The sequence below is a fragment of the Candidatus Thermoplasmatota archaeon genome (assembly GCA_018814355.1).
Taxonomy (GTDB): domain Archaea; phylum Thermoplasmatota; class Thermoplasmata; order UBA10834; family UBA10834; genus COMBO-56-21.
Map to the genome: position 1 here is coordinate 1 of JAHIZT010000061.1, position 52657 is coordinate 52657.

The window sequence follows — 52657 nt, forward strand, 5'->3', positions numbered from 1 at the left end:
CGTCTACGTACATTCCCTTGTTATTCTCTTGTCGTTTCTCTTGTCGCCCTGTTATCGTTTTTCTTATCAATCTCTTGTTGCTTTTCTTGTGGTTTTCTTGCCAAATCTCTTGTTATTTTCTTGAGCCAGTGTTTTCGCATGACAAGGTGTTTTGCACAGTGACCGCCTATTTCAATCGGCATTGGAGCCTAATCGAGCGAAAAAAGAGGTTCTGACGAAGCGGGGGAGAGTTTCTTCAACAAAGAGACCAAAATTCGAGTAGGACCGACACCTACTCTTTCACCCTTCTCTTCCCCTCATCTGTTATCATCCACTGGTTCTGTCTGCCAACTCGCTTGCCCTTAATCAATCGCTCGACGAGCAACTTGTACAGATGGACCTGAGCGGTGTTCCAAGAGCAGCGGAGAGCCTTTGCTACCATCTCGGTTGTCACTGGCCAATCTTCCATGCGGAGGAACTTGAGGATCTTAAGGTCCGTCTGTTCTTTCATCTGTGATATCTCCTAGCAGTGTCTCTTGAGCATATGACGTATAGTGAAGGGAAATTTAATACTTGGTCTTATGATTACTCATATGTTTGGACATAATCAAGTGTCGGAGTCGCAGAGAGAGCCCGGGGATAACACTATCCCCCTGGCACATCAGGCGCGGAGGAAGAGGCGAGCAAGATGGACGTGACAGACAGAGCAACTAGAGGAAGACCTCTCTCGCAGACAGATTTACGCGAAGGTGGGAGCAGGAATCGTTCGAAGAACATAGCATTCGCCCACAACCGGGCCATGATTCTGGCAGTCCTCATGTCTCTTGTGTTCCCAATGATATCAATTCCTGCAGAGGTGGTGTCAGCAGCACAGACTACCGTGAACTACATCATGACAACAGAGGATCTCTTTCCGGAAATTCCGCGATTAGATGTCATAGTCCGGACCGACTGGAGCGTGCAGTATACCGCCAACGATGGATCAGGGGCACCAGGGACCTCTGTTTCCTATCCCGTTACGGCAACGGCCGGACCGGGTTCGATCACCGTCTGGTGGTGGTATAATGGTACGCTTATCCAGTACAGCAACAGTCGAACCATACCTCACAACGCCCCTATAGGTGACGAAGCAGACATTCCGCTTTACTCTGACGGCACCGTGACGATCTTGCTCACCATCCACGCTTCTATCGATGGCGTAATCACAAACACGGGTCCCGGATCGGTTTCCCCGACTTACGTTAGCTGGACTTCGTGGGGCACACAGACATCTCAAGTATCGATCAATTCGGACGCACAGGATGGCCAGACCATAGCTCTCTCCACAGTTACGTCGTATGCACAGACTCTGACCGTCACTGTCACAATCACCTTTCCATCCGAAAGTTTCACGAGTTCCCCGGTCAGCAAGATGGCTGCTGGTGATGCACCAATAATGAATAGTGTGACTGTGACCGGATCAATGATTCCGGAGTTCAACGTGGTACTGCCAGTAGCGTTTGTTGCAATGCTGGTACTACTTCTCTGCAATAGAGAGCGGAGGAAGGTATCTGGGTAATACCGTCCAATTCACGAAGTTGACCTCTTCATTGATAATGCGTATCTGGGCAAGACTTTGAACAGAGTATGTAAAGGATTTCGACTGCCTAACTCCGACTCCACCTAATTCCCCGACCTTCTCTTCCCTCCGTATATGCGGGTCTACGCCCGGCCTCAAGCCCACTGGATTCTTCCGACCAATAGTGAAGATCCGCAATTCGTTGCAGGAACGAATCTTTCGCAAAGAGAGTAACGGAAGACGTTTGGGCACGTTCTCTTACAAAACTCAGAACCTCATTGTTAGAATTAGACCAGTATCGGGAATTCAAATCCCACGGTGCCCGCCTTCAGTTCAAATTGACTGAAAGGGCTTTCTGACATTTCTGGCTCTTGATGGGTTCGAGTCCCTTCGGGCCCAACACCGCAGTCTAGGAGCCAGCCTGTATCATCCTGCGGCCAATCTCACTAACATCCAGCCGGTATTCCAGATTCAAACACGGCTCACTATGCCGCCGACTGCGGTCTGATCCCCTAGATTTGTTGATCAGCAACCAAGACTGGGGCAGAAGGCGACCCAATCGGGGTAGGTCATAAACAAAAGGGAAGAGGCGGGACACGCCTCTTCAATCTAGAGGTTTGGTGCATTCTCCTCGAAATCCAATCCTCGCTGATTAGAAATGAGCCAGAAGGTCAAAAGTGGGGTAGGCCGGATTTGAACCGACGGTCACGTGGTCCCGAACCACGGATCATACCAAGCTAGACCACTACCCCATGATGTCAGGACTCTTGGGGATAGAAGGGCCTCCTTATTAATCCTAACTCGCTCGCCCGTGCTCCATCCAAGGTCATAGAATTGCTTTGCTCTCACATGATGTTAAATGGAGAAGGACGGTCCTGCTTGTCATGCGAAATCGTGGCCAAGAAAACACGCATCCTTACGAGCCAGATGTAATCGTCTTTTGTCGATAATCATGTACGACAAATTTAAATATCGACAATCTTCTCCTACGCTCATGCGGGACCAAGTCCGAGAGAAGATCGCAGGGGAGATTTGCCTTTCCGACGAGCCCGGCAAGACCATCCGAAAGTGGAGAGAACAGTTCAACATTTCTCAACAGGAGCTTTCGAAGCACCTTGGCGTCTCTCCTTCTGTGATAAGCGACTACGAAGCGGGGAGGAGGAAGTCTCCCGGCATCGTGACCGTCAGGAAGATCGTAGACGCGTTGCTCGACATCGACGAGAAGACCGGCGGGAGCATTATCAAGCAGTATTCGCTCGCCGCCAAGACCGACTCCATTATCTCCATAAAGGAGTTCGCCGTCGAAGTCCTCGCATCCGACCTCGTCAACAAGATCGAAGGCGAGAACCTCACACCTGCAATATCCTTGGACAAGCACATCCACGGCTACACTGTAATAGACAGTGTCAGGGCCATCACATCTCTTAGCTCGTTCGATTATCTCAAGATCTACGGCTGGAGTAGCCAGAGGGCGCTGGTGTTCACCGGCGTCCGGTTCGGCCGGTCGCCCATGATAGCCATCCGGGCGCACCCGCTCAAGCCAGCCATGGTCGTCTACCAGAAACCTGAGCAGGTGGACGAGCTCGCCATACGCTTGGCGGAGCTCGAAGGCATACCGTTGATTAGGACTCAGCTCGCGGTGAGCGAACTCGTCGAGGATCTCCACTCGCTGGGCTGACCTGAAGGGGACATCCGCATGAAAGTCGGAATCGTTAGTTATGGAGCGTACATCCCGCGCTACAGGATAACGCCCGAGGAGATCGGCAAGGTCTGGGGCGTCGATGGGAAGTCCATGAGCAAGGGCCTGATGATAAACTGCAAGTCGGTCCCGTCGCCCGACGAGGACACGATAACCATCTCGGTCGAGGCGGCCAGGAACATGATGAAGAGGTGCAGCGTGAATCCGCAGGACATCGGAGCTATCTATGTTGGTTCCGAGTCACACCCGTACGCTGTCAAGCCGACGGGGACGATCGTCGCCGAGGCGATAGACGCCGCGCCGCATCTGACCGTCGCGGACTTCGAGTTCGCGTGCAAGGCAGGGACCGCTGCCATCCAGGCATGCATGGGTCTCGTCGGCTCGGGCATGGTGAAGTACGGGGTGGCCATTGGCGCTGACACGTCCCAGGGAGCCCCCGGGGACGCGCTCGAATACTCCGCGTCCGCTGGTGGGGCTGCATTCCTGATCGGTTCTGAGAAGATGATCGCCACGCTCGAGCACACATACTCGTACACCACCGATACACCCGACTTCTGGAGGCGAGAGGGCCAGATGTATCCGAGGCATGGCGGCCGGTTCACCGGCGAGCCGGCGTACTTCAAGCATGTCGTGAGCGGCGCCAAAGGACTCATGGAGAGGACCGGGACGACCGCAAAGGATTACACATATGCCGTCTTCCACCAGCCGAACGGCAAGTTCCCGACCAGAGTCGCGAAGCAGTTGGGGTTTGCTGATCCACAGATCATGACCGGGCTGCTGGCCCCAATGATTGGCAACACCTACTCAGGCGCTGTGCCTCTAGGTCTGGCCGCAATCCTGGACGAGGCCAAGCCGGGCGACCGGATATGCGCAGTCGCGTACGGTTCCGGAGCGGGCTCTGACGCCTTCGATATCAAGGTCACGGACGAGATCGAGCACTTCCAGCGCTCGAGAGCACCGACGGTCAAGCAGCTTAACGACAACCTGAAGTTCCTGGACTACGCGACCTACGCGAAGTTCAGGGGCAAGATCACCCTGGGGAGTGAGTGAAGATGAGACGAGTCGCAGTCATAGGCATCGGGGCCACCGAGTTCGGCGAGCTCTGGGACGAGTCGTTCAGAGACATGGGTATACAGGCCGGTCTCGCAGCCGTCGCTGACGCTAACATCTCCGCGGACAGGATCGACGCCCTGTACGTTGGCAACATGTCCGCCGGGAGGTTCATCGAGCAGGAGCACATAGGCGCCTTGATAGCAGACTACACTGGCCTCGCGAGGGATCACATACCCGCCACGAGGGTCGAGGCCGCGGGCGCTTCTGGGGGCCTTGCGCTGAGGCAGGGTTTCATGGCCGTCGCATCCGGCCTCCATGACATAGTCGTCGTCGGAGGCGCCGAGAAGATGACCGATGTGAGCGACCTCGAATCGGCCATGATACAGTCCTCAGCAGCTGACCAGGAATGGGAGACCGTGCTCGGGGCAACATTCCCCGCTCTGCACGCGCTCATCGCCAAGAGGCATATGCACGAGTTCGGAACCACCAGAGAGCAGCTGGCGGATGTCGCTGTCAAGAACCACAAGCACGGTTCTCTGAACCCGAAGGCCCAGTTCCAGAGGGAGATCACCAGGGAGACCGTTCTCGGCTCGCCATTAGTGTCGTCTCCGCTAAGAGTCTTCGACTGCGCCCCGAGCTCGGACGGCGCTGCAGCCGTGGTCCTGTGTCCACTGGACATTGCCAAGAAGTTCACTGAGATCCCGGTCGAGATCGTCGGCTCGGGCCAGGCGAGCGACACACTTTCTCTCCACGACCGGAAGGACATCTGCACGATGGAGGCTACAAAGGTGGCCGCAAAGCGCGCGTTCACCATGGCCAACCTGACCACGAAGGATGTGGATGTTGCCGAGATCCACGATAACTTCACGATAAGCGAGATACTGGCTATCGAGGACCTCGGGTTCTTCAAGAAGGGCGAGGGCGGCAAGGCCACGGAGGCCGGACTAACGGGCCTCGAGGGCGAGATAGCCGTCAACACATCCGGTGGCTTGAAGGCCAGAGGCGACCCGATCGGCGCGACCGGGCTCGCTCAGACGGTCGAGATAGTGGCCCAGCTCAGGGGCAAGGCGGACAAGAGACAGGTCAAGGATGCGATGGTAGGACTTGCTCACAACGTGGGCGGGACCGGCGCGACCGTGGTCGTGCATCTCTTCAGGAGGGCTTGAGATGGCGACGGCACCGAGGTTCTGGAGGGAGAACGAGAGCAGGTACAACCTCATGGGCATCAAGTGCAACAGCTGCGGAAGGCACTTCTTCCCGCCGAGGGCGATATGCCCGGTCTGCCACAGGAAGAGCGTGGGTAAGATAGAACGCGTGAAGCTGAAGGGAGAGGGCAAGATATTCTCCTTCACCGAGGTCCAGGATGGCCTCGAGGAACTCAATCTGCAGAAGCCGTACATAGTCGCCATGGTAGAGCTGGACGAGGGCGCGAGGGTCACGGGCCAGATCATCGACTGCGACGCGTGCGACATCAGCATAGGCACGCCCGTCAGGGCCACTCTGAGGAAGCTCAGCGAGGAGGGTCCGTCCGGAGTCATCCACTACGGCTACAAGTTCGTGCCTATAAGAGAGAAAGCTCCTTAATAGCCGCCATCAACTTCAGGTATGACTAGGCGGATACGCGCTCCGAACAAGTTGGCGGTCTTGCATGACGGATCCAGGTAATCGTTCAAAGGACGTCGTCAGATTGGATGGCGACAGCCTGACTGTGGAGAAGGTCGTTCGAGTTGCACGCGAGTTTGCCAAGGTGGAGCTCGCGCCTGCTGCCAGGGACCGGATGGCCAAGTCCAGGAAGGCGCTCGAGAAGCTTGTTGAGGACGGCAGGACCATCTATGCGATAAACACGGGCGTGGGCGAGCTCGTGGATGTCAGGATCCCGCCAGAAGAGCTGAAGAACCTCCAGGTCAACCTTATCAGAAGCCACGCCTGCGGCGTGGGAGAGCGATATCCAGTCGAGATAGCGAGGGCGATGATGCTCCTCCGGGCGAACGCGCTCGCGAAAGGGTATTCAGGCGTGAGGCCAGACATCGTCAGAATGCTCGTCGACATGCTCAACCGCAGAGTGCACCCGATGGTGCCAAGGCAAGGCTCTGTTGGCGCGAGCGGCGACCTGGTGATGCTCGCGCACCTCGGCCTTGTTATGATCGGCGAGGGTGAGGCGGACGCAGGCCACGGTCTGGAAGCCGGAGCAAGCGCGCTGAAGAGGAAGAAACTATCCCCCGTTTCGCTCGAGCCCAAGGAGGCGATCTCGCTCATCAACGGAACGCAGGCCATGGGTGCTGTGGGCGTCCTGACAGTCAAGGATGCTGCAGTCATCGCAGACAACGCCCAGATAGCCGCCTCCATGTCCCTCGAGGCGTTGAAAGGGACATCCTCTGCCTTCGACCTGAGGATATCACAGGTCAGGCCTCACAAGGGCCAGCTCCATGTTTCCAGGAACATGCTCTCGCTACTCCAAGGGAGCGAGATCATGGTCTCTCACCACGACTGCCCGAAGGTCCAGGACGCGTATTCTCTGCGTTGTGTTCCTCAGGTCATCGGCGCCAGCATTGATGCCATCTGGTACGCTCATGACGTCCTTGGCGTCGAGATGAACTCCGCCACGGACAATCCCCTCTTCTTCCCTGATGATGGCATGGTCATATCCGGCGGCAACTTCCACGGACAACCGCTGGCTCTTGCGATGGACTTCCTTGGACTTGCGGTCCACGAGCTCGGAAGCTTTTCCGAGAGAAGGACCGCCCGGATGGTGGACGACAAGCTGAGCGGTCTGCCGGCGTTTTTGACCAGGCATGGAGGAGTGAGTTCTGGCCTAATGGTGCCCCAGTACGTGGCGGCGTCCATAGTCTCCGAGAACAAGATCCTCGTGCATCCAGCCTCCGCAGATTCCATTCCCACGAGCGCCAACCAGGAGGACCACAATAGCATGGGCGCGACAGCTGCTTGGAAGGCCCGCATTATAGCCGAGAATGTCAGACGTGTGATCGCGATCGAGATGATCACGGCAGCACAGGGCATCGATTTCATACATCTATCAAGCAGCCCCGCAATCGAGAAGGTAAAAGGGGCACTTCGCCGGGAAGTCCCACCTATCGAGGAGGACAGGTCTTTGACCAGGGAGATCGAGAAGGTTGCGGATATGATCTCGCAGGGCGTCTTCGTCCAGGCCGCCGAGAGCGCCTGTGGATTCCTGCGTGCGTGAGGCGATAGGTACTTGGAACCGATTGCTCTTGACTTGCTGAACTATCACTAGGTGGACACATGGAAGATCTCGCGGAAGCCACGATCGAACACGCGCTGAAGTTGGGCGCCGAGTTCGCCGACCTCAGGATGGAGTCTGCCACAGGCACGAACATCGTCGTCATGGACGGCAGGACGAAGACCCTCTCCGCCCAGCGCGAGTCTGGTTGCGGTCTGCGCGCATTCATTGGGGGCGCATGGGGCTTCGCATCGACCAATACTTTGACATCAGCTTCATTGAAGGCCGCGGCCGCCTCCGCCGTCAAGATGGCGAAGGTCGCCCGGGCCAAGGCAAAGATCAAGTTCGAAATAAAGCATGCGAGCGGCATCAGGAAGGGAGAGGAGTACAGGTGCAGGATCAGGCCGATGGATGTCAGAATCGAAGACAAGATCTCGTTCGCTCTCTCCCAGGACAAGGCCATGCGTGGAATGGATCCGAGGATCTCGAGCACCAACGCGAGTTACGCCGACCTCGAGGCTGACCGTATCGTGGCGAACTCCTTCGGGACGATGGCACGGATAACCGAACGCTGGCTCGTGGCCGCATGCTCGGCGTATGCGAAGTCGGAGGGCGTCGTTCAGCGTGGCCACTCAGCGTCGGGAAATGTTGGCGGATATGAGCTCATGAAGAAGGAGGAGTCAGTTAACATGGGGCTCGAAGCAGCCGCTCAGGCGTTGCGTCTTTTGGAGTCTAAGCCCGTCCCTGCGGGCAAGTTCACGGTAGTCCTGGACAACAAGATGACCGGACTGGTGGCCCACGAGGCCTTCGGCCACGCGTGCGAGGCGGACGCGGTCCTGGCGGGCGCCTCGGTGCTTGAGGGAAAGGTCGGTCGGAAGGTCGCCAATGAAGGCGTCAGCCTTATCGATGATCCAACCATCAAGGACACCTTCGGCTACTTCTCCATAGACTGGGAAGGAGTCAAGGCAAAGAAGCATGTGCTCATAGAGAACGGTGTACTGAAGGGTTTCATGCACAACCTCGAATCGAGTAGCCGGATGGATGAGGAGCCGAACGGCGCAGCACGCGCTCAGGCCTTCAACAACACCCCCATCATCCGCATGAGCAACACGTACATCGAGGGCGGAGACTGGAAAAAGGACGAGCTGTTTGAGGGCATCAAACGCGGCATGCTGATCCAGGGAAGCCAGTACGGCTATGTAGAGCCCGCCAAGGGCCAGTTCATGTTCAAGGGCGACGAGGCATATGAGATAAAGAACGGAGAGATAGGACAGCGGCACAGAGATGCGTCCATCTCCGGCGTGATCATGGATGTCCTCCGCAATGTCGAGGGCATCGGGAACGATTTCATGCTAGGTGATCCGGGCTACTGCGGCAAGTCGGGCCAGTCGGCGAGGACCACGGATGGCGGGCCTCACCTGCGAATCGCCAACATGGTCGTGGGAGGCCTCGCCTGAGGAGTGATATGATGGTCGACATGGTAGATCTTGCTGAGAAGGTGGTTCGATACGTCATGAGGCTCGGGCCGTCCGATTGCGACGTCCTGGTGGCGGATTCCAAGCACGTGTCTGCGGAGATAGAGAAGAGCTCGATGAAACAGGCGAACACGATGACCGACCCGGGTGTGGCTGTGAGGGCGTTCAAGGAAGGATGCCCCGGATTCTCCCATTGCACTGGCCATGATTGGCCTTCAGTCAAGAAGGCAGCAGACCTGGCAGTCTCTCAAGCCAAAGCTGGTACGCCTGATCCGGACTTCCACGGACTCCCGGAGAAGAAGAGACAGTCAAAAGTCAAGGGCCTGTTCGATTCGAAGGTATCACAGCTCGAGCCGGACGAGATAGTCGGCATGGCCATAACACTGGCGGATTGGGCGGGAGACGACAAGAGGATCTCGTCGGTGAACGCGAGCGTGGGCGCCGGGTACGGCACGCTCGCATTCGCGAATAGCCGCGGCATCACGGGTTCTCAGAAGTTCTCATCCTTCGATATGAGCTCAGAAGCCGTTGCCAGGTCAGGTTCCAGAATGTTCTCTGGGGTGGACATGGGGTGGACCCGACAGCTCGATAGGACCCTGTTCGAGAAAGTAGGGAGGAGCGCGATGGAGCACGCCATCAGGGGCCTCAAGCAGACGAAGATCGATACTGGCGACCTCCCGGTTGTCTGGGATCCGTTGGCTATCGGTTTCGTCCTCTCGACGGCGATAGGTGGAGGAGCGAACGCCGAGAGCGTGCAGCGCAAGAGGAGCTATCTTTCCGGCCGCCTTGGAGAGAAGATCGGCTCGGAGTCGCTCACGATCGTCGATGACCCGACTGTCGATTGGGCCGTCGGAAGCTATGCTTTTGACGGCGAGGGTACTCCCGCCTTCGCCAAGCAATTGGTCGAGAAGGGCGAGCTCAAGTCCTATCTACATGACAGTTATACCGCAGGCAAAGACTCGGTCGAGAGCACAGGCAATTCCTCGAGAGGAGGCATCATGTGGAGCTTCAGGAGGCCGCCGTCGATCTCCAGCTCGAACCTGGTAGTTGCAGAAGGCGACTCCAGCATACAGGAGATGCTTGATGAGACAAGGAAGGGAGTCTATCTGCGCCTGACCTACGACTATCCGAACCTTGCGACGGGCGAGTTCTCAGGACTCATGATGGAGAGCTTCAGGATCGACAAGGGCGAGCTGGGCGAATCCATCCAACAGGCCACGATTGGAGTCGGCCTGCTGGAGCTGTTCTCGCGAATAGACATGGTGGGTGACGAATCGAGGGATGTCTTCGGGGTCAAGACGCCTGCCATCAGGATTTCGAAGGCGAAGGTCGCGGGTTCCCGCTAGAATGAGTACTTCTGCCCGCATACCGGGCACTCGCTGGTCCTCTTGGCGCATGAAAGGTGCAGCTGGCCGCCGCATCTGCAGGTGACGATGTCGAAGCCGGGTTTTATCCTGCCCTGGCATGAGATGCATCTCGTTGTCTCCGATGCTCTGCCGAGCTTGAAAGGCGGGCCCGCGGGGAACACATTGACGCTGTCCTCTATCTCGAAGGTCTGTGGTCTGCCGTCGAACTGCCTCTTGCTCGTCAGCATCACCTTGATGGGCACGTTGCCGCTCGACTTCGGCACGATCTTGACCTTCAGCTGGTGCTCGGCGCTCGGTTTGAGATTAGCGACCATTCCTGCATCGACGACCTCGAAATCCCCGATGACCTCCACCGAGATGTCCTTGGCGAGGGCCTTCCCTGTGTTCTTGATGTCGATCTTGAGCTCGCTCTCGACCGCCTCCTGAAGGCCTGTCGCCGAAACGCTACCCGTGATGTCTGCCGAGTATGCCTCCATTAGCTCCTTTGCCGTGTCCAGAGCCTCTGCGACGAGCTCTATCGCGGAGTCGTAATCCTTCTCCTTCTCGATCTCGGCCATCGCGATCAGCCGCTCGGGCTCCCTTTTGGAGAACCCGTATCTTCCAAGGTTCTCCATGGCGCTCTCAGCGGCTATGGATATGTCCAGGTACTTCTTGTAAGAGTCTTCTAGGCCCATCGTCTTGCGGTCAGCGTCCATCAGGAGCTGGAACGCCCCCTCGATGTCCTCCTTCTCATGTGCCTTCCTCGCATCTCCCACAATCTTCTCCACCATTGTGACCGATGCCCCGAACTTCCTAAGTCCCTCGGTCTTGCCCTGGACATCGTCTATCAGGCTCGAGATCTTCTTGGATATCAGCGAGATGCTGTTGTCCTTGCATGCGAGTGCCTGCTGGTACGCGAAATCCCAGAGCTTCTCCGAAAACGAAGTGTTCGCCACCTCGAGCAGGTCCTCGGCGGACTTGGTGTTTATCCCCATGGACTTGGCCTTCGCGATCATCAGCCTGTTCTGCTCCATGATGTTCTTTATGGAGTCCTCGAAGATCGACTCGGCTTTGGCCGTCGCCCGCTTGAGCGCGTCCCTGCTCTTGGCGAACTCGTGGGCCGTCAGGTAGTCCTGGGCCATGTCAAGCATCTCATCGCACTCTGATGTGTCGATCCGGACCCTCTTGAGCCTCTCGATGCGTTCCCTCGCCGCGCTCAGTTCGATCCTGCAGCTGTCTAGGTTCTCTCCGATAAGCTGCAGTTCATCGCCGCTCTCTATGGCTGCGGTCATCGCATCGACATACTTGCCCTCCGAGAGCAACCTCTCGGCCTTCTCCACGGATTCGGTCAGACGGTCGGTCTTCCTGCCTTCGTCCGCTGCGTCCGAGAGCTTCCTGCGGGCCATCTCGACCGCTCTGGTGCTGATGTCGCGCTGCAGCTCCGCGCGCTCCATCTCGGTCTCGCACTTCATGGCGAGCTTCAGTGAATCTTGGTATCTGGTTTCATTGTACGCCTGGGTGCCCTCTGCTACATATCTCTCCGCCATCCCGAGCTGGAGCCCCTGTGAAGCGGACTTCTCGATCCGTTCCTTCAGTTTCTCGAGCGTTCCCCAGATCCTCGACTTGGTAACCTCGGAGGATGCCTCTGAGGACTTCCTCGCGAGCTCCAGGGCGATGGCGTACTGGTGCCTCGTGAGCGCCTCGACGGCATGCTCGAGGAATTCGCGTGCGCGTCCGACATCCATGTCCAGGGTCTCGGCATCCTTCAGGTTGTTCCTGGCGACCCTGATCTCGAGCGCAGCCTGGGAGCTCAGGTTCTTGACATGGTTGATGTCCTCTTTCGCGGAGGCTATGCATCTGAGCGCCTCCACATAGTCTCCTGTCCTTGCGAGTTCGCCTGCCTTTTCGCTGAGTTTCTCAGGTCCCAGCGTGTCTACTCCAACGTTCCTCGCATCGGTGAGCAGCCTCTGGAGGCTCCTAGTCATTTCGGATATGGAGGTGGAGATTGTCCGTCTGGCGAGATCGTCGCATTCCTTGGCCGTGGCGAGGGCTTGGTCGTAGTTCTTCGTTTTCATGAAATCCTTTGCCTTGCCCAGGAGCTTCGACGCGGCCTCGGCTTCTATCCCGTGCATCTGCGCCAGATCTATGTTCTCCTTCGAGCTCAAGATGAGCCTCGCGGCCAGGTACATTTCGAGGCTCTTCTCCGTTTCTGCCATCACCTCGTCCAAAAGATTCTCCGCATCGTCGATCCTGCCCTCCGAGAACTTGCTCCGGGCTTGGTCGAGCCTGCGCACCAGGGAGGTCACGTCAGCCCTGGTCTTGCCGGCCTCGGAGATCAGCTCCTCAGTTCTGCGGATCTTGTCCTTGACCTGGTCGAATCTCCCTATCTCCTTCTGGAGGGACAGCTTGGTGCCCCGTATGGATTTGAAAGCCTCGCCGAAGTCATGCTCCTCGGCCTTGTGGATGGCCTCTTTGAGCTGTGACTTCGCCTCGTCTATGTCAATACCGACGGTCTTGGCCTCCTCGAGCGAATCCTTGATCGCCGAGAACTCCGTCTGGACCAGCTTGCTCATCATGTCGTCTGAGCTCTGGATGATCTCCCTTGCGTGGGCCATAGCGTCCTCATAGACCCTCTTCGAGAGAGCATCATTGGCACGCGTGAGGAGTATCTCGACATCCGAGGGGTCGCCTTCCATCGACCGAATCATCTCGATCTTCGAGGTCGCGGTCGCGATCAGCTTGTCGCACTCTACCTGGCCTATAGTCTCGATCCTGCGGGTTACCTGTTTCAGGAGGGCCTGCGCCTTGTCGAACTCCGAAGAGGCGATGTGCTGCCTGGCTTGCGTGATGGTCTCGCTCAGCTCCGAGAGCGCATCATCGCTTGTGTATCCCTTCACGAACTGGTCGATGTTCTGGAGTCGGTCGCTCATGACCCTTGTCATGGCGGCATTCGCGGCCTCCTTGCTCGATTTCGCCAGGTTGACACTCTCCATCATGTCGTCCTTGGACATGCTGTCGAGCGCCCTCTGTAGGATTCCCTCTGCCTCGGCGATGTCGGCTCCGATCTCCTTTGAGAGTTTCAGGGCCTTGTCTGCGATGTCGATCTCCTTCATGGTCCTGTCGTATGTCAGCTTCTTTGTTACGGTGAGACCGTTCGAGGTGGCCTCTGCGGTCTTATCGTAGTTCTTGTCCTCGAAGTTTTTCCTGGCATCCATCAGGATTACTTTGACCTTCGTTGTGTCCGCGCCGAGGTCAGATGCGAACTTCACCGCCTTTGCGAGCTCGACGACATCGTCCCTGGCCTCGTAGAACATCTCCAGTGCGGTGTCCACCTCCTTCCAGCTCTGCTCGGCATAGCTCATTGCATCCTCGAACTTCCCGAGCTTCAGGTTGTCCCTCGCAGTGTTGAGTAGCAGGATGGCCTTGGTCATATCCACGCCGACCTTCTTGGCCAGCACGAACCTGTCTCTGGCTTTCGAGATGACCTCCAGGACCGAATCGAACTCCGCTCTGTGCATCTTCTCGTGTGCAGTGTTCAGAGCGTGGAGCGCCTCGATGTACTTCTTATCCTTGAGCGCGTTGACTGCCTGGTCGAGGAGCTGCTGGGGGACTGTGACGTCCTCCTTCGCGTTCTTCATCTTCTTGATCGCTTCCCTCGTTTCCCTGGCGAGATCCTGGAATCTGGTAGTGATGGCGCTCTCCCCGTCAGTCTCGGCCTTCTTGGCGTACGAGAGAGATTCCTTGAACTTGAGCGCTGCAAGTGCGGATTTGGATTTGTCAGTGTGTGACTTGACCCGAGACATGTCCGCCCCTAGCTCTTCCCCGGCCGAGATCAGCTCCTCGGCCTTCGATACGGCGGAATTGACCTGCGACTTCAGGTCCTCCCCAGCGCCTTCGAGGACCTCCTTGATATCCGTCATGCAGGCTTCGTATTCCTGGGATTCGAGAGCACTCTTCGCCCTGGCCAGCTGGTCGTCGAAGATCGTCACATCGTTTCCGAATTCCTTGGCCTGCATGATCGTCTCCTGGGCCTGCGAGAACAACTTGGAGAAGACCTCGTGGAAAGTCCGTTCGGAAGCGTCGTAGGCGCTCTTGGCGAGCTTCATCGCCCCCTCGAGGTCGTCGGCGACTACTCTCTCCTTGCTCTTCTCGAGCATGTCGTGAGCCGCCTTCGACTCGTTGCCAGTTCCTTGGACGAGGTTTATGAGTCCATCAACAGAATCAGCGACATCGCCTATCCTTCGCAGGTAGGCTCCCTTGGCCAGCTCCATCCCCTTCCTGGAATGTGCGATCGCGGACTGGTAGTCTTTAGAAGCGATCGCCGCCTCGAAATCCCTCTGCGGTTTCTCGACCTCGCTGAGATTGACATCGCTGTCCTTGCATCTCTCCAAGAACTTCTGAAGAGAGTCATGCTCTTTCTCTGCGACCTCTTTGTTCTTGGTCGCCTCCTTAGCTCTCTCCTCTAGCTGCTTTGCTAATTGGAGGCTCTTCAGGTAGTTTCCCGCCAAGGTACACCAAGCTCCGTGCGCCAGTGCCTAGAATCCCATTAGGTCACTGACAGGCTGTATGCGTGTTATCATTTTTCTGGCTTCATATAAAAGTATCGTTGAGTCTATCAATACTGATACGTATCCTGGCTGAAGCGATGTGTCGGGGTCAGTTTCCACCAATTCCAGTTAACCTGGAGAGCGCATCCCTGACATGGTCCTTGGCTCTCTTTTCGTCCTTCTTGAGCATCTCCCTTGCATGTCTTGCGAAGGGTGCGTCTGAGATGCCGGCCAGATTGATGTTTACATTCATCGCGGCCCCCTTGAAACCAGTTTCGGCCAAGAGCACAGCCACGCCGACGTCTGACGATGCGCTTACGGTCCCGAGCTCAGCGACTCGTGCGGACTTCTCGAGGACATCGGCACATGCCGAGGCCGTTTCCAGAGGCACGCTGCAAGCGTGCCTCAAGGCCCTCTGGAAATCCTCGACGGTCTTCGGGTTCTCATCCTTCCTCCTCGCTCTGGACGCCAGGACCACCTTGTCGTATGAGTCAGCATCCTCTCTGGCTTGAGAAATCAGGTCATCTCTCAACGCCACTAGCGATGCCTGGAGCCTCTCAAGCTCCGGTTTCCTAGCCTCGTGCTTCTTGTTCTTCGCCGTGATCGCGCACACCATAGCCAGAAGCGAAGCGGCCATTCCGCCAGCGGCTGCGGCTGCTGTGCCTCCGCCGGGAGAAGGCATATCGGACGACAGTTCGAGGCAGAACTTTCGCAATGCCTCGAAGTCCTTCAACCCCAAATTCTCCTCTCCAGAACCTGATCGCTCGAGAACTGGCGGATTCCAAGGAACTTCGCTGCGAGGTCGCACACTGCTTCCAAGGGTATGAGGCCGACTATCTCACTCTCAGCAATCTCGACTCCTCGTTCCTCGGCCTCCTTCCTCACAGCCTCGAACACCGTCGAGATGTGAGTGACCGTGTAGTCTGTCAGGTTCATCGAGACCTGGACCGTGCCCCTGGCCTCCAGTGCGAACCCAAGAGCTTTGACCTTCGGCAGGCCTCCGCTGCTAGCCCTGATCTTCTTGGCGATCTCCCTGGCTATGTTCACATCAGTGGATTTCAGATCCACGTTGAACGCAATCAGAGGCATCCTAACACCGACTGCCACTGCTCCCGCAGTCGGATGGAGCATCCTGGGACCGAAGTCTGGATACCTGGACTCGTCCGTCAGGATTGCCTGTTTGAGCCCCTCGAACTCACCCCTCCGCACATTCTCTAAGTTGACTCTCTCGGGCTTCTTCGCCGCCGACTCGTAAAGGTAGACGGGGATCTTGAGCTCCTTCCCGATTCTCGCGCCGACCTTGTGCGCGATCTCGATACAGTCATCTATCGTGACGCCTGATATCGGCACGAAGGGAAGGACATCGAGCGCCCCCATGCGCGGGTGCTGTCCCTTGTGCTTGTTGAGGTCTATCAGCTCAGACGCCGCCCTCGCCCCTCTGAACGCCCCTTCTTGTACGGTGTCCTTGCCTCCGGTGAACGTGACGACGGACCTGTTGTGGTCGAGGTCAGATTCGACGTCGAGTATCTTGATCCCAGGGACGGCCCTGATGGAGTAGACGATCTTGTCTATCACATCCTTTCGCCGCCCCTCGCTGAAATTGGGTACGCATTCGACTATCGTGGGCATTCTCTCGGACCGGCCATCGGCATCGCATTAGATGGTAATTAAGCACGTCGAGCATGTGGTTCGGCACGAGGGCGCGTCACTTCTTGATGATATCCACTGCCGCGACCCTCTCGAGCACGAGGTTTCTCGGATCGCTCTTGCCAATGGTGTCGAGTTCCTGTCGGGTGATGCCGAACCTCTTGAGCCTGTCGACCGAGAGGTCCTGAGGCCTATCATCTAGAATCCGCCATGAGCTGTCGACCTCGAGGTCCCCTCCTGACAGCCGGGCGACCACGACCTCTTCTGTCGTCTGGTCGACTGACATCTTCTTGATCGCGCTCGAAAGCTGCTTCTCACCCGAGGCGTACAGGAGCGTCTCCATCGAGAGCGAATCCGAAGAGTTGCGTCGTCCGTCTATGGCCTTCTTCGCATGAAACAGAGCGCTCCGTACGTGGTCTAGACCAAAGACCATGTCTGACCTCATCAAGAGGATCTGCACCCCCGAGCTGAAGGCTGGGTTCACCGTCCTTTCCAGAAACGCCGGAGCACACCCTCGATCGACCTTGACAACCCACGCCTTCAGGTCCTTGGTCGCTTCTTCCACTATGTCAGGCATCGTGCTCGGCCCTACGTCTATCTGTATTATATCAATTTTCACGCCGCATGAGCAGGATCGACCCTGAGCATTCACTCAGATGGTTTAGAAACATGGGGAATATGATTGTTCGCAGCATGGTCTCGTGCTCGACCATTGCTGCGAGTTGGGGTTTGCAGGGTCGGAATGAATGCTCGGTCAGCCCTGGACAATGGAGCCCAGGACGGGCTTGAACGTCCAACCATCCTTGTTCTGGACCATCGACTTCGACAGGTCGATGTCCACGGTCAGAGTCGTGGTGTCATCTTCCACGATCGTGAACGGTTTGTTTATCTTCAGCTCCCCCGAAGGTACCCTGAAGTTGACCAGTGTTCCGTTCTCGAGGGTCCCGGTCACGTTCACCACTGCAATACGTATCTGCGTGTACTTGCCAACGCTCACGTTGCCCGATGCGAGCAGTCCTGATACATTGACAAGGGCTGCGAGATCCAGCGTCTGGTCATCCAGTTGGAGAACATGCCATCCGCTGTTGTCCTCTGCGGTGTCGTTCTGGTCGGTTTCATTGTCGAGTCCTGCCTGGTGTATCTTGACAGTTGAGAATGTTACGTTGATGTGAGCCCATCCCGCGGGCGCGTCCTTCACGTTGATGACTACCCTTCCTGTGGCGGCATCTTCCCGCGTGAGTAGATATGCCCCCGCTCCCCCGAGTATCACGATGGCTGATACTCCCAGAGCTAGCAATGCAATCCCTTTTGATGTCATGGCGGCTCCATTGTGGGCAATCTGATATAAACATTTCCGCAGGAAAAAGCAACGTCAGTATTGATTTCGGACTACGTGCTAGAAACGGCTCGACGATCGCTGAAAATTCGTTGCTCGACGGCATTTGCCTCGCTCCAATTCCCGTACATTAGGTCATGGCATGCGAGTCGGGGAAAATCGTCAACCTGCACGGATCGAGCCCCGAGCGGTGCCCCTCTCCACTTCCCGTGGCCCCCAGGCCGTATTGTCTCTACCATCTCCTTCGACATGTTGTCAATTATCTGTAATCCTTCAGCGACCGCTGCTCGTCCTCGATCTCGACAGGCATCCCCGGTTCGGACTGACCGAGCTGGTCCTTGATGGACCTTGCGACCGCTTCTCCTATCGTCGGTATCTGCTTCAGCCTGTCATAGCTGGTGTTCCTGAGATCCTCGATGGTCCTGATGCTCCTGTCGTACAACGCCCTTGCTCTCACCCTGCCGACACCCTTCATCTTGACCAGCTCCAGCAGCTCGCTCTTGATGCCGTAGCGCATCCGCGTGCGCATTTCCCTGACCTCGTCCAAGGCGTCCTTGTTGAACAGCTCGGCCAGTCGGGCCATTGCATGCACCAGCCACTCCGCGCGCTCCATCTTGTTCCTGATATCTCCAGGGCCTATGTTGAACCCGTGCGCGATGTCGTTCTCGTGAACCTCGGACATCCAATCGCTCAAGAGCTTGGCCGTCTTGACCTCGGATAGGAATATCTCGTACTTGCCCAGGTCCGACGGCGGCTCTATCAGCAGCTGCTCGTTCACCTCGCTCTCGAACTCCTCTATCCATGAGTAGTCCGATTGGCGCAGGTACAGGAGGCCCATGTCCGGGACCGCGCATATCGTGTGGAGTATCCCGAAGCTCTTGCCGGAACCATATTTCGTGAGAGCCTCTCTCATGATGACGGCTGACTGCGGGTCTACGTAGAGGTCGCTGACGCACTTGCCGAACAGTGTTGCCCTGAGAGGTTCGTCGGGATGTACCATGCCCTGTCCCTGGAGGAAGTCAACCACCTTCTCGATCGTCTCGGTCAGATAGGTCACTTCGGTCTGATGTGCGAGGAAGGTCTTTCCGAAAAAGGAGTTCAAGTCGTCAATCGATGAAGCCGCCTTCGTGGCGATAAGGGCCAGAACATGCGATCTGATGGCTGGCTCCGTCCCGAGCTTCGAGTAGATGTTCTCGTTTTCGCCCAGGAGGTAGGTCTCAAGGAGCATGTCCTTCTCCTCCTCGTTCCTCGCAATCAGTATTGCCTCTCCGTACTTGTCGAACCTTGGCCTCCCGGCCCTGCCGCACATCTGCTTGATCTCGAGCACTGGTATGGTCGTGTAACCGATGTTCGAATCGAATCGCTTGACGTCCCGGACCAAGACCGTGCGTGCCGGCAGGTTGATTCCCGCTGCAAGCGTGGGTGTGGCGACTATACATCTGACAAGTCCGTTCTTGAAGTTCGATTCCACGAGCTTCCTCTGTGGACCAGTCAGGCCAGCATGATGGAACGCGCAGCCGTTCCTGAGGCATTTCCCGAGCTTGCTCCCCATCGTGGTCGGCTCGTCCTGCTCCCCAATGAGCTTCTTCGCGACCTTGCCCAGCTCTGCAGAGTTGTATCCGCCTGCGGTCTTGACGACCTTTCCGAGCTCTCCCGCGAGCGATTCGCTCGCCTTCCGCGTATTGACGAACACCAGACACTGTCCTCCAGATCCGAGGGCGCTCTTGACCAGTCCCTGAACCGGTTCATCATCGTCCAGGAGGACGCGCTTCGAGTTGTCCGTGAAAAAAACCTTGCCGTCCGCATACACCCCTTCCTTCAGAGGCACGGGCCTCCAGTCGCTCTCGATCAGCTCGGCACCGAGCCATTCTGCCAGCTCCGAAGCGTTCCTGATCGTCGCGGAGAGGGCGATGATCTGCGCTGTGGGGTTGAATGTCCTGAACTTGACCAGAGTGACCTCGAGCGTGGGTCCCCTCTCGGGGTCGTTGATCAGATGGACCTCGTCTGCTACCACGACGGACAACTGGTCCAGCCATTTGGATCTGTGCCTCAGAAGCGAGTCCGCCTTCTCGGAGGTAGCGATGACGATGTCGAATAGGTGGAGCTTCGGGTCTACATCATCGTAGTCGCCTGTTGATTCCCCCACTCTTATCCCGAGGTCCTGGAACTTCGCGAGGTCGTCGAATTTCTCGGACGCGAGGGCCTTCAAAGGCACTATGTACAGTGCCTTCCCGCCTCGCAGGACCGCCTGGAGGATGGCAAGATAGGCCACCAAGCTCTTCCCAGAAGCTGTTGGGATCGCCAGGACGATATTCTTCCTATCGAGGGTCGGTCCTATGGCCTCCTCCTGGGGTGGATACAGGGTATCGATGCCCTCATCCTTGAGCTTCTTGACAATCCTGGGATCCAGGCCCAACTCGTCGATCCTCATTCCTGCCCTCTCAGCATGGTGACGCTCGTTATGGATGGCGGTCCCCCTAATATTTGTTCGCGGGAGGCGAAGTGAGTGCAGAACCATGATTCCATCGCAATACCGTCGGATGACTGGCCCTACCAACAAGTGAGCCCCCTCACGGCAAAAGCCTTATTTAGCACGAGGGTTAATAGCTTGAACAGTCACGGTTGTGACTAATACTGGTGCAGTTAATGGCAACGAGTGATTCTTGGGGGTCGACGCTGGGCCTTTCGGACCTCGAGGATTGGATCAAATCCAAGTCCTTCGAGACAACGGCCGATGTGAAGATACCCCCGCAACTGGTGGACCAGGTCATAGGCCAAGACGAGGCCGTGACGGTGATCCGCAAGGCCGCTGAGCAGAAGAGGCACATCATTCTCATAGGAGACCCGGGCACTGGGAAATCCATGCTCGCGAGATCCATGACCGACTTCCTCCCCAAGGGCGAGATGCAGGACGTCATCGCCTACAACAACCCCGAGGACCAGAACGAGCCGAAGATCAGGATCGTTCCAGCGGGCAAGGGCAGGGAGATCGTCCAGGCGCAGAAGCGGGAGGTGGAGCAGAAAAAGGCTCAGAAAAACTCCTCCTGGCTCATGCTCATCATGATGTTTGTCGCACTGGGCGCTATGGTCTCTTGGATTCAGAAGGATTTCACACCGCTCCTCATAGTGGTCGTGGGCGGTCTGGTCCTGTACTGGCTCGGACGGTCGTTCGGGCAGAAGCGCGAGGCGATGTTGATCCCGAAGCTGCTCGTCACTCACAAGCCCGATGAACTGGCACCGTTTATAGACGCCACGGGCGCACACGCAGGAGCATTGCTGGGCGATGTGAAGCACGATCCGTTCCAGAGCGGTGGGCTTGAGACCCCAGCTCACGAGAGACTTGAGCCTGGGGCGATCCACAAGGCGAACAGGGGCGTCCTGTTCATCGACGAGATCAACTTGCTCCGGATCGAAAGCCAACAGAGCCTCCTTACTGCGCTCCAAGAGGGCGAGTTCAGCATCCTGGGGCAGAGCGAGAGGAGCTCAGGCGCTATGGTCAAGAGCGAGCCTGTTCCGTGCGGTTTCATACTCGTCGCGGCTGGCAACCTGGACGCGGTCTCGGGGATGCACCCGGCACTAAGGTCCAGGATCAGAGGTTACGGTTATGAGATCTACATGCGGAGCACGATGCCCGACACCGAGCAGAACAGGGACAAGCTGATCAAGTTCGTGGCTCAGGAGGTGTCGAAGGACAAGAAGATACCTCACTTCGACAAGGGCGCGGTGGCCGAGATCATCCGCGAAGCCCAGAGAAGAGCTGGACGGAGGGGGATGCTCACACTCAGGCTGCGCGAGCTTGGCGGATTGGTGAGGGTCGCAGGCGACATAGCGACCGAGAGGAATGCGTCCGTTGTCGAGTCGAAGCACGTCCTCGAGGCAAAGAAGATTGCTAGATCGCTCGAGCAGCAGGTGACGGACAGGGCGGTCGAGCGAAGGAAGGATTACAGCATATCATTGACCGAGGGCGCGGTCGTCGGCATAGTCAATGGACTTGCAGTGCTCAATGCCGAGTCCTCAATGTCGGAGTTCTCAGGGATAGTGACGCCGATAGTCGCCGAGGTCACACCGCCTCAGAACAGGGAGGGCGGCAAGATCATTGCGACTGGCAAGCTCGGCGAGATCGCGAGGGAGTCGGTGCAGAACGTCTCCGCGCTCATCAAGAAGTACACGGGGGAGGACATCAGCAACCACGACATACATGTGCAATTCATCGGGACCTACGATGGTATTGAGGGGGACAGCGCCTCGATAGCCGTCGCGACAGCGGTCATATCGGCCTTCGAGGAGATCGAGGTGGATCAGAGCTGTGCTATGACCGGGAGCTTGAGCGTGAGGGGCCAGGTTCTGCCGGTCGGAGGCGTCACGGCCAAGATAGAGGCGGCCGCGGAGATAGGCCTGAAGAAGGTTCTCATTCCGGAGGAGAACATGAAGGACGTTCTCCTTGAGGACAAGTACATCGGCAAGATCGAGGTCATACCTGTCCGCACCCTCAACGATGTTCTTGTGCACGCCCTTGTGGGCTCTCGTAAGGAAGGGCTCCTGAAGAAGCTCGCAGCCCTCGTTGCCGCGAAGCGCCCGTCGTCTCCAAGCCCGCTTCCGGTGACCGACAGAGCGGCGGCCCATTGAAGTTGAGGTGTTCTCGTGCGCGGCCTGATTGTCGGAAGGTTTCAACCGTTGCACAAGGGACACCTTTCGGTCATCCGAGAAGTCCTCAGGCAATGCGATGAGCTGATCATAGTCATAGGCAGCGCTGAGGAATCTCATACTGATAAGAACCCGTTCACTGCCGGTGAGAGATACCAGATGATCCTGTCCTCGTTGACAGACGGGGAGAGGCGTCGCGTCCTCATTGTACCTATCAGAGACGTCAACAGGTACTCAGTTTGGGTGAACCATGTCGAATCATACGTACCTCCTTTCGACGAGATCTACTCCAACAGCGACCTCACAAGGTCTCTGTTCAAGCAGGCAGGATATGAGGTTCACAAGACGAAGGCATACAACCCGAAGGAGTACTCTGCGACCGAGGTGAGGCGACGCATTGTTGACGGCGAGAGATGGGAGAATCTCGTGCCTCGGCCGGTTGCTGGATTCCTGGATGGTCTGGATGCGAGACAGAGACTGCTGGACTCAGGCATGAGTCCTGCAAAGAAGCAGGGTGAATGCCGTGCTCGCTGAAGAGGTCGGCGAGCTGCTCAAGTCTAAGGGACAGACGATTGCCTTAGCTGAATCATGCACTGGTGGCAAGCTTGGTGACATGATCACGGAGGCCTCTGGGAGCAGCGACTATTTCCTCGGAGGAGTTGTCTCGTACAGCAATCAGGCAAAGATGGAGCTTCTGGGCGTTGACAAGAGCACGCTCGATGTCAAGGGTTCGGTGAGCAAGGAGGTCGCTCTCCAGATGGCTGCCGGTGCCCGGAAGAAGCTGCATGCAGACATTGGCGTCGGAACAACGGGGATCGCTGGACCGACCGGCGGGACTAAAACGAAGCCTGTTGGGCTCGTCTACATCGCGGTGAGCTCGGACAAGACCGCTGTCTGCACCAGAAACCTGTTCAAGGGTTCCAGACATGACGTGAAGATGCATTCTGCTGTCAAGGCGCTCGAAATGGTCAGAGAATTCCTGCTCAAGAGCGGCTGAATGAGTGGTCGCGCCCCGCATTTTCCAGAAATTACCAAAATATTTATACTCACACCCCGATTTTATAACGCGCGTCGCATGCGCGCGAGGACTTTCTAATGTCAGAAGGGGATGTGCAGAGGATACCTACTGGGGTCGCCGACTTCGATTCCATCATGCAGGGCGGACTTCCAGCAGGCTCGGTCGTCCTTCTTCTGGGCGATGTCGGAGGCGGCGGGCACGAGTTCGCATTGACCTCAGCGGCGAAGATCGGCATCGTCAAGGAATTCCCGGATACGCGGACTTTCATGCTCGGGGACGCGGGGAAGCACGGGGTTTTGCCGGAGAAGATGTGCTACATAACCTTCTCTCGGTCCAGGAACGATATCCTTCAGGACGTCAAGCTGTCCTTCAACCGGGACTTCTATGAGTCTCTGAAGACGAACCTGCTCTTCAAGGATTTCTCGAGGAACTACTTCATGCACACCGTCGTCCCGACGGCATGGCTGGATTCGGACCAGTCAGGCGACCTGTTCTCGGACAAGAAGCAAGACGGACTCCTCGAGTCGCTCGTTGATTTCCTCGACGGCAACGCCCCGAAGAGCATGGTCATAATGGATTCGCTCACAGACCTTGTGGTATCCGAGACGATCGACTTTCAGGACGTAATCGCGCTCCTGAAAGGCATCCAGCGGATGGCGAAGAAGTGGGATGCGATCTTCTATCTCATACTAACGGACGAGATCCTGGACCGGAAGCGCCAGCAGATGATCATAGACAGCGTAGACGGCGTGTTCAAGTTCGAGTGGGCGAAGTTCCACCATACGTCCAAGAGACAACGGTATCTCTATGTCGAGAAGTTCATGAGCGTGCTCCCTCACCTGGACCAGGAGAGGATCGCGCGCTTCGCCACACTGATAACCTCTCAGAGCGGATTTGTCGTGATCAACACGGAACGGGTGGGATGAGCACATGGCTGTAAGCAGGGTCAAGACGGGTGTCGATGGATTGGATGAGATGCTTCAAGGCGGCCTGCCGGAGAATCATATTGTCGCCGTCATGGGGTCGTTCGGGACGGGCAAGACGACCCTCGGTCTACAGTTCCTGGTGGAAGGCCTGAAGAAGAACGAGCCGTGCATATTCATCTCGCTCGAAGAGGACAAGGATTCGATTCTGAAGAACGCCGCAGCCTTCGGATGGGACTTGTCTGGGGCGCTGGACAGCAAGAAGCTCGGCCTGTTCAAGCTCGAACCGTCTGATGCGAAGACCACGATCACGAGGATCAAGAGCGAGCTCCCGAAATTCATCAAGTCCTTCGGCGCGAAGAGGGTGGTGCTGGATTCCGTGTCATTGCTCAACATGATGTTCTCGGACGAGAACGATCGCAGGTCGAACCTGTTCAACCTCTGCCAACTGTTGAGGAGCACGGGTGCCACGGCCCTCCTGACGGCGGAGGTCAAGGACGAGAATCCGCGCTCCTCCAGGGACGGCCTAGCGGAGTACACCGCGGACGGCGTGCTCCTGCTCCAGTCGGACGAGAGCAAAGAAGGAGGCGAGGTCCAGCTGACGATAAGGATTCTCAAGATGCGCCGAACCTCTCACTCGAGAAGGGTGAAGCCGTACTCGATAACGGACAAGGGGATCGTGGTGCACGCGGGCGCCGACGTGTTCTAGGACTTCCCTATCAGGGTGCCCTTGAGGGCATCCTCCATCTTGGACTCGTCGCTCCCCTTCGACTTGTCCCATCTCGAGACGAGCTCCTGGTTGATGACCGAGCCCAGCCTCCGGAGCCCTTCTGTTATCATCTGGTCCGACGGGTGGGTGAAGTTCAGCCTAAGTGTGCTCAGGCCGTCCTTCGGGTCCGCGAAGAACGCCCTGCCGGACACGAACGCCACTCTCTTCTTCAGCGCTTTCTTGAGCAGCTCCCCGGAATCCATGCCCTCTGGGAGCGTGACCCAGAGAAACATCCCGCCCTCGGGCTTCGTCCAGTGCAGTCCCTTCGGCATGAACTCGTTCATCCCGCTGAGCATGATGCTCATCTTCCTGCTGTAGACTTCCTTTATCTTCTCTATCTGCTGGTCCATGTGCCCTTTGGCGACGTACTCGTGCGCGATTCTCTGCCCCAGAACGTTGGTGCACACATCGGCCGATTGCTTTGCAATGATCATCTTCCTCAGTACGTCCGGCTCCGCAACTACCCAGCCGACCCTGAAGCCCGGCGCAAGCACCTTCGAGAAGGTGCTCATGTAGATCACCCTTCCCTCGTCGTCGAAGTGCTTTATGGGCACGATGTGCTCCCCGACATACCGTAGCTCGCCATACGGGTCGTCCTCGAGTACGAGGAAGTCGTATTCAGATGCGAGGTCGACCAACTTCCTCCTGCTTTTCTCAGGCATCGTCACGCCCGCAGGGTTCTGGAAGTTCGGCAGAGCGTATACTATCTTCGGGGGGTTGGACCTCTTCGCGAGCTTCTTCATCCGCTCCTCGAAGATGTCCATGCGCATGTTGTTGTCATCGATCGGTATGGATTCGAAGGTGGTCTGGTAGACTGCCCATCCAGTCAATGCCGTCAGGTAGGTGGGCGCGGAGACGACGACCGTGTCCTTCGGGTCGAGGAAGACCTTCCCCACGAGGTCTATGACCTGCTGGGACCCGCTCACGATGAGGAAGTTCTCCATCCCTGCATCCATGCCTTTCTTCTTCATCCGTTCAGCGAGTACCTCCCTCAACGGCGCATAACCCTCGGTGATGCCGTATTGGAGAGTCTGAGCGCCGTCGTTCTTCAGGACGTCGTTCGCTATCTCTCGGATGAGCTCTGTCGGAAATGTCTCGGGGTTCGGGAAGCCTCCAGCGAAAGAGATCATGTCGGGAACCTGGAGAAGCTTCAACAGCTCCCTTACCTCGGACGCCTTCATCTCCTTTGAGCGCTCAGAAAAATGCCGTGTCAGATTGAGGGCCATGCCACAATCTCCTGCCTACGACGATTAGGGGTCACTCGCACTTTAATGGTTTTGAGGATACCAGACCTCAACATCTATTTCATTGCATCGAGTCGGCGCGAGTCAGTATTCCTCGACAACACCAAAACCCTTAAGGCCAACTATTGCCTACAACGCAACCGTGGCCATGAAACTGACTCGCCAAGGCAAGGTGAAAGACGTATACGAGGTGGATCAGCGCACACTCGAGTTCGTCTTCACAGACAAGATATCCGTCTTCGACAAGACCATTCCATCTCTCATACCGCACAAGGGCGAGACCCTGTGCAGATCGAGTGCGTTCTGGTTCCAGGTGGCGCGCTCGTGCGGCATCAAGACCCATTTCAGGGAGCTCGTACCTCCGAACAGGATGCGCGTTGCCAAGGTCCAGGTGCTCGAGTATCCCAAGATAAACAAGAAAACCAATAACTATCTCATTCCGCTCGAGGTCATATGCAGGCACTATGTTGCCGGCTCCCTCTGGGATGGGATCCAGAACGGCCAGGTGAAGCCCGCGAAGCTCGGGTTCAAGGCGAAAAAGGAGGTCAAGTACGGCGACAAGCTCCCGGAACCGTACGTCGAGTTCACGACCAAGCTGGAGAAGGTCGACCGATTGGTCACGAAGAAGGAGGCCCAGAAGATAGCGTGCCTCACTAATGACGAGTACAACGATATCATAGGGGCAGTCCTGAAGATAGACGAGCAGATTGCCGAGGAAGTCGAGAAGAGAGACCTCATTCATGTGGACGGGAAGAAGGAGTACGCGTTCGATGAGGATCGCGAGCTCATGATAGTCGATACGTTCGGGACTGCTGACGAGGATCGCTGGTGGGACTGGGAGAGCTACTCGAAGGGCCAGTTCGTGGAGCTCAGCAAGGAGAATGTGAGGCAGTACTACAGGCAGCTGGGCTACTACGACAAGCTCATGGAGGCCAGGAAGATGGGCAAGGTCGAGCCCAAGATCCCGTCCCTGCCTGAAGCGAAGATCAAGGAGATCTCCGAGCTGTACATCGATATGTTCGAGCGCATCACGGGCGAGAGCTACAAGTGACCGCACGTTTCTTGGGAAGGTTTAATTGGCGGCTCCGTCTAATGTGAGTCTAAGATGGAGTTCCACGGCATAGACGACTTCATGATGTACCTCAAGGGCAGGTTCGACCTCAGCTCGCGGAAGCAGGATTGGCGCGCGCTCACCGGCAGGAACCATGTCGATTCTACATATGACACGTTCATCTTCACCGACCAGAAGGTCTTCCAGATCAAGTCCCTTGAGGTTGCGCCAACGAAGATGGCCGCAGTCGCATCCGAGGTCGGAGGACCTTCCCCGGATCTGCTCGAGGCGATCAAGGGCGGCTCGCCGATACCGCTGAATGTCGTCTCGCGGTCCCCGTCTGCATACTCGGTCATCATGTTCGGCATGCAGCAGTACTCCTCAGACATCTCCGACCTTCTGAGGCGAGAGTACTACTCCTCGAGACAGGACAAGCTGGACAGTGATCTGGAGAGAAATGCAAAAGTGCTCCTGGAGCGGCCGGAGTTCAAGGCCGCGTACAGGAGTCTCAAAGAGAGAGAGGAAGGGTATTTCGCCTAGGTTATCTTCCCGTCGAGGTACTGCTGGTAGCCTCCGAGGTCCAGGAGCCCGTGGCCCGAGAAGTTCAGTGCGATGATCTTCTTCTCGTTCTTCTTCTTGGCCTCGAGCGCGAGGTCCACGGCCGCCTTGATCGCGTGGCTCGTCTCCGGAGCAGGGATTATGCCCTCGGCTCTCGCGAACATCATCGCCGCACTGAAGACCTCCTTCTGCTCGAACGCGACCGGCTTGACCACTTTCTTGTTCACGAGAAGGCTCACAGTCGGCGCAGCACCGTGGTACCTCAGTCCGCCCGCGTGGATGGGAGAAGGCACGAAGTTGTGGCCCAGCGTGTACATCAGGAGTAGGGGAGTCATGCCGGCAGTGTCTCCGAAGTCGTATTCGTACTTCCCGCCTGTCAAGCTCGGGACCACAGTGGGTTCGACGGCGATGAACTCCGTGTTCATCATCTTCTTCTTCTTCAATTTCTGGCCTATGGCAGGGAACGTGAACCCTGCGAAGTTAGAACCGCCACCTACGCAACCAATCATGTAGTCGGGCTCCTCGTCGAGCTTCTTGAACTGCAGTAGTGTCTCCTCACCTATGATCGTCTGGTGCAGCATGACGTGGTTGAGGACGCTCCCCAGGCTGTAATGAGTCTTGCCGTCCTTGAGCGCCATCTCCATTGCCTCGCTGATGGCGATACCCAGCGAGCCCGGGTGCTTCGGGTCCTTCGCGAGCATCTTCCTGCCGAACTCCGTGAGGTTGCTCGGGGACGGGTTGACCTCCGCACCGTAGACGCGCATCATCTCGCGCCTGTACGGCTTCTGGTCGTATGATACGCGGACCATGAAGACCTTGCAGCTGAGCCCGAAGTGACTGCATGCAAGGCTGAGCGCGGTGCCCCACTGGCCCGCCCCTGTCTCTGTCGTCAGGTGCTCGACGCCCTCTTTCATGTTGTAGTACGCCTGAGCGAGCGATGTGTTCGTCTTGTGGCTCCCCGCCGGGCTCAGGTCCTCACGCTTGAAGTATATCTTCGCCGGCGTCTTGAGGGCCTTCTCCAGTCCGACCGCTCTCTGCAGCGGGCTCGGCCTGTTGACCATCATGTATCCCTGGAGCACTTCGTCGGGGATGTCTATGTAGTTGTCCGAGGACATCTCCTGTGCGATCAGCGCCTTAGGGAACAGAACCTCAAGGTCGGTCGGCGAGATCGGCTTCTTCGTCGCCGGGTTCAATGGAGGAGCTAGAGGCTCCGGAAGGTCAGGCAGTATGTTGTACCATCTCTTGGGCATCTCTTCGGGTGTCAGGTCCGTTCGTACGGGCTTCACTTGTATCCCTCTTGAGAATCCATGACTATCCGTACAATATATATCTCTTTCGAGCAATGATGTACAAATTTGTTGCTAGCATGGCCATCCAGAGACCATTGGTGAGCATCGGGAGCGGTTCGTCACTTGAGGTAGATCAGCCGGCCGTGCCTCGCGTCCCAGATCCAATCGTCTTCGGTCACGGCCTCTTCCCTCTTCGTGATCATGTTGTCGAGCTTGGCGTCGATGTCGTCGGCTTCGTGGACGGCGAGTGCCTCAGGGAACATCGGCTCCACTGGAGAACCCCACTCCTTCTTGCCGTGGTGCGATAGAAGTATGTGCCTGATCTTCGAGCTGAGCAGCTCAGGGAAACCATCGATTCCCGCGATCCGGGCCATGAGCTCCTGGTCGCCGAGTATGATGTGCCCGAGCAGGTTCCCTTCCTTGGTCTGGTTGATGTTGCTAGTGACCTTGAAGCTCTGGACCTTGCCTATGTCGTGTAGGAGCGCCCCGGTCATCAGGAGATCTCTGTCAAGCTCAGCGTGCAGCTCGGCGATTCGCTCGCACATTGCCGCCACGTTCAGCGTGTGGTGGATGAGCCCTCCGACGGCTGCTGAATGTAGCTGTATGGAAGCGGGCGATGTCGCGAACGCTTCCATGAACTCCTTGTCCTTGAAGAACGCCTCCAGGAGCCTCTTCATGTCTGCGTCCTTGACCGTGCCTATGATGTCCGACAGCCGGGACCTCATCTCGCCGATGTTCTCATAAGTCTTGATCAGTTCTCTGATGTCGTACAATCCCTCATCGAGCCTCGTGACTGACCCGCCGTTCTTGTCATTGATCGATATCTCGAGCAGGCCTCTGTACTCAGCGACCTCGCCCTTGATCCTCACGACCTCCTCACGGTCGAAGGAGTCGTGCAGCCTCTCGACGGCCGCCTTGTCGGAGCCACCCCAGTACTTGACCGTTATCTGGCCGGACCTGTCCGCCACCCTGAATTCGAACATCGACCCGTACTTGTAGTCCACGACGGGTTTCTTGTAGTTCACAGAGAAGTAGCTGTCGACCCTGTCCCCCGGCTTGAGTTCGCCTACGATCTGCTTGGATGCCATGCGCTTCTGCTCCCTTGTCACTCCGTTTCTTGACCGGGTTATGGGCAACGGCACGTATATGCTCTTTGTCAGATGTGGGCCGAAAGTCGCTTCCCTCAGCTGTCGGATCTCGGTATGCTCAATCGCCGTCGCCGCATCTGTCTCCGGAGTCGAGCGGTACGACGTTCGGCCGCACACGACCTCCGATAGCACGGGGACTTGACATCCTCTCGTACTGCATGCACGCTACTTCGAACGCACCCAAGCGAATCTCTTCTTCAGGTTCCGCTCGAGCACGGCCTTCTTCTTGGGGTCTGCAAGCCACAGCTTGGTCTCCTTCCATATCTCCGGGCATCGCTTCCCCTCCAGCCCCACGGTCCTCGCGATCTCGTGTTCGATGTCCTTCGCGTTCTCCCTGGTGACATTGATACCGAGGGGTTCGAAGAATCCCTTCTTGTTCATGTGCGCCACGAAACATGTCAAGCGCTCTCACCTCTTGAGCAGTTCAGCCATGCGTTTTCCGAGTTCCCTCGCGCTCTGAAGGCCGTCCTTGTCCTTTCTCGCGTCGCCTTTGTCGCCGGCAGTGCTCATCGCCCCTGGCATGCCGCCGCCGGGACCGGCGACGATCATGTCCTGCATTGCGAAAGTAGAGACCAGCTGGAGCACTGCCAGCTCCTGCCCGCCATGGGACCCGGCGCCGACGCAGATCGCTCCTCCCACCTTGTCCTTGAGGTCCTTGTTCTGGTACGCTATGACCGACCTGTCCATGATTGCCTTCAGTTGTGCGGTGACACCTCCGCAGTAGATTGGCGACGCCAGGATGATTCCGTCCGCGCCGACCATCTTCTCTATCAGCCTGAGTCCGTCATCCTTGATCGGGCAGTGCCAGGATCCGTCGAAGCATACCTCGCATCCTGTGCACGGCCTGACATCTAGATCCCTGATCGAAAGTGACTCGACCTCTATCCCCGCCTTCCTCAGAACCTTGGCCGCCTCATCGATCATGGTTTGTGTGTTCCCGCCCTTCCTGGGGCTGCCGTTGATCGCCAGCACTTTCATGGTATCACCGCTCTGCATCTGAGCGCACATGTACGGTCGTCTGCAAACAAAACCCTTCCTGATGAGAAAGATGAAAACCTGCCTCGGCCCAGCACCCCAGGGGCCGAGAGCATCGTATCTTCCCTCTTCTTGTTCCCATCACCAGCACTTCGAGAACCCGCAGGTCCTGCAGACCACGCAGCCCTCGACGTATTCCACCATGCTTCCGCACTCCGGACACTCGGGGCACACATCTCCCTTGTCGACATAGTTCTGCTTCTGGATGCCGCCTTCGTCTTTCGGAGCCGCTGAGGCCGCCGCCTCCGGCGCCTCGCTCGCAACGCCTCTGTCCTTCGTGAAACGTTCCAACGCTTTTGCGACTGCGTCGCTGCACGAGAGCACCATCCCCCCGGGCTGCCAAAGCGGCGTAGGGCATCTGATGCCCTTCAGCTGCTTCACGATCGCCTCCGGCTCGATGCCGGACCTTAGGGCGAGCGATATCAACCTTCCGACCGCTTCGGCCTGGGAGGCCGTGCACCCGCCGGACTTACCCATCTGCGTGAACACCTCGCAGAGTCCCCTTTCGTCCATGTTGATTGTGACGTAGAGATGCCCGCAGCCCGTCTCCAGCCTCTGGGTGGACCCGCGCGTCACATATGGCCGTGCGCGCGGCAGCCTCGAGGCCTCCTCGTCTTCGGGCGACACGTCCTTCTTGGGTCTCTCCCCCACGCTCAGGACCTGGTCCTCCCTGCTGCCGTATCTGTATACGGTGACGCCCTTGCACCCGAGGTCGTGGGCGAGCTTGTAGACGTTCTCGACATCCTTGGGCGTCGCCTCGTTCGGGAAGTTGACGGTCTTGGACACTGCGTTGTCCGTGTATCCCTGGAACGATGCCTGCATGCGTATGTGCCATTCGGGCGAGATGTCGAGGGCAGTCACGAACAGCCGCCTGATGTCCTCCGGGACCATCTTGAGGTCCTTGAGCGAGCCCTTTGTGGCGATCTCCTTCATCAGGTCGTCCGTGAAGAACTCCCGGTCGTGCGCGACCTCAGCGAAGATCGGATTGACCTCAGGCAGGATGTCCTTGTCCATAACGTTGCGGACATAAGCAACGGCGAAGATCGGCTCGACCCCGCTCGATACCCCCGATATGATGCTGATCGTTCCCGTCGGGGCGATGGTCGTGACCGTGGCGTTCCTTATCTTCGCGAACCGCTTGGCCAAGGTGCTCTCGGGGAAGTTCGGGAAGCTCCCGCGCTCCTCCGCGAGGACGACGGACTCCTTGTGCCCCTCGTCGTTGATGAACTTCATAAGCTCCCCCCCGAGCTTGAGCGCCTCCTCGGAATCGTACGGGATTCCGAGCCTCAGGAGCATGTCCGCGAAGCCCATCACGCCCAAGCCGATCTTCCTGTTGGCACGTGTCATCTCTCCGATCTGCTTCAGCGGATACTTGTTGACATCGATGACGTTGTCCAGAAACCTCACGGACAATCGAACCGTCTCGCCCAGCTTGATCCAGTCAAGCGCCAATCGTCCGTCCTTGAACGTGAGCGTCTTCGCGAGGTTGATAGAGCCTAGGTTGCAAGCCTCGTAGGGAAGGAGAGGCTGCTCGCCGCACGGGTTCGTGCTTTCGATCTCCCCGACCTTGGGCGTCGGATTGTCCCTGTTGATCCTGTCCAAGAAAACGATGCCCGGTTCCCCGTTCCTCCAGGCCATGTTGACGATCATCTCGAAGACCTTCCTGGCAGGCATCTTCCTGAACGGCTGCTTCGTGCGGGGATTGATCAGCTCGTACTCCCTGTCCTCCTCCAGGGCTTCCATGAATTTGTCGGTCAACGCCACGGATATGTTGAAGTTGGTGAGCTTGGTCGAGTCCCTCTTGGACGTGATGAACTCGATTATGTCAGGATGGTCCACTCGCAGGATGCCCATGTTTGCCCCGCGCCTTGTGCCGCCCTGCTTGATTGTCTCAGTCGCGGCATTGAACACCTCCATGAAAGATATCGGGCCGCTGGACACGCCCGCAGTGCTCTTGACCGAGTCGCTGGCGGGCCTGAGTCTCGAGAAGCTGAACCCGGTGCCTCCGCCGCTGTTGTGAGACACGAAGCCGTTCGCCAAGTAGGCGTGCCTTTGAGGGACGGTGAGGTCGACCACTTCGCGCTTCCCAGCTGGCAGGACCGCCCTAACGGTCACGAAATAACATCCCTCATCGTCCGGCTCCTCACGCAGGCACCCCATCGCCTCGAGTTCCTCCGCCATCAGGTCGAGGTCTACCGAGTCCAGGCGCTTGGTGAGGATCATCGAGTCGAACCCCACCTTCTCCTTGAAAACCAGGAACCCTGAACGCGTGCATATGGTAAGCCTGAACCCCTCTCTCGCCGTCGGGACCCCGAGGTAGAACATCACCGTCTGAATGTCGGATGCTAGTCTCTCAGACCCACATTCCGCGCTTATGACCCCGGTCGGCGAGATCCAACCACGGTCGCTGAAAGCCTTCCTCAGGAACGAGCACAGGGCGCGCTCGTCGGCATTGACGAGCCGCTCGTCGGCTCCGGACTCCGCGAACTCCCAGAGCTCGTGGTGCACGGCGGTCTCCGTGCCGCCCAGCCAGCCTCCCAGCTTCATCACCAGCTTGTCCTCGGGTCTGAGCTGGCCGATCTTACGCCATTCGAGGTCGCCCTCGCGCGTCCTGACCATCAGCTTGTGGAGCGCGGTGCCCAGGATCCTGTTGCCCTCGAGTGTCTCGACCGCGAATACCTCTTGAACGCCGTTCTTGTGCCTGGATTTGACGATGTCCATGCCTTCATGCGTCTCGATCCAGGTGCCTTCGTCTACGGATCCAAGCATCTTGCAGCCCGAGTCGGTCATCACGAACGTCTCGGGCACGAGGCACTTGTGTATCAAGGCGGTGTACTTGATGGCGTCGAAGATCTCCTCCATGGAGTCTCCGATAGGCAGGACGAAGCAGGCAGAGAGCTGACCGAGCTCCTTGCCGGCGTTCATCAGCGTCGGGCTGTTCGGCATGAACTCCAGCCTGGCCATCATCTCGTAGAACCTCTCAGCGACCTCGTCTACCTCAGCATCTGATTTGCCATAGTTCTTCTCGGCCAGGGCTATGGCGCGTGCCACACGCTCGAAAAGTCCTCTGGGCGTCTCAACCGGCTTGCCGTCGTCGTCCTTCTTCAGGTATCTGCGTTCCAGTACAATCTTTGCGTTCGCGGTTATCTGAGGTTCGAGAGCCCATCCACGGCCATTCGCGGAGCTATTCCCGGCGGCGACAGTGCCTCCTCTTGTTTGATTCGATGCGGCCGACATTTCTCCCCCTCTATTATCGGGCCAGTCCTTCTCGGGCTCCCCTGCTGTCCAACGCCTTCAGTGTCGTCGATAGCCTTGCCATTAGGTTCTCCGAGAGAAGACTATCTGTTGGCCTTCAACCTCCACTTGGCACTCTAGAGTTGAAAAGCCTTGCTATTGCGTGCAGTCCGCGAACGCGCTACTCCGCATAAGTAGGTTTTCGAACACGACCTGATAATAAACTTTCACTGGAAACTGAGGTTCCATCGGAAATCGATGTCACATATGTTATCAGATTTATTATCAGTTGATACTGCCAGATTGAGTAACTGTTCACATTTGACCACGTCATGCAACGAATGACCTCTTGTCCGAAACCCGGATTGGGAGAAGCTTCTGTCGTGTCAGCATTCCTCCTTTCCAACGAGTCGCATTATTTGAATAGCGGCAGAACATCTACCATCTTGCGACTGTACCGTGCAGGGCGCGGAGGATGTGCAATGAGGGTCAAGGTGAAGCTGTTCGCAGCTTTCAGGGACATTGTGGGAACGAAGGAGGAGGATCTTGAGCTGAGGGAAGGATCAACCGTCCAAAGCCTGCTCGAGGACTACATTCTCAGGTTCCCGCAGATGGGTCGCTTCAGAGAACACATAATCCTATCCGTGAACAAGGAATACGGGGCTCCCAGCAAACTGCTCAAGGATGGAGACGAGGTTTCCTTCTTGCCTCCGGTCAGCGGGGGATGAATCCTGCATCGGTGGTGGGCGACCTGAGAATCGCGGGGTTGTTCTCATGCGTGTTCTGCCTATCCTTGTTGGCCACAGGCATCCAGGTCGCTGCCAGCCCATCAGAATCTCCAGATCCAGGTCTAACCGACGCAGTGTCGCACGCGCCCGAGGTGCAGGCGACCAACTACGTGTATCTCAACTACACGGAAATCAAGAATCATCTTCTGGCTATCCAATCAAAGTATCCGGACATATCGAAGGTCTACGATATCGGGAATTCCTGGGAGAAGAACCAAGGGACTGCTGACCGAGACATCTTGGCGATCAAGATATCGGACAATGTGGCTGTGGATGAGAACGAGCCGGAGGTGCTGATCGTCGGCTTGCACCACGCCAGGGAGTGGACCACCTCGGAGCTCGCTCTCGCCATCGCGGAGAACTTGACTGCTAAGTATCAGAACGATTCGAGATTGAGCTGGCTCGTGGACAACAGGGAGATTTGGATCGTCCCGATCGTCAATCCAGACGGGTTGGACTACGCGCTTGAGACTGACCAGTGGTGGCGGAAGAACCGACATTTGAACGGTGATGGGTCCTACGGGGTCGACCTTAACCGGAACTACGGCGGCTCGATGAACGGCGATTCTGCCGGGGCATGGGGTGGGGCTGGCTCTTCTCATGTTCCGAGCAACGAAGTCTACTGCGGCCTCGGACCCTTCTCGGAGCCGGAGACGCAAGCCGTCAGGGACCTGGTCCTGGCGCGCAATTTCACCCTAATGTTGGACTACCACAGCTTCGGTGATTTGGTCATGTGGCCGTGGGGATACAATGCCAACAAGACCGCGGACGATGCCGATCTTGTGAGGATCGGGAACGAGTTCGCCGCGCTGAACGGATACATCCCCGAGCAGTCCGTTGGGCTGTATCCGACCACGGGTGACTCCATTGACTGGATGTACGGAGCAGAGGATGTGTACCCGTTCTGTTTCGAAGTGGGCCAGTTGTTCCACCCGACGAGTACGGCCGATGTCTTGGGCATAATCGGGGAGAATCTGCCGCCCGCGTATCTCGGGATCGAGATCGCTGGAGACCGGCAGGAGAGGCCCTTCCAGATTGAACACGCTACCGTGTCCGCGCGGGACTACTCATCGTCCGGCTTCCTAGTGGACGCCAACATAACTGCGGCTAGAGGCGTCGATGTTGTCGCCCTGAGTGTCTTCTATAGCGTCGATGGTGGCGCCTGGTCCGATGTGGGTATGGCTCGATTGGCTGGAAACGATTCCTACGAGGCAATGATTCCCGCTCAGTCCATCGGCAGCATCGTCGACTACTACATCGTCGCACACGATGTATCCGGCGTGGAGCTGATGTCTCCGAGGTACGCCCCGTATGAGCTTCACTCATTTCTTGTGACTGCGGGCTCCACACCACCGATAGCCGAAGCAGGAGACGACCGATCAGTGCTAGTAGGAGAAACAGTCGTACTCGACGGGAGCGGGTCAACGGATGACATCGGCATCGAGAACTACACCTGGACATTCACATACAATGGTTCTCCGGTCTCGCTCTACGGTCCGACACCTTCCTTCGAGTTCTGGGTTCCAGGTGTGTACGAGATTGTCCTCAACGTCTCGGACGCCGCCGGTTTGCACGGTATCGATATGGTGAATGTGACGGTTTCGGGCGAACCGATCCCGGAGTTCGGCTCCTTGCTGGTGCCGACCGTGCTGCTCCTGATTCTGGCGGTCGGCCTACGGCGCAGGACGAGCAAAGGTTCTTGATCTCTTAGGAGGTCAATCGAGCAGGACGAGCTTCAGATTCAAGCCCTTTGGGCACTCGATTGCAAGGTCTTCCACGGAAGTGATCTTGAACCTTGTGCCTTCCGCTCCCATGGGCCTGCAGAGCCTCCGGTTAGGGCAGCCTTGCTTGTTGCAGTCCGCTTCTTCGAACGTGATCATGGACCCTTCGACTGCTTGAGAGTTCGGGATCGCGGCCCTGGTCGGGACGCGCTCGACCTCGACGACCCTCACGCCGCCCTCGTGGATTCTGCACTCGTGATGCACATCCCTTACATCGGTCACCTTGTACCATCTGTTCTGCTCGAGGTGGAAGCAGACGTTCTTCACCTTGCACTCCCTGCAATCCGCTATCGGACCACCGAAAACGAACTCGAACCCCTTCTTGCACTGAGACTCGCCGACGACCGTCACCAATACCATCCTGAAACACCCCTTGCTCAGACCACTTTCGTAATCCTGGCCAGGCGTTCAGCGGCGTCCGGAGTCAGCCCTCTATCCCCGAGCACGGTGTATCGGTCCTTCCTGATCTCGTGCGCGTGCACGAGTGCCTCTATCAGCTGTTCTTCGGACACACCGAGCTCCTTGGAGCTCGTAGGCGCACCTATCATCTGGAGGGCGTCCCGCATACGTTGCCAGTTTCCTCCATGTAGGTACATCATCATGATTGACCCGACGCCGCACTGCTCTCCGTGGAGAGCCTTGCCTGGCGCGATCTTATCGAGAAGGTGAGAGAACATGTGTTCAGAGCCGCTCGTGGGCCTGGATGAACCCGCAACGGCCATTGAGATCCCCGAGATGATTATGGGCCTTATCGCCACCCATACGCTCTCCTCGAGGTTGGGCTTGATCCCGGCCGCGTTCTCAATGATGGATTCCGCGGCGTACTTGGCCAGGTTCGCCGCGCTTGAGCTGAAGTCCTCCGTCCTGAGTCTCACGGCGAGCTCCCAGTCGAGGACGGCCGTCGTGTTGGAGATGACATCGGCGCACCCTGATGCCAGCAGACGATACGGAGCTTTGACTATCAGGGCGGTATCGGCAATGACGCCCAAAGGGACGCTCGCAATGAGGGAGAGCGAGTTGCCGCCGTCCTTGATGGATGCGCGCGGGCTCGCGAGTCCGTCGTGCGATGCGGATGTGGGCACGCTGATGAACGGCATCTTGAGGTTCGCTGAGGCGAGCTTCGCCAGGTCGATCTTGCTTCCGCCTCCGACGCCCAGGAGGAACGAGGCCTTGACATCCTTCGCTATCTCCTCGACCTTGACCAGGTTCTGCTGGGTAGCAACGCCGACCTCGACCTGCTGCACATCGTACTTCTTCTGCAAGAGGGCGTCCTTGACCTGGTGGGCAGCGAGCGCGCCCGTCGTGGGCCCGGTGACTATGAGTGCGGTGCCTCTGAGCTCGAAGCCCTCGCACATATCACCGATCTGACTTATGCAGCCGTGCCCGGCGAGGACCTGTCTAGGAAAATTCATGGCCCGGGTCTTCGTGAAGCCATCCAACATCTTTCAGCACTACCTCGGTACAATATGTCCCTTTGGTTCTTTAACTTATCGGTTTGTATTCGGATGCAGACATATATATGCCAGCAGCCAAAGAACACGACGGATTCGTCACCTTGGGTTCGAGATCTTCTCCATCTTCTCTATGAGGTCGTCCATCCGGAACGGCTTAGGCAGGAACTCGACCGCGCCCGCTTCCCGGGCCTCCTTCTCCACCAGGACATCCGCACTCACGAAGATCACCTTCTGGTTAGGATTCAACTTGATGATCTCCTTGGTGGCGTCCACCCCGTTCATGACGGGCATCCTGTGGTCCATGATGATCACATCAGGCTTGTCTACCGAATTGCCATACTTCCTGAGCGCTTCCTCGCCGTCGAACGCAGTGCCGACCACCCTGTAGCCTCTGAGCTGAAGGATGTCGCGGTATAGCTCGACTATGAAGAGCTCGTCGTCGACTATCAGAACGCTCGTCATGGTTTCCCCGCCTTCCTGAGGACCAATACGAAGGCCGAGCCTTCGTCCTCGGTCTTTCCTAGCTGGTGGGCATCGAAGTCTCCGCCGAGGCTGACCGCCATCATCTTGGCGAACAGCAGCCCAGCCATCTTCACCGCCGTAGAGCTGTCCTGCTGGTAGACCGCATCGATGCTCTTGTCCTTCATTGCGGGCGGCAGTCTGGCATTCTGGTCCTCGACCGTCATGCTCCAGCACATCCTGCCACCGCAGTCGATCTCTCTGAGTATCAGGGAGAGTTCGATCTCCTCGTTCCTATCCAGTCCTACGATGCTGACCATCAGGTTGAGGATAAGGTTCTCCGCGAAGCTGTCGCCCAGCACGTAGGCTTCGTCGATCCTCGGGCTTATGCTCAGCCTGACCTTCTTATCGGGGAAATGTCTCCTTAGCTCCCTCTCGGAGTGCAGTATCGCGGCCATAAGGTCCGCAGGTTTGAAGGAGTTCGGGTCGGCTTCTCTTGCGGCCATCAGTCTCTTGATGTTCTCTATGAGAATCGTTGAAGTGCGGATATGCGAGACCGCCTTCTCCACGTACTTCCTGACGGCCTTGTCCGTGCTCGAGGTCGAGAGGATCAGCTCGAGGTATCCGAGGACGGCCTGGTTGCTGTTCAGTATGTCGTGGCCTAACATGTCCATGTAGAATGCTAGCTGCTTCTGCTGTTCGATGTCAACCTGCATCTCGGCCACAGATACCGTATCCTAGATGATGCCCGATTATTGTCATGCGGTCGTGCGCATATCAATCTTGTGGGGGCTATCTAGATTTGGTTCGTCGAGGCCATGTCGTTCCACGACCGTCGAGCGCCATGAATGCCCGGTTCTACGCAGGGAAATCGTCCAATGTAACCTTGGGGACGGTCCCGTAGACCTGCGCGCCGTCGCACACCCACTTCCAGTAGTTCTTCGGCAGCGCCCCGCCGTAGTAGCTCGGATCCTTCTTGGACTCAATATGCGTGAGGTCCGTCAAGAGCATCCAGTATCTGCTCGAGTCCCTTCTGCCGGGCCTCTCAGGGAACTTCTTTCTGGAGTCCACCAGGATCTCGTCCTTGTAGCATATGTGCGCATGTTCCTCGTTAAGGACGACCACTGAGAACCCCGGATGCCGCTTGGCATAGTGCCTCAGGACGAGGTCCACGATCCTGTGCTCGAAGCTGCCCCTGCCTATGACCGCCTTGTTCTGCGTGTCCTCCACGAAGGTGATGTATTGCTTCGCCCGTCTGAACTCGCCCGTGACGCGCCTCACGCGGTCCTTCATCTCCTTGGCATCCGGCGACTGCTGGGCCAGATACGCCTTCGTCCCCGTCCTTTCGATCTGCGATAGGACAGTGAATATCAGCTGGAACCTGTCGGGGGAGTTGAACCTGGACGCCCAGAAGATCTCGTCCTCCAGGATCTCCCACAGCTTCTCGTCCTCGAGGAAATCCAGGCCTCCATGCTCCTCCTTGTATTGGGAGTACAGCGTGTCATAGTCAAGGGATTCGGAGTCCACAACGTCCTCGAAGTAGAACTTCTTGCTCTCCATGTCCTCAACGGGCTTCGCCTTGTACACCCTGCCTGCCATGTACGCCTTGATGACTGACCTCGGAGAGGGCTTGAACAGCACCAGCATTGGAGGACCTTTCCCTTCTGAATTATATGCTCGTGTGGATATAAGCTTTGGCCACGGATGCTCAAAAAGACTATCTATGTATTCGGACATGGTAATCCCGCTTGAACCAGCAATCCGATAAGCCGGCAAATGACATCAAGTCCGAGGGTGTCGAGCTGTTCGACAGGGCGAACTCGGAATACGATGCGGGCAACTACGCTAGCGCATTGGAACTCTTTGAGCGGGCGATCGAGCACGGCCTGGTTAGCGAGGTAGTGCTGAACAACAAAGGAGCCGCGCTGGACGCCGTCGGCAGGTACTCCGAGGCCAGCGAGTGCTACCGGAGGGCCACATCGATTTCGTCTTCATACGAGCTTGCCTGGCACAACCTCGGCAACTCGCTCTATTCCCAGGAGTTGTTCGAAATCGCAGCTGCTGCGTACGCCAGGGCCGCCTCTCTCAAGCCCGATCGGAAGGAGAACTGGTCCGGCTTGGCAGCCTCGTACTCGAAGCTCGAGCGGTTCAAGAAGGCCAAGGTCGCCATCGACAAGCTGTCGAAGTTCGCGACTGAGGACGACTCCCTCCTTCTGCTTCAGGCGGACATGTACACTGATGCAGGCTATCTCGAATTAGCGATCAAATGCAGCGATTCGTACATATCCAGACATCCCGACTCGCCCGAGGGATACTCTCGGGGGGGCAACGCGGAACACGAGGCGGGCGACTACGGCAAGGCAATCGACAGCTACGAGAAGGCGCTCAATCTCACACAAGGGGACAAGGAACTCTGGAACAATCTCGGATACACGTGCTTCGTCGCGAGACAGTTTCAGAAGGCGCTCGAGTGCTTCGACAAGGCCATCGCGATCGATCCTCTCTACAAACCTGCCTGGTACAACAAAGGATACGCATACCACGGCGCTGACATGCTCGAGGAAGCCGTCGACTGCTACGGCAAGGCGATCGCAATCGACTCGAAAGACCGGGTCCTGTGGAACAACCTCGGAAACGCGCTTTACAACCTCGGGAAGTACGCGGAGTCCGTCCCGAAGTTCGTGGAGGCGATCGAGGTCGACCCTGACTACGAGATTGCATGGAACAACATAGGGAACGCGCTTGAGAAGATGGGCGGATACAGGGAGGCGCTCCCTTTCCACGACCGGTCCCTTGAGATCGCGCCCGACTTCGACTACGCCATCTATGCCAAGGGCGTATGCAAGTCCATGACGGGGGATCTTGAAGGCGGCTACGACCTCATCCTGGAATCGCTCGAGCTCAACCCTACTTACGACGAGGCGTGGAAGGCACGGTCATGGGCTGCGGGCCAGATGGGCAGGATGGATGATGCTCTCTTGTCGATAGAGGAGGCGTTGTCCCTCAACCCCGAGTTCGACCAGGGCTGGGTCGAGCGCGGTGAGATCATGCTGAAGGTGGGCAATCCCGAGGCTTCCCAGGCTTCGTTCGAGATGGCCCTGAGGTGTCTGGAGAGCGCGAGAACGGATACTGTCGGAGGCCTTGCGACAATCCTCAGGAGGGGCGAGGTGCTCCTCCGCCTCGGGAGATTCGAGGAAGCCCTCGCGAACGTCGAGTCCGTGGTGCTGACCAATAAGCTCGGCCACTCGAGCATCCCGAAAGCGCTGGAGCTCAGGAGGTCCCTGCACCGGATGGATCTCCCGACGGCCGTCAAGGAGGCCATCGAGAGCAGTCCTGATGCCAAGGTGAAGAAAGCATATGCCCGCTTCCTGCTGGATGCGGGAGACTGGCAGACCGCAGGGAGGGTCATCGCGGGGATAGATCCATCATCCAACGATGGTTCCGAGGTCAAGTTCTTGATGGCTCGCATTTCGGCCTTGGGAGGGGATGCCGATAATGCTCTCAAGCTCGTGGAGGGTGCACATGCGGACCCGTCGCAAGCCGTCGAGCGGTTCGATGGAGAGACAAGGGAGGCCAAGGGGGACTTGGAAGGAGCTGCGAGGGCGTACAAGGATGCTCTGTCCCTCAGGCCGAATGATGCATCCATTGCGACGGCGTTGGCTAGAGTCCACTTGAAGAGGCGAGACCTCAAATCGGCGTTAAGGGCTGCGGACATCGCGATTGGCATAGACGCCCGCGAGTGGGAGCCGTACAAGATCAAGTCAGAGGCATATGCCGCAATGGGTGACAAGGACAAGGCGGAGGCGGAGCTGGCTAAGTCCACCTCGAGGTTGGCGAAGGCCGGCCTGAAACAGGAAACGTTGCCCGAGGGTGTTGCTTCATGACCGACCTGAGGCTGAGGAAACGCCACAGGCTGATGCAGAAAGAGATAGCTGCACTGTCTCATCAGATCGACAATTCTCTAGGCACCAAGAGCTTCTCGGAACTGGACGCCGTCGACATGGCCGAAGGGCCGGAGTACGACGTCGTGTTTGTTGACGGGAAGATACTGGCATTCATGCCCGGCGGGACCCCGTTCCTCACAATCAGAGGACTTCTGAGGTACGATGCGACCAAGAGGTTCGTCACCGTGGACATGGGCGCGGTGAAGTTCGTCTACAACGGGGCGGATGTGATGGGACCAGGGATCGTCGCCACAGACTCTGAGATCAAAGAAGGGGACCTGGTCTGGATACGCGACGTGAAGAACCTGCGCCCTCTCGCGGTCGGGCGCGCGCTCGTGCCCGCGGAGACCATGGTCCGCAAGGAAAAGGGGAAGGCCGTGGCATCGGTGCATCACGTGGGCGACAAGCTGTGGCTTGTCGACGAGGAGAAAGAGCCCGAGAAGGAAGAGCCCGCCCGAGACTAGTACATTTTATATCCGGACACGATTATTACTGTGGCTGAGGGATGCACAGTGACGATTCTCAAAAAGAAGCCGTACCCCACTTCAGATGAGTCGGGGTCCAAGGAGACCATGGGAGCAGAGCAATACATCGACCTCACCGAGATGGTGTTCGATGATGAGGATATGGCCGGAGTCGATGGCGCAAAGACCGTGGTCCGGGTCGGAGAGCTGTTCAGGTACGAGGACCTGTCCGCGCTGACGAAGGAAGTCTATGACGACAATCTCGTGATAGTGGACTACACCTCGATCGCGAACGACGACCTGACCATGAAGAGGGTCACCGCGGAGCTGAAGAACGTCGCCAGGGACATCGACGGCGATGTTGCAGGGGTCGGCAAGAACCTGTTGATGATCACTCCACGCGGCGTCAAGATCGACAGGAACAAGATCAAGGGCGGCTTCTGAAGAGCGCTTCTGCTGTCGGCAGTACAGTCATTCATTCAGCCTATGCGCTGTTCCAGGTCCGTTCACTCTGCTATCGGCGTCGTAGCCATGAACTGCCCGTCCCTGAAGATCAGGGTGAGGTAGCCGTGGTGGATCTTCGAATGTCTCATCTTGACAGCGCGTATGCGCAGCTGGACATCCGTCTCTCCCACATCCACGAACTTGAGCAGGATGGTCCCGTCCGCGAGGAAGTCCTCGTGATACGGTCCGAAGGCGCCACCATTGACCTGCGTCTCCGAGATCAGGAAGGTGGTCACACCCAGCCTTTTCAGGAACCCGAAGAAGTGGAACAGCTCCTGCCTGGGGTTCGTGATGCTCGCGAGCGCGTAGATTGCGGTCAGAGAATCGATGACGACTATCTCGACCCCTTCGTTCTCCACCTTCTTGCGCAGGTATTCCTTGAGGATCTTGAACCAGTCTCGTCCGACATCGGCATCCGTGTGCTCGAGCCGCAGCCGTCCTATGTCCACGATGAAGAACTTGCTCTCGTCGATGCCTCCGAACCCGAGCATGCCCATGGCCATCAGTAGACTCTCTTTGCTCTCCTCTATGCTGACGTAGAGGACGTTCACACCCTTCTTCTTGACATTGTTGAGGAGTAAGCTGAGGGCGATCGAGGACTTCATCGTACCCGGAGTCCCGGCGAGCAGGACCACATGCCCTTTCTTGATGCCTCCGCCTATCTTGCTGTCAAAACCGTCTATGTACGTCCGTATCCTGTCAGATTGGTCGTTCGCACCGGACTCCATCAGAAGTCCTCCTCAGGCTATCGTTGAGTGGAAATGTACATGGGTTTTTAAAAGTGTTTGTCTATTGTTATCAAAATCTGGAATGAGGCACTGCAAGGGTTATTCTAGTAGTAGCGCTCGGCTACTGGCCGCACCTACTCAATACAGTTATTAGGCCAAAAGCAGTGTAACGGCCGTTGACAGACCACAAGATCGTCCACGACTCCGTCCATGGGAGCATCAGGGTTGAGGGCGTTTCGCAGTCGTTGCTGGAGGTCCCGGAACTTCAGAGGCTGCACAGCATACACCAGCTCGGTCTTGCATATCTCGTGTATCCAGGTGCGAACCACACGAGGTTCGAACACTCGATCGGCACGTTCTCCGTCGCCAGCAGGATATGCTCGTCCCTCGGCATCCAGCGGGAGGAGGCGCTCTTGGTCCAGTGCGCCGCCCTGTTGCACGATGTCGGCCACCTACCGTATTCGCACACGCTCGAGTTCGTGCTTCACGACCGGTTCAAGATAGACCACGCAGAGATATCCCGACGGCTTATTAGGGGCGAAGACACGGTCCTGAACGACTCTGACAGGCGAATCCTCGGGAAGTACTCCACCATCCCGGAGACGCTCGAAAGGCACGACATCGACCCGAAGGACGTCTCGCGCCTTCTCGAAGGAGGCTCACCTGGTCCCCTGCCGCAGAAGACTCTCGCGAGGGAGAAGGACCAGGCGCACTTCAACTCGAAGAGGTACTTGTCGCAGATAGTCAGCGGGCCCGTGGACGCCGACCAGCTGGACTACCTCAAGAGGGACGCTCACTACACCGGCGTTGCCTACGGCGTGATAGATCTCGACAGGCTCTTCCAGACGATGCAGGTGTTCAACGGCGACCTAGTGGTCGATCGTGGTGGCCTTAGCGCCGTCGAGGGGATGTTGGTGGCGAGGGCGCTGATGTTCTCATCCGTGTACTTCCACAAGACCGTCAGGATTTCAGAGCTCATGCTGGCCAAAGCGGTCGAGCAGCTGGGCAGGAATGAGATAGACACCATACACAGCATGACCGACTACAGCCTGCTGGCCTACATGGTCTCCAAGGGCGGGTACTTCGAGGAGATGGCCACCCTGATCAAGTACCGGAAGCTGTTCAAGAAGGCCTATGCGGTGCGCACGAGCGAAGTCGACGAGGACGGATGGCGACGCGTGGGAGAACTCGGGATCGTTGGCAAGCGCCGGGTCATCGAGGAGGACATAGCTCGGAGAGCAGGCGTCGACCCGGGTAGCGTGATTATCGATGTCCCTTCAAGCGAGCTGGAGGTGTCCGAACCCAGGATCTCGCTGACCGATGTGAGGATATTGGACGACGGCCATGTGAAGATGCTGCCGAGGATAAGCTCCATCGCGGCGTCATTGCAGATCCGTAAGGTCCATGAGTGGGCGCTCATGGTCGCATGTCCCGCTAAGGAAAAGGACAAGGTGGCGAAAGCCGCTGCGAAGATCCTTGGACCCTAGCCTTTCATGACGCCGAGCGGTTTCAGGCGCGCGACCATCTTGGATATTCCTGCGCCGTGAGCTATCCTGACGACATCGTCTATGTTCTTGTAGGCACCAGGAGCCTCCTCTACGATACCGTCCTTGGAGGCGGCCTTGATGTAGATCCCCCTCCCCTGGAGCATCGATACCACCTCGTTCACGGAGAACTTGCGTGTCGCTGAAGTCCTGGACATCAGCCTGCCCGCCCCGTGGCAGGTCGACCCGAAGGTCTCCTTCATCGCGTGCGCAGTTCCGACAAGCACGTAGCTCGCCGAACCCATGTCTCCAGGTATCAGGACAGGCTGGCCGACTTCCCTGTATTTCGCAGGGACCTCTGGACGGCTGCCGTCGAATGCGCGGGTCGCTCCTTTCCTGTGGACGTAGAGCTTCCTCCGCTTGCCCTCGAACTCGTGCTCCTCCAGCTTGCATATGTTGTGCGCGACGTCGTACACGCAGCTCATGCCCATTTCCTCGGCCTTCCTGCCAAGCGCGCTCTCAAAGGATTCCCGAACCCAGTGGAGTATCAGCTGCCTGTTCGCCCAGGCGTAGTTCGCCGCCGCGCTCATCGCCTTGAAGCAATCCTGGCCCTCGTTCGAGTTCACAGGGGCACAAGCAAGCTGCCTGTCCGGGACCGAGATGTTGTACTTCCTTATTGCCTGCTCCATGGTCCTGATGTAGTCGCTCGCTATCTGGTGCCCGCATCCTCTCGAGCCGGAATGTATGCTCACCATGATCTGATCCACTGAATGTATCCCCAACGCCTTCGCCGCCTCGAGGTCGAGGATCTTCTCCACCCTCTGAAGCTCAAGAAAGTGATTGCCTCCTCCGAGCGTGCCGAGCTGAGGTGCACCTCTCTGCTTCGCCTTCGTGTCGACCTTGGAGGGGTCCGCCGTGCTCATCCGCCCGTTCTCCTCGCTCGAGGCTAGGTCGTCCTCCCAACCATAGCCCTGCTCGACGGCCCATCGGGCCCCGCCTTCCAGAACATCGTCGATTTGGCTGATTGACAATCGGAGCTTGCCCTTCTCGCCCACTCCAGATGGGACGTTGTTGAAGATAGTATCTATCAGTTTCTTGATGTCCCGCCCGACATCATGGACAGTGAGGTCAGTCCTGACGAGCTTGACGCCGCAATTGACGTCGTAGCCAATCCCTCCAGGGGATATGATGCCATTGTCCGCATCGAAGGCGGCAACACCTCCTATCGGGAAGCCGTACCCCCAATGGATGTCGGGCATGGCAAGCGATTTGCCAACGATCCCCGGCAAGCATGCGACATTCGCGGCCTGCTCAGGCGCGTTGTCGCCCTTGACAGACTGGATCATCTTGTCGTCGGCGAATATGACGGCTGAAGTCGACATGCAGGGTTTGAACGATCTCGGTATCTCGTACCTGAACTCGTCGATCTTGTTCATCGGCCCTGTCCATCCCAAGAATACTCACCAAACCGAGCCACATTGTTGGTTATATATTAAACTTGTGAGAATGGCCGCGTGCTGGCTAGTCGCGTCGTTATCTCGGCGCGCCACCCGGGCGCGCTCGTGCGCTCGCATTGACTCACTCAAAAGAATCGCACTAGCCAGACTATATATATAGGACCAAACCAATAGCAATACTCAAGCGACTCCAGTGGCTGGCATCACTAAGGATGGGGCCTGGACTGCTTCGAGATCTCCCCCGAGGTGTTCAGAGTTTGACCGAAGAACCTGCGATATACTGCCCACTATGTGGCAACAAAGTGCCTCCTGGAGTGACCAAGTGTCTTGTCTGCGCGACGGAGCTCCAGAAGGTCATTTCGAGGCGGTCGTTGGACAAGGCTGAGGCTTCTAAGCCACTTGCCGATTACATCAGGAAGGAGCTTCCAAAGACCGAGTTGCATGCCGCGAAGGTCACATGCCCTCAGTGTGCTCTGGAGCTTCACGGGGGCGAGGCGAAGTGCCCGAGATGCGGGATCCCCCTGAAGAGCGAGCAGGACATGCTTGAATGTCCGGAGTGTGGAGCTCTAACTCCTGAGGACGCGAAGGCATGTCCGAACTGTGGAGTCGGCTTTGAGGATCAGGAGGAAGAAGAAGTCCCTGTACCTGCCCCGCCGCTCCCGGTCAAAGTGGGACCGCCAGAACTCCTCGAGCCAAAGATACTTCCTCAGGCGCCTACAGAACCCAGACCAGAGGTAGTCACATCGTTGCCGGAGAGAGTCTCTACCACTAGCGGTCTGGGTGCGGTCAATGGAAGAGGCGCCATCAATGGGACTGGACTGATCAACGGTACCGGTCTGGTGAATGGCACCGGGATGACTAACGGCACCCAAGTCGGGGGGCGAATGACGCCCGCCACGAGCAGGCGCGGGTCGTTCCTCACAAGATGGCAGTTCCTCGCGGTCGTTGTAGCTATTGTCATCGTGATCCCCACATTCATATTCCTTTCCTATTCGGGGCCCTCTGAGGGCCCCACCATTGACGGAAACTTCGGAGATTGGTCCCATACAGACAAGCTAGGGATATATTCGGTCGCCGGTTCCGCCCCCGTCGACATAGATGAGTGGGCGACTCAGGTGAAAGGTCAGCAGCTCTTCCTGTATTTCCGCGTGCAAGAAGCGCTCATGGGCTCCACAAACGTCGACTCATTCTACCTGTTCGTCGATTCCGACAACTCACCCAGCACGGGTTATGCCATATCAGGTATCGGTGCGGACTATCTCATGGAGGTGAGCGGCTGGAACGGCAGCGTTCAGTCGACCTCACTGAGCAGATACGAATCAACTACGGACCAATATCAATATGACTGGAACGCCTGGGTGAAGCTGAATTCGTTCAGCGCGTCCCTGGGGACGAACCAATTGGAGGCGATGGCCGAAATGCCGGTCGCCCTGAACGGGAATGCCAAGTTCGTTCTGATGTCACAGGACTACCTCTACAGGAACTCCGTGAGCTATGCAGTCCCGACCGTCGGAGGCGTCCTCGTTGTCGAGCAGTTCATGGGTACGGGGGTTCCGGCCGATGGCATAGTGGCTCGGGCCTCGGGAGTTGTCATGCTCCGACTTGTTTTCTCCTGCCAGGGCGGTGGCGGCACTGTCCAGAACGTAGCACCGTCGGTATCGGGCGCCGAATTCACTGCCTCCTTCGAGCAGTTCACGCTAAGACCGGGAGATGAGCACATCTTGGATTTACAGTTCAACACCCTCGCATCCACAGTAGAATCGATGGTCTCGGTATCAGTCGCACCAGGCGGTATCACATCAACATTTTCCAGCGTTCAGGTGTTCGGATTCCCTGTCAGGGCGTATGTCGCCTCGGCCCCCGCAGACATCCACGTAGATGGGGCGTTCGGGGATTGGACGGGCAGGACGAGCATGGACGCTGATTCGACGTCCGTAGGGAACGCTAACATCAACATCAATTCCGTGGGCGCGGTGAACACGACCAGCTCATCCAGTTTCTACGTGAGCGTGGTTGGAGACATGTGCAGCGGGTCCTATGTACCGTTCATCTTCAGCAAGCCCTCCGGCCCAGGCGGGGGTGGCGGGGGCATCGTGATCCCTCAGCGGAACACGGGAGAGGACATCCTCAGGGTGTACATCGACAGTGATATGTCGGCTGCAACTGGATATCCCATGTCGCTCTCCTCCAAGACCATAGGAGCGGATTTCAAGATTGAGGTCATGGGCATCTACGGCAAGATCACATCCAAATCTCTGATGAGCTGCTCTGGAGGCTCATGGGACTTGGTTTCTAGCGCCCTTGTCAGCGCAGCTAGCGACGCTCAGCGGCTAGAGCTTCAGGTCTCCTCAGATGCCATTTCCAGTAGTGTATCAATCGACTACGTCATCGAAACTACCGATTGGAGGGGCAGATCGGATCTCTCGACTTCTGCGCCGCAGGGCACGAGGGCATGGACAATAGACGGCACAACTACCTCGACGGCTGCGACTGCAATGTCATATCAGAGGAAGCTCTTCTACGACGGCACGAACTTCTGGAGCTTCTACTGGGACGGGACCAACACCGTGTACAAGTACAGCACTGACTCAGGCGTCACATGGGCCGCCGGGGGGACTGTGTTCAAGGCGGCCGGAGTGAATGAGGCATCGATATGGTGGGATGCATCCAACAGTACAGTCTACGTCGTCGGAGACACTTCGACAGCCACTGTGACCGTCCGTCTTCAAAAGGGGACCGTCTCGCCCGCGACCCGCGCTATTTCATGGGCCATCTCCGACCAGACTCTTGCAGTGTCCTCAAACATCATAGCTGGGAAGAACGCATTCATATCAAGGGATGCATCTGGCTACATCTGGGTCATGTCCTCCAACTTGACCGCTCCAGCTCCAACTAGGTACGACCTCTCTACCTTCAGGAGTTCTGCGACGGACAGCATAACGAGCTGGCTGTTCGGCGGGAACATGCTGGACACGGATAGCTCCCAGCCGACGGTCAAGGGCAGCGTGCTGCCTGCGGGCACGGGCACAGACGTATGGGCCGTGTATGGCTACAACGGTATAGTCGCCGCGAGGAAACTGACATCGGGCGTATGGTCAGCGCAGACGACGATCTATACTGGAGCAACTAATACCAACACAGAAATTGCGCCGCCGTGCGCTGTCGTTGACGGCAACGGCGTCATCCATGTCGTGTACGGAAACGACCACGAGCAACCTATCGGAACGTCAAAGCCGTACATCTACTACGTCTACAACACGGGCTCTGGATGGTCGGTCCCTTACAGGCTTGAGAGTGTTGCGAACAACCTCGGGAACGTTTATCCGACTATATCGGTGGACTCCTCCACAGGAACGGTCTATGCATTCTGGATAGAGACTGATACCAACGGAGTCGGCATCACGGTGACGGGCAAGAAGAACACTAGCGGTGCCTGGACGGCCTTGACGCTGTCGGGTCAGACGGCGGGCGCAAAGCAATACCTCAATTCGATCTACTCCGCCTCGGGAGAACAGTACATCTGCTGGCAGTGGACCCAGAACACTACAAGTCCGATCCAGGTCCTGTTCGACAAGCTACCTGAGTTCAAGAGCGTCATCATGCCCGTGCTGTTCCTGACGCTGATAGTCGTGGTCGGGATGCATCGGAGGAGAGGCAAGACCCGCAGAGACGTATGAGGTGCCTGTTATCGCCAGACACGTCTGAGTTCGATTACTTATATAATGGGTAAAACTATTCCTAAGCGATGGAAAGGTAGCGGAAGGATATGACCGAAGAACCGCACAAGGATATATTTCTCAGCTGTTTCAAGTGTGGCCGCATAGTCCGCTCGAACGACACTGAATGCCCTAGGTGCGGCCTTCAGTTCGGTCCTGGGACACTGTTCGAGTGCCCGTTCTGCTGCGGCCTAATCTGGCGCAATGCCACGACATGCACCACGTGCGGCATCGATCTAACCAAATTCTCCGAGAACGTGGAGAAGTCGAGCTCCGGATTCGATATGGACGAATTCGTGGACAGCATCATCAACACGGAGCTCAAGGAGATGAAGGATTCCATTCGGAGGGTCGCATGCCCTGGCTGCGGCCTGATGATAAGGGGCGACGAGGACAGGTGCCCAAGATGCGACCTCCCGCTGGAGGAGGCCCAAGTGGATTGCCCTGTCTGCGGAGAGAAGCTGCCGCTCTCGGCAACCGCGTGCTCCAACTGCCAGGCGGTCTTCGTCGTCACGCCCGGAGGCGCAGACGATGAGGAAGAGGTCGAGGAGGCCATTCTGATAACCGAGGGTGAACCTAGGCGGAGATCCTCCAAGAAGCCTTCAACCACGAAGAAGAAACCCGCCAAGAAGGCGAAGCCCAAGAAGGCCAAGTAGAAATAGTCTGGCTTCTCGTAATAATCGTTTTCTAATGCTGTGCGACAATGATTTAAATAACCGTAGTTGCATCTTTGTATCATGGACAAGGAGCCACTGCCAGTCTTCGTTTTCGGATGCGTCACTTGCGGAAAGACCGTGGCTGGGACAGAGAAGAGTTGCCCAAGGTGTGGCGCTTCGTTCGAGGACGTGAAGTTCGAGTGCCCCTTCTGCGGGGAGTTGATTTCGCCCATGCAGCGCAGGTGCGAATCCTGCGGAACTGAGTTCTCTGACTTCGCGGAGGGAGTTTCTGAGATGTCGACGGTCGATCTCGACAGGGCCGAGACCGTCACTGTTCCGGAATCGGCCGTTGCCGATTCCAAGTCAGCCGACCCTCCCGAAGTCCTGGAGTTCGAGTGCCCGAGCTGCGGGAAGCCGGTGTCGGAGAACGACACTGAATGCCCCAACTGCGGGGCCAGGTTCGCCTGAAC

At 57.4% G+C, this 52657-nt stretch carries 44 protein-coding genes, 1 tRNA gene and 1 pseudogene; 24 read left to right on the top strand and 22 right to left on the bottom strand.

Annotated elements, in window-relative coordinates; translation table 11 throughout:
• Positions 1 to 271: 271 nt before the first annotated feature.
• Entirely contained in the window at positions 272 to 490 is a 219-nt protein-coding gene (locus KJ653_04395) for a hypothetical protein (protein MBU0685072.1), read from the bottom strand.
• A gap of 177 nt (positions 491 to 667) precedes the next feature.
• Here KJ653_04395 and KJ653_04400 point away from each other — a divergent pair, with 177 nt between their 5' ends.
• Positions 668 to 1537 carry a hypothetical protein gene (locus tag KJ653_04400; protein MBU0685073.1) on the top strand — a complete coding sequence of 290 codons (870 nt, stop codon included), beginning with the start codon at positions 668 to 670 and terminating at the stop codon, positions 1535 to 1537.
• Between the two features lie 678 nt (positions 1538 to 2215).
• Here KJ653_04400 and KJ653_04405 read toward each other — a convergent pair.
• Positions 2216 to 2289, bottom strand: a tRNA-Pro gene (locus KJ653_04405).
• 242 nt (positions 2290 to 2531) lie between these two features.
• Between KJ653_04405 and KJ653_04410 the strand changes: the two genes are divergently transcribed.
• The 7 genes from KJ653_04410 to KJ653_04440 all read left to right on the top strand — a co-directional run bounded on the left by KJ653_04410 (position 2532) and on the right by KJ653_04440 (position 10309).
• Positions 2532 to 3215, top strand: coding sequence for a helix-turn-helix domain-containing protein (locus KJ653_04410; GenBank protein MBU0685074.1), 684 nt, complete (start codon positions 2532 to 2534; stop codon positions 3213 to 3215).
• 18 nt (positions 3216 to 3233) lie between these two features.
• A complete protein-coding gene (locus KJ653_04415; GenBank protein ID MBU0685075.1) occupies positions 3234 to 4286 on the top strand; it encodes a hydroxymethylglutaryl-CoA synthase in 1053 nt (350 codons plus the stop codon).
• 2 nt (positions 4287 to 4288) lie between these two features.
• Positions 4289 to 5455, top strand: coding sequence for a thiolase domain-containing protein (locus KJ653_04420; protein ID MBU0685076.1), 1167 nt, complete (start codon positions 4289 to 4291; stop codon positions 5453 to 5455).
• Between the two features lies 1 nt (position 5456).
• Positions 5457 to 5873, top strand: coding sequence for a Zn-ribbon domain-containing OB-fold protein (locus tag KJ653_04425; GenBank protein MBU0685077.1), 417 nt, complete (start codon positions 5457 to 5459; stop codon positions 5871 to 5873).
• 64 nt (positions 5874 to 5937) lie between these two features.
• Complete coding sequence (gene hutH / locus KJ653_04430; protein ID MBU0685078.1) at positions 5938 to 7491, top strand: histidine ammonia-lyase; 1554 nt, start codon at positions 5938 to 5940, stop codon at positions 7489 to 7491.
• Positions 7492 to 7550: 59 nt separating this feature from the next.
• Positions 7551 to 8945 carry a TldD/PmbA family protein gene (locus KJ653_04435; GenBank protein MBU0685079.1) on the top strand — a complete coding sequence of 465 codons (1395 nt, stop codon included), beginning with the start codon at positions 7551 to 7553 and terminating at the stop codon, positions 8943 to 8945.
• An 8-nt stretch (positions 8946 to 8953) separates the two neighbouring features.
• Positions 8954 to 10309 carry a TldD/PmbA family protein gene (locus tag KJ653_04440; protein ID MBU0685080.1) on the top strand — a complete coding sequence of 452 codons (1356 nt, stop codon included), beginning with the start codon at positions 8954 to 8956 and terminating at the stop codon, positions 10307 to 10309.
• Here KJ653_04440 and KJ653_04445 read toward each other — a convergent pair.
• The 6 genes from KJ653_04445 to KJ653_04470 form a co-directional block, all read right to left on the bottom strand.
• Entirely contained in the window at positions 10306 to 14817 is a 4512-nt protein-coding gene (locus KJ653_04445) for a hypothetical protein (GenBank protein MBU0685081.1), read from the bottom strand. The two genes, KJ653_04440 and KJ653_04445, sit on opposite strands and share 4 nt — an antisense overlap.
• Before the next feature lie 148 nt (positions 14818 to 14965).
• Positions 14966 to 15589: a cyclodeaminase/cyclohydrolase family protein gene (locus tag KJ653_04450; protein MBU0685082.1), complete on the bottom strand. Its 624-nt coding sequence runs from the start codon at positions 15587 to 15589 to the stop codon at positions 14966 to 14968.
• Entirely contained in the window at positions 15586 to 16485 is a 900-nt protein-coding gene (gene ftcD / locus KJ653_04455) for a glutamate formimidoyltransferase (protein ID MBU0685083.1), read from the bottom strand. Before ftcD ends, KJ653_04450 begins: the two co-directional genes overlap by 4 nt.
• A 76-nt stretch (positions 16486 to 16561) precedes the next feature.
• Entirely contained in the window at positions 16562 to 17080 is a 519-nt protein-coding gene (locus KJ653_04460) for a hypothetical protein (protein MBU0685084.1), read from the bottom strand.
• A gap of 177 nt (positions 17081 to 17257) precedes the next feature.
• Positions 17258 to 17821, bottom strand: coding sequence for a DUF4382 domain-containing protein (locus KJ653_04465; GenBank protein ID MBU0685085.1), 564 nt, complete (start codon positions 17819 to 17821; stop codon positions 17258 to 17260).
• A gap of 277 nt (positions 17822 to 18098) precedes the next feature.
• A complete protein-coding gene (locus tag KJ653_04470; GenBank protein MBU0685086.1) occupies positions 18099 to 20270 on the bottom strand; it encodes a DEAD/DEAH box helicase in 2172 nt (723 codons plus the stop codon).
• A 215-nt stretch (positions 20271 to 20485) separates the two neighbouring features.
• Between KJ653_04470 and lonB the strand changes: the two genes are divergently transcribed.
• From lonB to KJ653_04495, 5 genes are all read left to right on the top strand, one after another.
• Positions 20486 to 22465, top strand: a complete 1980-nt coding sequence (gene lonB / locus KJ653_04475; protein ID MBU0685087.1) for an ATP-dependent protease LonB — start codon at positions 20486 to 20488, stop codon at positions 22463 to 22465.
• Positions 22466 to 22480: 15 nt separating this feature from the next.
• Complete coding sequence (locus KJ653_04480; GenBank protein MBU0685088.1) at positions 22481 to 23017, top strand: nicotinamide-nucleotide adenylyltransferase; 537 nt, start codon at positions 22481 to 22483, stop codon at positions 23015 to 23017.
• Positions 22998 to 23480, top strand: a complete 483-nt coding sequence (locus tag KJ653_04485) for a nicotinamide-nucleotide amidohydrolase family protein (GenBank protein MBU0685089.1) — start codon at positions 22998 to 23000, stop codon at positions 23478 to 23480. Before KJ653_04480 ends, KJ653_04485 begins: the two co-directional genes overlap by 20 nt.
• 98 nt (positions 23481 to 23578) lie before the next feature.
• Positions 23579 to 24427 carry a recombinase RecA gene (locus KJ653_04490; protein ID MBU0685090.1) on the top strand — a complete coding sequence of 283 codons (849 nt, stop codon included), beginning with the start codon at positions 23579 to 23581 and terminating at the stop codon, positions 24425 to 24427.
• Positions 24428 to 24431: 4 nt separating this feature from the next.
• Positions 24432 to 25133: a KaiC domain-containing protein gene (locus tag KJ653_04495; protein ID MBU0685091.1), complete on the top strand. Its 702-nt coding sequence runs from the start codon at positions 24432 to 24434 to the stop codon at positions 25131 to 25133.
• Here the strand turns inward: KJ653_04495 and KJ653_04500 are convergent.
• A complete protein-coding gene (locus tag KJ653_04500) occupies positions 25130 to 26419 on the bottom strand; it encodes a PLP-dependent aminotransferase family protein (GenBank protein MBU0685092.1) in 1290 nt (429 codons plus the stop codon). The genes KJ653_04495 and KJ653_04500 overlap by 4 nt on opposite strands.
• A gap of 166 nt (positions 26420 to 26585) precedes the next feature.
• Here KJ653_04500 and KJ653_04505 point away from each other — a divergent pair, with 166 nt between their 5' ends.
• Complete coding sequence (locus tag KJ653_04505; GenBank protein MBU0685093.1) at positions 26586 to 27488, top strand: phosphoribosylaminoimidazolesuccinocarboxamide synthase; 903 nt, start codon at positions 26586 to 26588, stop codon at positions 27486 to 27488.
• Between the two features lie 54 nt (positions 27489 to 27542).
• Positions 27543 to 28028, top strand: a complete 486-nt coding sequence (locus tag KJ653_04510; GenBank protein MBU0685094.1) for a hypothetical protein — start codon at positions 27543 to 27545, stop codon at positions 28026 to 28028.
• Here the strand turns inward: KJ653_04510 and KJ653_04515 are convergent.
• The 6 genes and pseudogenes from KJ653_04515 to KJ653_04540 form a co-directional block, all read right to left on the bottom strand.
• Entirely contained in the window at positions 28025 to 29332 is a 1308-nt protein-coding gene (locus tag KJ653_04515) for a TrpB-like pyridoxal phosphate-dependent enzyme (GenBank protein ID MBU0685095.1), read from the bottom strand. The two genes, KJ653_04510 and KJ653_04515, sit on opposite strands and share 4 nt — an antisense overlap.
• Before the next feature lie 122 nt (positions 29333 to 29454).
• Positions 29455 to 30615: an HD domain-containing protein gene (locus KJ653_04520; GenBank protein ID MBU0685096.1), complete on the bottom strand. Its 1161-nt coding sequence runs from the start codon at positions 30613 to 30615 to the stop codon at positions 29455 to 29457.
• A 33-nt stretch (positions 30616 to 30648) separates the two neighbouring features.
• On the bottom strand, positions 30649 to 30885 hold the full coding sequence (locus tag KJ653_04525) for a hypothetical protein (GenBank protein MBU0685097.1): 237 nt from the start codon (positions 30883 to 30885) through the stop codon (positions 30649 to 30651).
• Positions 30886 to 30891: 6 nt separating this feature from the next.
• Positions 30892 to 31461, bottom strand: a complete 570-nt coding sequence (locus tag KJ653_04530) for a flavodoxin family protein (protein ID MBU0685098.1) — start codon at positions 31459 to 31461, stop codon at positions 30892 to 30894.
• 138 nt (positions 31462 to 31599) lie between these two features.
• On the bottom strand, positions 31600 to 33843 hold the full coding sequence (locus KJ653_04535) for a vitamin B12-dependent ribonucleotide reductase (GenBank protein ID MBU0685099.1): 2244 nt from the start codon (positions 33841 to 33843) through the stop codon (positions 31600 to 31602).
• A gap of 489 nt (positions 33844 to 34332) precedes the next feature.
• Positions 34333 to 34755, bottom strand: a pseudogene (locus KJ653_04540) (hypothetical protein).
• A 479-nt stretch (positions 34756 to 35234) separates the two neighbouring features.
• On the opposite strand from KJ653_04540, the gene moaD reads away from it, so the two are divergent.
• Both moaD and KJ653_04550 read left to right on the top strand, forming a co-directional pair.
• Entirely contained in the window at positions 35235 to 35480 is a 246-nt protein-coding gene (gene moaD, locus KJ653_04545) for a molybdopterin converting factor subunit 1 (GenBank protein MBU0685100.1), read from the top strand.
• Entirely contained in the window at positions 35477 to 37243 is a 1767-nt protein-coding gene (locus KJ653_04550; protein MBU0685101.1) for a hypothetical protein, read from the top strand. The genes moaD and KJ653_04550 overlap by 4 nt, the downstream gene beginning before the upstream one ends.
• Before the next feature lie 12 nt (positions 37244 to 37255).
• Here the strand turns inward: KJ653_04550 and KJ653_04555 are convergent, their stop codons facing one another.
• The 5 genes from KJ653_04555 to KJ653_04575 form a co-directional block, all read right to left on the bottom strand.
• A complete protein-coding gene (locus KJ653_04555) occupies positions 37256 to 37681 on the bottom strand; it encodes a UPF0179 family protein (protein MBU0685102.1) in 426 nt (141 codons plus the stop codon).
• A gap of 17 nt (positions 37682 to 37698) precedes the next feature.
• The gene (locus KJ653_04560; protein MBU0685103.1) at positions 37699 to 38763 is read right to left on the bottom strand and encodes an NAD(P)-dependent glycerol-1-phosphate dehydrogenase; all 1065 of its coding nucleotides are present in this window, start codon (positions 38761 to 38763) and stop codon (positions 37699 to 37701) included.
• Between the two features lie 108 nt (positions 38764 to 38871).
• Complete coding sequence (locus KJ653_04565; GenBank protein ID MBU0685104.1) at positions 38872 to 39237, bottom strand: response regulator; 366 nt, start codon at positions 39235 to 39237, stop codon at positions 38872 to 38874.
• A complete protein-coding gene (locus tag KJ653_04570) occupies positions 39234 to 39959 on the bottom strand; it encodes a hypothetical protein (protein ID MBU0685105.1) in 726 nt (241 codons plus the stop codon). Before KJ653_04570 ends, KJ653_04565 begins: the two co-directional genes overlap by 4 nt.
• A 133-nt stretch (positions 39960 to 40092) precedes the next feature.
• Positions 40093 to 40881 carry a DUF4130 domain-containing protein gene (locus KJ653_04575; GenBank protein ID MBU0685106.1) on the bottom strand — a complete coding sequence of 263 codons (789 nt, stop codon included), beginning with the start codon at positions 40879 to 40881 and terminating at the stop codon, positions 40093 to 40095.
• A 101-nt stretch (positions 40882 to 40982) separates the two neighbouring features.
• Here KJ653_04575 and KJ653_04580 point away from each other — a divergent pair, with 101 nt between their 5' ends.
• From KJ653_04580 to sepF, 3 genes are all read left to right on the top strand, one after another.
• A complete protein-coding gene (locus KJ653_04580; GenBank protein MBU0685107.1) occupies positions 40983 to 43118 on the top strand; it encodes a tetratricopeptide repeat protein in 2136 nt (711 codons plus the stop codon).
• Positions 43115 to 43642, top strand: coding sequence for an RNA-binding protein (locus tag KJ653_04585; protein MBU0685108.1), 528 nt, complete (start codon positions 43115 to 43117; stop codon positions 43640 to 43642). Before KJ653_04580 ends, KJ653_04585 begins: the two co-directional genes overlap by 4 nt.
• Before the next feature lie 108 nt (positions 43643 to 43750).
• Positions 43751 to 44086, top strand: coding sequence for a cell division protein SepF (sepF, locus tag KJ653_04590; GenBank protein MBU0685109.1), 336 nt, complete (start codon positions 43751 to 43753; stop codon positions 44084 to 44086).
• A 62-nt stretch (positions 44087 to 44148) separates the two neighbouring features.
• On the opposite strand, the gene KJ653_04595 is transcribed toward sepF, so the two are convergent.
• Complete coding sequence (locus KJ653_04595; protein ID MBU0685110.1) at positions 44149 to 44874, bottom strand: AAA family ATPase; 726 nt, start codon at positions 44872 to 44874, stop codon at positions 44149 to 44151.
• A 176-nt stretch (positions 44875 to 45050) separates the two neighbouring features.
• Here KJ653_04595 and KJ653_04600 point away from each other — a divergent pair, with 176 nt between their 5' ends.
• Entirely contained in the window at positions 45051 to 46361 is a 1311-nt protein-coding gene (locus KJ653_04600) for an HD domain-containing protein (GenBank protein MBU0685111.1), read from the top strand.
• On the opposite strand, the gene KJ653_04605 is transcribed toward KJ653_04600, so the two are convergent.
• Positions 46358 to 47794, bottom strand: coding sequence for an RtcB family protein (locus KJ653_04605; GenBank protein ID MBU0685112.1), 1437 nt, complete (start codon positions 47792 to 47794; stop codon positions 46358 to 46360). The genes KJ653_04600 and KJ653_04605 overlap by 4 nt on opposite strands.
• Positions 47795 to 48072: 278 nt before the next feature.
• On the opposite strand from KJ653_04605, the gene KJ653_04610 reads away from it, so the two are divergent.
• The 3 genes from KJ653_04610 (at position 48073) to KJ653_04620 (ending at position 52655) form a co-directional block, all read left to right on the top strand.
• Entirely contained in the window at positions 48073 to 51492 is a 3420-nt protein-coding gene (locus tag KJ653_04610; protein MBU0685113.1) for a zinc ribbon domain-containing protein, read from the top strand.
• 89 nt (positions 51493 to 51581) lie between these two features.
• The gene (locus KJ653_04615) at positions 51582 to 52187 is read left to right on the top strand and encodes a hypothetical protein (protein MBU0685114.1); all 606 of its coding nucleotides are present in this window, start codon (positions 51582 to 51584) and stop codon (positions 52185 to 52187) included.
• An 81-nt stretch (positions 52188 to 52268) separates the two neighbouring features.
• Positions 52269 to 52655 carry a zinc ribbon domain-containing protein gene (locus tag KJ653_04620; GenBank protein MBU0685115.1) on the top strand — a complete coding sequence of 129 codons (387 nt, stop codon included), beginning with the start codon at positions 52269 to 52271 and terminating at the stop codon, positions 52653 to 52655.
• The last annotated feature ends 2 nt before the right edge of the window (positions 52656 to 52657 follow it).

What these genes read in the sequence shown, in the direction of transcription:
- KJ653_04395 (MBU0685072.1), bottom strand. Translation starts at nt 490, where the DNA reads ATGAAAGAACAGACGGACCTTAAGATCCTCAAGTTCCTCCGCATGGAA.
- KJ653_04400 (MBU0685073.1), top strand. Translation starts at nt 668, where the DNA reads ATGGACGTGACAGACAGAGCAACTAGAGGAAGACCTCTCTCGCAGACA.
- KJ653_04410 (MBU0685074.1), top strand. Translation starts at nt 2,532, where the DNA reads ATGCGGGACCAAGTCCGAGAGAAGATCGCAGGGGAGATTTGCCTTTCC.
- KJ653_04415 (MBU0685075.1), top strand. Translation starts at nt 3,234, where the DNA reads ATGAAAGTCGGAATCGTTAGTTATGGAGCGTACATCCCGCGCTACAGG.
- KJ653_04420 (MBU0685076.1), top strand. Translation starts at nt 4,289, where the DNA reads ATGAGACGAGTCGCAGTCATAGGCATCGGGGCCACCGAGTTCGGCGAG.
- KJ653_04425 (MBU0685077.1), top strand. Translation starts at nt 5,457, where the DNA reads ATGGCGACGGCACCGAGGTTCTGGAGGGAGAACGAGAGCAGGTACAAC.
- hutH (MBU0685078.1), top strand. Translation starts at nt 5,938, where the DNA reads ATGACGGATCCAGGTAATCGTTCAAAGGACGTCGTCAGATTGGATGGC.
- KJ653_04435 (MBU0685079.1), top strand. Translation starts at nt 7,551, where the DNA reads ATGGAAGATCTCGCGGAAGCCACGATCGAACACGCGCTGAAGTTGGGC.
- KJ653_04440 (MBU0685080.1), top strand. Translation starts at nt 8,954, where the DNA reads ATGATGGTCGACATGGTAGATCTTGCTGAGAAGGTGGTTCGATACGTC.
- ftcD (MBU0685083.1), bottom strand. Translation starts at nt 16,485, where the DNA reads ATGCCCACGATAGTCGAATGCGTACCCAATTTCAGCGAGGGGCGGCGA.
- KJ653_04460 (MBU0685084.1), bottom strand. Translation starts at nt 17,080, where the DNA reads ATGCCTGACATAGTGGAAGAAGCGACCAAGGACCTGAAGGCGTGGGTT.
- KJ653_04465 (MBU0685085.1), bottom strand. Translation starts at nt 17,821, where the DNA reads ATGACATCAAAAGGGATTGCATTGCTAGCTCTGGGAGTATCAGCCATC.
- KJ653_04470 (MBU0685086.1), bottom strand. Translation starts at nt 20,270, where the DNA reads ATGAGGATCGACGAGTTGGGCCTGGATCCCAGGATTGTCAAGAAGCTC.
- lonB (MBU0685087.1), top strand. Translation starts at nt 20,486, where the DNA reads ATGGCAACGAGTGATTCTTGGGGGTCGACGCTGGGCCTTTCGGACCTC.
- KJ653_04490 (MBU0685090.1), top strand. Translation starts at nt 23,579, where the DNA reads ATGTCAGAAGGGGATGTGCAGAGGATACCTACTGGGGTCGCCGACTTC.
- KJ653_04495 (MBU0685091.1), top strand. Translation starts at nt 24,432, where the DNA reads ATGGCTGTAAGCAGGGTCAAGACGGGTGTCGATGGATTGGATGAGATG.
- KJ653_04500 (MBU0685092.1), bottom strand. Translation starts at nt 26,419, where the DNA reads ATGGCCCTCAATCTGACACGGCATTTTTCTGAGCGCTCAAAGGAGATG.
- KJ653_04505 (MBU0685093.1), top strand. Translation starts at nt 26,586, where the DNA reads ATGAAACTGACTCGCCAAGGCAAGGTGAAAGACGTATACGAGGTGGAT.
- KJ653_04510 (MBU0685094.1), top strand. Translation starts at nt 27,543, where the DNA reads ATGGAGTTCCACGGCATAGACGACTTCATGATGTACCTCAAGGGCAGG.
- KJ653_04530 (MBU0685098.1), bottom strand. Translation starts at nt 31,461, where the DNA reads ATGAAAGTGCTGGCGATCAACGGCAGCCCCAGGAAGGGCGGGAACACA.
- KJ653_04535 (MBU0685099.1), bottom strand. Translation starts at nt 33,843, where the DNA reads ATGTTCTACCTCGGGGTCCCGACGGCGAGAGAGGGGTTCAGGCTTACC.
- moaD (MBU0685100.1), top strand. Translation starts at nt 35,235, where the DNA reads ATGAGGGTCAAGGTGAAGCTGTTCGCAGCTTTCAGGGACATTGTGGGA.
- KJ653_04550 (MBU0685101.1), top strand. Translation starts at nt 35,477, where the DNA reads ATGAATCCTGCATCGGTGGTGGGCGACCTGAGAATCGCGGGGTTGTTC.
- KJ653_04555 (MBU0685102.1), bottom strand. Translation starts at nt 37,681, where the DNA reads ATGGTATTGGTGACGGTCGTCGGCGAGTCTCAGTGCAAGAAGGGGTTC.
- KJ653_04560 (MBU0685103.1), bottom strand. Translation starts at nt 38,763, where the DNA reads ATGTTGGATGGCTTCACGAAGACCCGGGCCATGAATTTTCCTAGACAG.
- KJ653_04565 (MBU0685104.1), bottom strand. Translation starts at nt 39,237, where the DNA reads ATGACGAGCGTTCTGATAGTCGACGACGAGCTCTTCATAGTCGAGCTA.
- KJ653_04575 (MBU0685106.1), bottom strand. Translation starts at nt 40,881, where the DNA reads ATGCTGGTGCTGTTCAAGCCCTCTCCGAGGTCAGTCATCAAGGCGTAC.
- KJ653_04585 (MBU0685108.1), top strand. Translation starts at nt 43,115, where the DNA reads ATGACCGACCTGAGGCTGAGGAAACGCCACAGGCTGATGCAGAAAGAG.
- sepF (MBU0685109.1), top strand. Translation starts at nt 43,751, where the DNA reads ATGGGAGCAGAGCAATACATCGACCTCACCGAGATGGTGTTCGATGAT.
- KJ653_04595 (MBU0685110.1), bottom strand. Translation starts at nt 44,874, where the DNA reads ATGGAGTCCGGTGCGAACGACCAATCTGACAGGATACGGACGTACATA.
- KJ653_04605 (MBU0685112.1), bottom strand. Translation starts at nt 47,794, where the DNA reads ATGAACAAGATCGACGAGTTCAGGTACGAGATACCGAGATCGTTCAAA.
- KJ653_04615 (MBU0685114.1), top strand. Translation starts at nt 51,582, where the DNA reads ATGACCGAAGAACCGCACAAGGATATATTTCTCAGCTGTTTCAAGTGT.
- KJ653_04620 (MBU0685115.1), top strand. Translation starts at nt 52,269, where the DNA reads ATGGACAAGGAGCCACTGCCAGTCTTCGTTTTCGGATGCGTCACTTGC.